Below are 56909 nucleotides of genomic sequence, written 5' to 3'. Positions count from 1 at the left end.
GATGACCCCGGCCTCGAACACCAGGGCCGGGACGGTGCCCGCGAGCAGGATCCGGGAGACCTGCTCTCGCGAGCGCATGTGGTCGGAGAGGTCCTCCAGGGGCTTGTCCGGGTGCAGGCCGCCGAGGAAGACGACCTGCTGGACGCCGGCGTCGGCCGCGGCCTGCGCCACCGTCTCGGCGATGAGCCGTTCACGGTCGATGAAGTCATCGCCCCTGCCCATGGAGTGGACGAGGTACAGCACGGTGTGCACGTCCCGCATGGCCTCGCGGACCTGGTCGGGTTCCTGCAGGTCGGCCTCGGCCCGTTCGACGGCGTCGTACCAGTCCCGCGAGGCCAGGTCGTCCAGGTGCCGGGCCGTGGCCCGCACGGTGAACCCGGCGGCGAGCAGTTCCGGGACCAGGCGCCCTCCCACGTACCCGGTGGCACCGGTGACGAGCACCCGGCGCCCCGCGCCGTCCGGCAGGGACAGGCCGAGGGGTGAGTCGGGGAGGTCCTGGTCGGCGGGGTCGGAGGAGGCGGGTCGCTGCTCGGCGTGCTGGCTCATGGACCCACGCTAGCCGCAGCCCTGCGATGGCGGTACCGGTGGCGCGGGCGCGCCGGTCGTCCGGTCCCGGCACGGGCGTGCCACTGTTCAAGCCCCGTGCCCGTCTGCTGGACTGCAGGGACACCGCAACCGAAGGAGAGCCCATGAGCACGAAGGATCCCGTCAAGACCCTGCTGGAGAAGCTGGCGGACACCAGCGTATGCATGCTGACCACCACGCACGAGGGGCGGATCCACAGCCGCCCCATGGCCCTGCAGGAGGTCGACGACGACCATGCCCTGTGGTTCCTGACCCGGCTGACGAGCCCCAAGATCGCGGAGACGACCGGCGGCCAGGCCGTGAACGTGACCGTGGCGGAGAAGGGCTTCTGGGCCTCCGTGTCCGGCACGGCCACGGTGGTGCGGGACGTCGAGCGCCAGAAGGAGTACTGGAGCAAGGCGACCGAGTCGTTCTACGGCGACGCCTCACCGGAGGACCCGCAGGTCGTGCTCCTGAGGGTCGAGCCGGACACCGCCGAGTACTGGGACTCCCCCGGGCTGGCGGCCACGGCGTTCGAGATGGTGCGGGGCAAGGTCACGGGGCAGCCGGCCCGGCCCGGTGACAACCCCACCGTCCAGCTCTGAACCGGTGACCGCGACCGCCGGCCGGCCCCGCGCTCTCGCGGGCGCCGGCCGGCGGTTCAGCGCTCGACGTCGATCACGATCTTGCCCCGGGCCTCGCCGGACTGGCTGAGTCGGAAGCCCTCCGCGACCTCGGCCAGGGGCAGGACCCGGTCGATGTCCAGGGTCAGCTCTCCCCGCTCCACCCGCGCCAGCAGGTCCGCGAGACCGTCGCCGTCGGGGCGCACCCACAGCCAGCGCCCGCCGTGGTCCTCCACGGCCGGGTCGGCGATGGACACGTGCCGGCCGCCGTCGCGCAGCACCGCCAGGGTCGTCTCCAGGACCCCCTCGGCGCCGGAGAAGTCGGCGACCGCCTGGACGCCGTCCGGGGCCAGTTCGCGCACGCGCTCAAGGAGCCCCTCGCCGTACCTGACCGGGACCACGCCCAGGGCCTCCAGCTTCGGGAAGTTGGCCTCGGAGGCGGTACCGATCACGCGGGCGCCGGTGGCCACCGCCAGCTGGCAGGCCAGGTACCCGACCCCGCCGGAGGCCGCGTGGATCAGCACGGTGTCATCGGCCGTGGGGGCCAGCGCGTCGACGGAACGGCGCGCGGTCAGCCCGGTGAGGGGCAGCGCCCCGGCCACGTCGTCCGTCACGGCCTCGGGGATGATGGCGGCGAACTCGGCCGGGACGGTCACGTACTCGGCGAAGGTGCCCCCAGAGACGACCATCTTGCGGGCGTAGGCCGCGACCCGCTGGCCCGGGCTGAACTCCGGGGTGTCGGGCCCCACCTCCTCGACGACGCCCGCCACGTCCCAGCCGGGCACCACCGGGAAATGGGCGTCCATCATCGTGTCCAGGCCACCGGACATCACCTTCCAGTCCACCGGGTTGACCGAGGACCGCCTGATCCGGATCAGGACCTGACCGGGGCCCACCTTGGGCCGGGGCAGGTCGGTCATCTCCAGGACACCGTTGTCTCCGTACTGGGAATACGTCATTGCTCGCATACCGGGCGCAACCATGGATCGGGGGCGGCTATTCCGTCCCACCGGCCTCACTGGGTGTGCGAGGTGGCGATGTGCAGTTCCTCCAGGATGGACAGCACCGGCGTGCCCGGCTGCCCGATGGCATACAGCATGCTGGCCATGGCCTGCCGGACGGCCGCGGCCGGCCGTGTGGACCCGTGGGCGTTGGCGAACCGCATGAGGTGCTCGACGAGGGTGATGCGCTCGGTGGTGCGTTCCTCGCTGGGGTCGTTCAGGGTGTCCTCGATGGCCAGGATGGCCAGGCGGGTGGCCACGGCGGCCAGCGTGTCATAGCTGGCCCCGCAGCTGGTGAACGCCTCGGCGGTGCGGTAGTCGGCGGTCAGCAGGGGGGTCGGGGTGGTCGTAGGGGTGGTCATGACGACCTCGGGTGGGTGAGTGGTCTTTCCGTGGGACGAGACCACCGTAGGACCGGGCACGGACACGTTAGGCCGCCCCTGCCGGGACCTGGGGCACGGGGTGCAACGGCCCGGGCGTGAGCGACTCACCGGGGGAAGGCCGGTGGCGTCAGGTGCTCGCCGTGCAGCGCCACGGGTGTGTCCAGCCAGACGGCGTCGGGGCAGTCGATCGCGGAGAGCCGCTCTCCGTGGCGAGCCGGAATCAGGCCCCGGTGTGCTGGAGGAACCCGCGCAGCACCTCGACGAACTTCTCCGGCTCCTGCGAGTGCACCCAGTGGCCGGCCTCGCGGATGGTCACCCGGTGGGTCCTGGGGAACAACCCGCGCATGATGGGGGCGTACTCGTCCCGGACGTAGTCCGACCGGCCGCCGGCCACCCAGAGCACCGGCCCGTCGTAGGCCGCGTCCCCGGTGTCCGGGAAGCCGCCGATCGCGTCCAGGCTGGACCTCAGCAGCTCCAGGTTCGGCTCCCAGTGGAAGCCGTCCCGTCCGCTGCGCAGGTTCTGGAGCAGGAACAACCGGGTGGTGTCCCACGGGATGGGTTCCCTGAGGGCCTCGTCCGCGTCCGACCGCCGCTGGAGCGCGGACAGGTCCACGGCGGCCAGGCTGTCCAGCAGGTGGGCGAACTCGCCCTCGGCGCCCCCGGCCTGGGTGGGCGCGATGTCCACCACGACCAGCCGGGAGACCAGGTCCGGGTGGCGCAGTGCCAGCACCATCGCCACCTTGCCTCCCATCGAGTGCCCGACGACGGCGACCGGGCCCTGCGCGGCGAAGCCCTCGCGCAGGGTCTGCGCCAGGGAGTCCGCCATCTGCCGGTAGTCCACCGTGTCCGTCCAGTCGGACTGCCCGTGATTGGGCAGGTCCACCAGCAGGCTCCGGTAGTCCGGCGCCAGGTCCTTGGCGATCCGGGTGAAGTTCTTGCCGCGCCCGAACAGGCCGTGCAGGAAGACCACGCGGTCACCGTGGTCGCCGATGGCGGTGGTGTGCAGGGAAGTCGTCTGGATGTCAGCCACAGCTTGAGCCTAGGTGAGCTCAGGCGGCGGTGAGGACCTCCGACTCGAGCCGGGCGTAACTGGCCTCCATGCCGTCGGCCATGCCGGTGCCCAGGACGGTCTCGCGCGCACCCTCGGGGAAGGTCATGAGCAGGGACAGCAGGGTGCCGCCCTCGACCTCGGTGAGGGTGAGCTCGTTGACCACTGGCGGGCCGTCCTGGCCGGTCATCGACTCCGTGGTGACCACGCGGTGCGGGGCCTCGATCTCCAGGACCTCACCCGTGAAGCCGAACCGGTTCCCCCTCCCTCCTGTTCCCACTCGTACCGGTAGGTGTCCCCGACTGCGGTGCCGACCTCGCAGACCGGCATGGACCAGCCGTCAGGACCCAGTTGCCACCGCGTGAGCAGCTCCGGGTCGTGGTGGGCACGCCAGACCCGGTCCTTGGAGCCGTGGACGACCCGGCTGAGCCGTGCCCGGTCCTCCCCGATCAGCTGGGTGCGCACCGGCTGTCCCGCGGCGAAGGACCGCCGGTCGGCCAGGACGGAGTCCATCTGGCCCATGGCGGACAGGGTGCCCTCCTCCATGCCCATCCCCAGCAGCTGCTCGAGCTGCTCGGACGAGTCGAAGTGGGTGGTGGTGGTCACCCGGGAGCCGGCGTCCGTCTCCTCGAAGGTGAAGACCATGCGCATGGTCGGCATCTGCCGGTCCTTCGACCCGTCCTCGGCGCGGAAGCCGTCCAGCACCTCGAAGGAGCGGCCGGGGTCCACCGCCAGGTACTCGAAGTACCCACCGGCCTGCTGCCCGTCCGGGCCGGTCATGACGTAGTGCGACTCCCCGCCGGGGTAGAGGTCGTGCCGGGTGAAGGTGGCCGGCCAGTCGACCGGGCCCCAGAACCGCTCCAGCTGGCGCGGGTCCGCGTAGGCGTCCCAGAGCCGGCGGACGGGGACGGGGAACTCGGCCACGATGGTCATGGTCAGGGCACTGGGATCCTTGGTGACGTCGATGACAGGCATGTCGGTGCCTTCCAGTCGGGGCGAGGCCGGGGTCAGGCGGGGGCCGCCGGGTCCGCGGGCGGCCCACCGGCCGGGTCACCGGCCAGCAGCGCGTCCAGGCGGTCGATCCGCCGGCGCCAGAGCTCCTCGTACTGATCCAGCAGGAGCTGGGCCTTGCGCAGGGTGTCGGGGTTGCCGCGGACGAGGCGTTCGCGGCCGTGTCGGTTCTTGTGCACGAGTCCCGCCGATTCGAGGACGGAGACGTGCTTCTGGACGGCCGCGAACGACATCTCGTACGCGGCGGCAAGGGCGGAGACGGTGATCTCCTCCGTGAGGGTCCGCCGGACGATGTCCCTCCGCGTCGCATCGGCGAGCGCCCGGAAGATCCGGTCCACCTCGTCGTCGCTCAGCGTCAGTGACGTGTCATCGCCCACCGTGGCCTCCTGGTGTGCCGGTCAGATATACAACCGGATGGTTGTACGTTAAGGCGTGGCCTCCGCGGCGTCAACCCTTGCCGGCCCGGCCGGAGTCACCCGAGTCTGTGCGCGTGCTGACCGCTTCCTGACTGCGACGCCCAGCGTGGCTTGCTACGGTGCCCGGGCCATCTCCAGAAAGGACGGTCATCCTCATGCGGAGGAAACTGCTCACCAGCGTCGCACTCGTCGGCTCGCTCCTCGCCCTCGGGGCCTGTGGCAGCGCGGATGCCGAACCCACCACCGCCGGCACGGCCTCCACCGAGGCGGCCAGTGCGAGCCAGGCCGCACCCGAGAACGGTCAGGAGGCCATGCCGGAGCCCGATCTGAAGGGCGTCCCGAACGTCGTCGCCACCGTCAACGGTGAAGAGATCTCCGGGAAGGACTTCTCGGGTGTCTACGAGTCCCAGTTCCAGCAGCTGGCCCTGCAGGCGCAGATGTCCGGCCAGGAACTCGACCAGGACGCGTTGAAGAAGCAGACCCTGGACTCCATGGTGGGCAGCGAGCTGCTGGTCCAGGACGCCGAGGCCGGCGGGCACGAGGCCACGGACGAGGACGTCGACGCCCTGCTGGAGGAGACCGCGAAGTCCCAGCAGCTCGGCTCCGTCGACGAGCTCATGGCGGCCTACGAGGAACGGGGCTTCGCCGAGGACCAGGTCCGTTCCGATGCCCGGAAGCAGGTGCTCATGACGGCCGCCATCGAGGAGATCGACGTCCCGAAGCCCACCGAGAAGGAACTGAAGGCCCTCTACGACCAGGCCGTGGCCTCCCAGCAACAGGGCGGCGGTCAGGACGGCGGTCAGGAGGGCGAAAGCGGGGCCAGCCCCTCCGCCAAGACCCCGTCCTTCGAGGAGGCCAAGCCGCAGCTCGAGCAGCAGGTCACCTCACAGAAGCAGAACGAGGCCATCATGCAGCGCATGGAGGAGCTGAAGAAGGACGCGGACGTGGAGGTCAGGCTCTGATCAGATGAGCGGCCAGGGGAAGCGCATCCCGCTCGGGTCCTGCGGGAACCGCGGTGCGGTGAGCAGCTGACGGACCCGCGCCTGCAGGGCATCGGCCTCACGCCAGTGGAGCAGGTCCGCCAGTTCCCCGGGCACCTCCTCGGCGAGCGGGGCGACGTCGGCCACCAGACCGGGGTCGATCTCCTCACCGGCGAAGTCCCACATCACCGTGCGCAGCTTGTACGCGGCGGCGAAGCACAGTCCGTGGTCGATCCCCCACAGGCGCCCGTCCGTCCCGGCGAGCACGTGCCCGGCCTTGCGGTCCGCGTTGTTGGCCACGAGGTCGAACAGGGCCAGCCGGCGCAACTGGTCGACCACGGCGAGGGGGTCCTCGGGGCCGGCCGGTCCCGCGAGCGCCACCGCGTCCGCGGCGCCGTCCAGCAGGACGAAGTAGTGCCGGTCCGGGTCGTGCTCGATGAACAACTGCAGCGACCCGACGCCGAAGGGGGCCTCCTCGCGCACGACCGTGGGCGGCACGAGACCCCAGCCGAGCGCCTCGCTGAGCAGGAAGGCGGCGCTCTCCCGGCGGTGCAGCCCGGGCGGGAAGTCCCGCAGCGGCCGTTCACCGAGCTCGGGCTTGTAGATCGCCCAGTGCTGCACCTCCCCGAGGGTGAGTTCTGCGAGGAAGGTCTCGTTGCTGCTGTTCACCATCCGGCCCAGCAGCTCGATCTCCCCGCGCCGCAGCAGGTCCACGTCCGGGACGCGCGGTGCTCCCGCGGGATCGGGGGACACGTCGGCGGACACGGCGGGGACCTAGGACGCCCGGAGCTCGGCCAGCGAGTCCTGCGTGGAGTTCACGGTCAGCACCACCGGGTCCTCACCGTCCCGGTAGGCGATGGCCGAGACGGAGCACGGGCCCACGCTCAGGCGCTGGAAGCGGTTCAGCGGAGTGCCCAGGGCGTCGGACACGGCCACCCGGATGGGGTCCGCGTGGGAGAAGCACACGACCGTCCCGCCCGGATGGGCCCGCCGCAACCGCACCAGGGTGTGGGCCATCCGGTCCCGGATCTCCACGAAGCTCTCCCCGTTCGGGAAGCGGAACGCCTCCGGTTCGTGCTGGACGGTGTGCCACTCCGGCAGCCGTGCCAGCTCGGCCAGCGACCGGCCGGTCCAGTCCCCGAACTCCCCCTCGATGAGCCCCGCCTCGGTGACGACCGGCACCCCGGTGCGCTCCGCCGTCGGGACCGCGGTCTGCAGGGTGCGTTCCAGGGGTGAGGAGTACACCGCGGTGACCGGCAGGGCGGCCAGTCGCCCGGCCACCCGGTCGGCCTGGTCCCGGCCGGCCTCGGACAGGTGCAGTCCCGGGGCACGGCCCGGCAGCACCTGTCCGGTGGTGGGCGTCTGTCCGTGCCGCACCAGCAACAGCAGGGTGGGGGGCTGGGGGGTCTGGCTGTCCTGGTCCATCACGGCCAGCCTAGGACGCGCCCGGGCCCCGGGACACCCCTCGACGCGTCCGGGACGCGGGACTAGCGTGAGGACCGTGAGTACCCGTCCCGAGATCAGCACCCTGGCCGAGCTGCGCGCCTCCGGGCACCGCATGCGGACCCTGCGCGAGGAGATTCGCGAGAACCTGCTGGCCGCCCTGGCCGCGGGCGTGGACCCCTGGCCCGGACTGCACGGCTTCGGGACCACGGTCATCCCCCAGCTGGAGCGTGCGCTGATCGCCGGGCACGACGTCGTCCTGCTCGGCGAGCGCGGGCAGGGCAAGACCCGGTTGCTGCGCACCCTGAGCGGGCTGCTGGACGAGTGGTCGCCCGTGATCGCCGGCTCCGAGCTCAACGAGCACCCCTACGCACCGATCACGGCCGAGTCGATCACGCGCGCCGCCACCGACGGGGACCGGCTCCCGGTGGCCTGGCGGCACCGCTCCGAGCGGTACGTGGAGAAGCTCTCCACCCCGGACACCTCGGTGGCCGACCTCATCGGGGACGTGGACCCGATGCGGGTGGCGGAGGGACGGCGCCTGGGCGACCCGGAGACCATCCACTACGGACTGGTGCCCCGCGCCAACCGCGGGATCGTGGCCCTGAACGAGCTGCCGGACCTGGCCGAGCGGATCCAGGTGGCGCTGCTGAACGTCATGGAGGAGCGGGACATCCAGGTCCGCGGTTACGTGCTGCGCCTGCCGCTGGACGTGCTGGTGGTGGCCTCGGCCAACCCGGAGGACTACACCAACCGCGGCCGGATCATCACCCCGCTCAAGGACCGCTTCGGGGCGGAGATCCGCACCCACTACCCGCTCGAGCTGTCCGATGAGATCGCCGTCATCCGGCAGGAGGCCCACCTCACGGCCGAGGTCCCGGACGTGCTGCTGGAGATCCTGGCCCGGTTCACCCGCGCCCTGCGGTCCTCCTCGGCGGTCAACCAGTCCTCGGGCGTCTCGGCGCGGTTCGCGATCGCCGGGGCCGAGACGATCGCGGCGGCGGCCCGCCACCGGGCCACGGTGCGCGGTGGCACCGGTGGTCGTGGCGAGGACGGCCCGGCCGGCGCCGACGAGGCGGTCGCCCGGCTGGTGGACATCGAGGCGGCGGTCGACGTGCTCGGGGGCAAGATCGAGTTCGAGTCCGGTGAGGAGGGCCGCGAGGACGAGATCCTCGAGCACCTGCTGCGCACGGCCACCGCGCAGGCGGTGCGCGAGCACTTCGCGGGACTTGACCTGACCCCGCTCGTGGACGCCTTCGACGGGCACCGCACCATCACCACCGGGGAGCGGGTCACCGCCGAGGAGTTCCTCGCCGAGCTGCCGGAACTGGAGGACCCGGGACTGTACGACGAGATCGCGGCCCGGGCCGGGGCCAACGGCGCGTCCAGCCCGGGCCACCGCGCCGGGGCCATCGAGCTCGCCCTGGAGGGGTTGTTCCTGGCCCGGGAGCTGTCCAAGGAGTCCGGGGACGGGCAGACCGTCTACGGCTGAGGAGACACCATGCGCCACGGCAGGTCATCACGCTACGGCCGCTATGCCGGCGGCCCCGATCCGCTCGCGCCCCCGGTCGACCTGGCCGAGGCCCTGGACGCCGTGGCCGAGGACGTCATGGCCGGATACTCCCCCGAGCGGGCCCTGCGCGAGTACCTGCGCCGGGGCTCCCGGACGATGACCGGACTGGACGACCTGGCCGGCCGGGTGGCCCAGCGCCGCAAGGACCTGCTCGGCCGGCACCGCCTGGACGGCACGCTCCAGGAGGTGAGGCGCCTGCTGGACGAGGCGGTGCTCGAGGAGCGCAAGCAACTGGCCCGGGACATCCGGTTGGAGGAGACGGACCGGTCCTTCCGGGAGATGCAACTGCAGAACCTTCCCGCCTCCACCGCGGCCGCCGTCACCGAGCTGTCCTCCTACGACTGGCAGTCCTCCACGGCCCGTGAACGCTACGAGCAGATCAAGGACCTGCTGGGCCGGGAGATGCTGGAGGCGCGCTTCGCCGGGATGAAGGACGCCCTGCAGAACGCCACGGACGAGGACCGGGCCGCCATCACCGAGATGCTGCGCGACCTCAACGAGCTGCTGGCCAAGCACGCGCGCGGCGAGGACACCCCGCAGGACTTCGAGGACTTCATGGCCCGGCACGGCGACCAGTTCCCGGAGGACCCCCAGGACATCGACGAGCTGATCGACGCCCTGGCCAAGCGCTCGGCCGCCGCCCAGCGCATGCTGCGGTCCATGACGCGGGAGCAACGGGAGGAGCTCATGGCCCTGTCCGCCCAGGCCTTCGGCTCCCCCGAGCTGATGGACCAGCTCAGCCGGCTGGACGCCAACCTGCAGGGCCTGCGCCCCGGCGAGGACTGGTCCGGCTCGGAGTCCTTCGACGGGGGCCAGGGCCTGGGACTGGGCGACGGCACCGGCGTGCTCCAGGACCTCGCCGAGCTCGACGAGCTGGCCGAGCAGCTCTCCCAGTCCTATGCGGGCTCGACCCTGTCCGACCTCGACGTCGACGCGCTCGACCGCCACCTGGGTGATGACGCCGCGGCCTCCGCCCGGACACTGGCCGCCCTGGAGAAGGCCCTGCGCGACTCCGGCCTGCTGCGACGAGGCACCGACGGGGACCTGCGGCTCTCACCGCGGGCCATGCGCCGGCTGGGGCAGTCCCTGCTGAAGGACGCCGCGGGCCGGCTCTCGGGCCGCCAGGGCCAGCGGGACACCCGCCATGCCGGGGCCGCCGGGGAACTGACCGGATCCAGCAGGCCCTGGCAGTTCGGGGACGCCGAGCCGTGGGACGTCACGCGCACGGTGACCAACGCGATCGGCCGAACGGCCGCCGAGGGCGCGGATCCGGCGTCGGGGCTGCGGCTCCAGGTCCAGGACGTGGAGGTCCAGGAGACCGAGGACCGCACCCAGGCGGCCGTGGTGCTGCTGGTGGACACCTCGTTCTCCATGGCGGCCGAGGGCCGCTGGGTCCCCATGAAGCGCACCGCGCTGGCCCTGCACCACCTGGTCTCCACCCGGTTCCGCGGGGACGCGCTGCAACTGGTGAACTTCGGCCGCTACGCCCAGACCGTCACGGTCGACGAGCTCACGGCCCTGCCCCCGCTGCGGGAGCAGGGCACCAACCTGCACCACGGACTGTTGCTGGCCAGTGCGTTCTTCCGGAAGCACCCCACCCGGCAGCCCGTGCTGCTCGTGGTGACCGACGGGGAGCCCACCGCCCGCCTGATGGCCCACGGGGAATCCTGGTTCTCCTACCCGCCAGAGCCGGAGACCCTGCGCGCCACGGTGGCCGAACTGGACCGGGTGGGCCGGAACGGGGCGGAGATCACCTTCTTCCGGCTGGGCGACGACCCGGGGCTGGAGCGTTTCCTGGCCGCCATGGCCCGCCGGGTGGGCGGTCGCGTGGTGGCGCCGGACCCGGAGGACCTGGGGGCGGCCGTCGTCGGGGAATTCCTGCGCAGCCGACGCCCGCGGTTCCCCTCCTCCTTCGGTGACCTGGACTGGGACTGACCGCGCCCTTCCGTCCAGCGGGACACCGGGCTGGACGGCGACGGTCCGCTCGCCCAGCATGGCAGTCATGAGCCCGCAGACACGCACCGCCGCCAACCAGCTGGGACGCGACGTCTCGGCGTTCCTGCCCGACCGCGCCAGCCTGCGCGGACTGCCCGACCTCGACGAGTCCCAGCGGCGGATCTGGGACCTGGCCGCGCCCCACCTGCGCGTGCGCGGGAACGACCGGCATTCGCTCTACGCCTTCGGGATCGCGGCCGCGTTGCTCGAGTTCCACCCGGAGGCGGACGCCGACGTGGTGCTCCCGGCCATCCTGCTGCACGACGTCGGCTGGTCCCGGGTCCCGGAGGACGAGGTGCTGGAGGCGATCGCCCCGGGCGGCGGGAGACCGGACCTGGTGCTGCTGCACGAGCGGGAGGGCGCCCGGATCGCCGGCGAGATCCTGACGGAGGTGGGTCACCCCGGTGAGCGCATCGAGCGCATCCTGGAGATCATCGACGGTCACGACAGCCGCAAGGAGTCCCTGTCCATCGAGGACTCGATCGTCAAGGACGCGGACAAGACCTGGCGGGTGACCCCCTCGGGACTGGACACCATCATGGGCTGGTTCGGCCTGGAGCGGCCGGCGGCACTGGCCCTGGCGGCGTCCCGCGTGCACGGCCACCTGTTCACGGACGAGGCCCGGGCACTGGCCATGGGACTCACCGCCCTGGAGTCGCTCTCCGGGTCGGAACCGGTGCGCGCGCTGGGCTGAGCCGGGTCACCGCGCCAACCCCCGGTCACCGTGCTGATGACGTCCGGCCCGTGACACCCCGGGCGATCAGCCGGCTGACGACCGGCAGGGCCATCAGGTGCAGCATCAGCAGGCGCCTGCGACGGGCGGCCTCGGATCGCGGCAGGAACCACTCGGCGCCCCGGCGGCCGGCCCGCTGGGCGGCGGTGACGACGGGGCGCCAGTGCTCCTGGTACCCGCGCAGCGCCGTGGGGACCGAGGGTGCGGTGACGAGGTGATCGGCCAGGACGCAGGCGCCGGCGACGGCCAGCGAGGCCCCCTGCCCGGCGAGCAGTGAGACCGCCTGGCAGGCGTCTCCGAGCAGGACCACGTTCCCGCACCGCCAGTCGGGCACCTCCACCTGCGCGACCTGGTCATAGTAGACCTCCTCCCCCGGCGGACAGCGGTCCAGGGCCCGCGCGGCCACCCAGCCCAAGCCGGCGTACCTGTCCCGCAGCACCGCCCGCCGGCCCGCCGGCAGGTCCGGGTCGGCACTGGCGTGGGTCATGAACGCCGCCACGCGGTCCCCGTCCAGGCCGTACAGGCCGAGGGTCCGGTCGACCGTGTCCGTCATGACGAACCGGCCGGCCAGCGCGGCGTGCACCTGCCGGTCGCTGAAGGTGTAGGCCGCCGTGTGCAGCCCCAGGTACCGGATGAACTGCTCCTCGGCACCCCACAGGTGACGGCGGACCTGGGAGTGGATCCCGTCGGCGCCGACGAGCAGCTCAGCGTCCCGGACCGATCCGCCGGCCAACGCCACCCTCACCCCGTCGCCCCGGTCCGTGACCTCCCGGACGGTGTCCCGGTAGCGGAACTCCGCGGCGTCACCGATCGCCTCCCGCAGTGCCCGTTCCAGGTCCGGCCGCATGATGCTCAGCAGTCGGCCGTCCAGGGCACGCGCCAGACGGGCGTACCCCACCGAGGCGCGGGTGCGTCCCCGCTCGTCCACATAGGCCAGGGCGTCGACGTCATGGCTCAGTTCCCGAAGCCGGCCCAGCAGTCCCATCCGTTCCGCGGCCTCGTACCCCGGCCCGAAGAAGTCCATCATGTACCCCTGTTCGCGGAGTCCCGGCGCGCGCTCCACCAGGGTGACCTCCCAGCCGTGGCGCACCAGTTCGTGGGCCAGGGACAGCCCGGCGATGCCGGCCCCGCAGATCACGGCAGACCCGATCATGGCGGCGACGGTATCAGCCGGTTCCCCGCCCGTCACCGGTCACCGCCCGCGCCGCCACGGTCCTCCTCGTCCGCCGCGCAGGTCCCGCCGGTACAGGGGCGCACGCCGACCCGGACGACGGTGGACCGCCGGAACCTTGACTTCTGTCCGGGCCGCGTCCAATCATGTGAGCCACCGACGCTCTGGTGACCCCAGACCGCGGCTGTCCGGTTGCCCGCTGACGAGGTGTGGCCGGATCCGCAGACCGACCGAGGGATGGACCCATGGACCACGCGAACCCACGGAGATGGTGGTTCCTCCCCACCGCAGCACTGGCGGCCGCCGCCCTGGTCACGTCCTCGGTGCCGGCGTACGCCGACGGGGACGGGCTGCCGGGCCGGGAGGCGACGACGACGACCGTCACCGCCGCGCCGGTCACGGACGACCTGACGGGTCTCGCGCCCACCGCAGGGTCCCGGGACCCTGGGGCCGCCGTGGACGACGCCGAGGCCGTGACGGAGTACTGGACGGCCGAGCGCATGGAGAGGGCCATCCCGGCCGACGAACCGGAAGGCCAGGGCACCGGTCAGGAGCCCGGCGCGCGGGCCTCTTCCGCCTCCGTGGATGCGTCCCCCTCCCCCACGGACGAGTCCGACCCGCCCACGATCATCGCCGAGCCGGCTCCCCCCGCCGACGACCCCGCCGATGACCCGGCCGGGGCGCGGGCTCAGAGCAGCGCCGAGTCCTCCCGCGTGGAGGCGGGCGACTCCCCCACCAACGGCAAGGTCTTCTTCCGCAACCAGCAGGACGGACGGGACTACGTCTGCTCCGGGTCCGCGGTCAACAGCGCCTCGAAGCGTCTCGTGATCACGGCCGGCCACTGTGTGCACGGCGGGCCGGGCGAGACCTGGCACGCGAACTGGGTGTTCGCCCCCGGGTACGATCACGGCCCGGGGACCGAGGGAACGTTCGCCGCGGCATCGTTCAGGGCCTTCGACGAGTGGATCACCTATGGCGCGAGCGGCCAGGGCTTCAGTTCCGACGTGGCCCTCGTGACCACCCAGGACAACGAGGACGGCGAGACCGTGGCCGACGCCGTGGGGGGCCACGGTCTGGCGACCGGTGGCAGCCGGGAGTTCGACGCGTCCGTCTTCGGCTATCCCGTCAACCTGGACGCCGGCGAGCGGATGTGGACGTGCACGGGAACGACCGTCACCCAGCAGGTCGAGACCTTCCTCTTCCCCTCGATCAGCGGCTGCGACTTCGGCCCGGGCTCCTCCGGTGGCCCGTGGCTGGCTGAGTACGACGACTCGACCGGCCAGGGCTACGTGCGCAGCGTGACGTCGTTCGGTCCCTCGAACAGCACGGCCTACATCAGTGGCCCCTACTTCGATGAACGCGTCGAGGAGCTGTACGCCGCCGCTGAGGACGACGGGAGTGGTGAGACCCCGTGAGACCGATCTCCCACGGCGGATACCGCCTCGTGGCCGTCCTGGCCGGGGTGGCCCTGCTGACGGCTGCGGGGGCCGGCTGTGCCCGCCAGGATCCGGGCGGCGGGGCCGAGAGCGGTGGCAGTGAGGTGAGCGGCAGCTCCACCGCCCATTCGGCCCCCACGCAGGACACCACCGGGGACGCCGTCGTGGACGACGAGCCCCGGGACGACCTGACCGGCCAGCAGGTCGTGGAGTGGACGGACTACGAGGTCGTCTCGGAGCGGGAACTGCGCTTCCACTTCCCCACCGGGACGCCCGACTGCTACGGATCGCGCACCGCCGTCGAAGAGGACGACTCCGGCATCCGGGTGGCCACGATCGTCGGCCTGGTGCCCGGTGCACCGGAGAACTGCGCCCTGGTGGGCCGGACCGCCTCCATCGTGGTGACGACCGAGACCCCGGTCGGGAACCGGACCGTGGAACACCTCGAGGTGGCCGACGAGGACCTGCCCTAGCACCGTGGCATCGGGATCCGTGCGGGAGTCACCCGCCGGCGACGGTGGGTGCCGCGGTCAGCGCACCACCTCGCGGTGCCCGGCGTCCAGCCGACGGGTCCAGCCACGGGCGTCGAGCAACTCCAGCAACGGGATCGCCACCCGCCGGGTGGTGCCCAGGGCCCGGCGGGCCTGGCTGGTGGTGAAGGGCTGGTCCAGCCGGGCCAGTTCGCGCATCGCCAGGGCCGGAGCCGTGGGCAGCAGCACCACGGACCCGTCCAGCCGCAGCAGGCGGCCGAGACGTTCCGCCGCGGCCAGTTCTCGGGCCCCCAGCCGCAGTGCCGTCAGCTCGTCACCCTCCGGGGCGCTGAACGGGTCCAGTGCCAGCCGGTCCTCGACCGCGGCCACGGCGTGCTCGGCGGCGCCGAGTCCCCGGTGCGCCCCCGGCAGGACGAGGTACCCGGCCTCGTGCACGAGCCCGGCCTCGGCCGCCACGGCGTCCAGCAGGACCGGGTCCGGCACGGCCACCAGGTCCAGCGCGGCGCCGCGGCTCACCCCGGGGGCCAGCGGGTCCCGTTCGGCCAGCCCGATCACGGCGGCGCGCACGCGTTCGCACCAACCGGTCAGGACGGGCTCGTGGACCCACCACTGCCCCAGCCGCCGGACCCCCGCGGCGTCCGCCGGCACCGTCAGCCCGAGCCGGTCCAGGTCCTCGGCCCGCACCGCGCCCCGGCGGGCGATCTCTCCGAGGGGATCCCCGCCGTCGGGCATGGCCGCCAGGGTCGCGGCGCGTCGCGTGCCGTCCCCCGGCGGGTGAGCGCCGGGGGGTCCACGTCCAGCACCCGCACCCCGCCCAGGATCGTCCGGGCCCCCGGATCGCGCAGCACCAGCCGGTCACCGGGCACCAGCGGCAGGGGCCGCTGGAGCGTCAGCCGGGCGTGGGCGTCGTCGAAGGGGCGCACGTGGACGGGGACCGTGGCGGTGCCGACGTGCACCAGCAGCTCCGCGGGGGCCTCGACGAGGCTGTCCCCGGTGGTCCGGCGGACGTCCACGACGGCGGCCAGCGGCCAGGCCCCGGGCGTGACCAGGGCGTCCCCCCGGTGGACGGCCTCGGCGTCCACCCCGCGCAGGTTCACCGCCACCCGGCTGACCGGCCCGATGGACTCGTGGGGGGCGTTGCGGCTGTGCAGCGCGCGGACGGAGACGTCGCGCGGTGGTCCCGCGCCGAGCAGCTCCAACCGGTCACCGGCGGCCAGCGTCCCGGCCGCCAGGGTGCCGGTGACCACGGCGCCGGCCCCCTTGACCGTGAAGGACCGGTCCACCCACAACCGGACCCGCCCGGTGGCGTCCGGGGCGCCGGTGGCGGCCAGCACGTCGTCGAGGGCCCGGCGCAGGTCCTCGAGTCCGGCGCCGGTCGCCGCGGACACCACGACGGCGGGTGCCCCGGCGAGCCCGGTCCCCGCGAGCTCGGCGCGGACCCGGTCCAGCACGGCGCGGATCCGTGCGCCCGCCGCGTCCGGGCCGTCCTGGGCGACGAGGTCGGCGCGAGTGATGACGATGAGGCCGTGCTCGATCCCCAGGGCCGCGATGGCATCGCGGTGGTCCCCGGACTGCGGTTTCCACCCCTCGTCCGCGGCCACCACGAGGCAGGCCACCGGTGCCGGTCCGAGCCCGGCGAGCATGTTCGCCAGGAACCTCTCGTGGCCCGGGACGTCCACGAAGGCGACCTCGCGGCCGGACGGCAGTGCGGTCCAGGCGAAGCCCAGGTCGATGGTCAGCCCCCGGCGCCTCTCCTCCGCCCAGCGGTCCGGTTCCATCCCGGTCAGGGCCCGGACGAGGGTGGACTTGCCGTGGTCGACGTGCCCGGCAGTGGCGACGACGTACATCTCAGGAGTCCCCGCCGAGCGCGTCCAGGGCCGAGCGCACCGCGGCGGTGAGCGCCTCGTCGCGTGACTCGGGGACGCAGCGCAGGTCCACCAGGCACGCGCCGTCGTGCACGCGCGGAAGCACCGCGGGATCCCCGGCGCGCAGCAACGGGGCGACCGCCTCGGGCAGCCGCACGGCCCAGCCGGGCAGTGGGACCCCGGGCGCTCCCCCGCCGCCGACGCGTCCGTCGTGCGGGACGACCGTCGCGGCACCGCCCCGCGCCAGGTCCCGGGCCAGCGTCTCGGTCCGTTCGAGCAGCCGTCCCGGGTCGGCGTGCAGGGACCGGGCCACCGGAGCAGGACCCCCGACGAGCGTGGCCTCCAGGGCGGCCAGGGAGAGCTTGTCCGCGCGGACGGCCCGGGCGAGCGGGTGCCGGGCCAGGCGCTGGATGACCTCCGCACGGCCCAGCAGCAGTCCGGCCTGCGGGCCGCCCAGCAGCTTGTCCCCGCTGGCGATGACGACGTCCGCGCCGTCGGCGAGGGCCGAGGCCAGGTCCGGTTCCTGCGGCAACGCCGGGTCGTGGCGCAGCAGCCCGGAGCCGACGTCCACCACGAGCGGCACACCCCGCTCGAGGGCCAGGTCCCTGAGCCCGGCGACCGGCACGGCGGCGGTGAATCCGCTGACGCGGAAGTTGGACGGGTGGACCTTGAGCAGGCAACCGGTGTCCGGGCCGACCGCGTCGGCGTAGTCGGCGAGGTGCGTCCGGTTGGTGGTGCCGACCTCGCGCAGCCGCGCGCCCGTGGATGCGATCAGGTCCGACAACCGGAAGCCGGCGCCGATCTCCACGAACTCCCCGCGGCTGACGATGACCTCTCGACCCGCGCCCAGGGCGGTGGTGGCCAGCACGAGCGCGGCCGCCCCGTTGTTGACGACCAGGGCGTCCTCGGCCTCCGGCAGCGCGGCCAGCAGCGCCTCCCGCGTTCCGGCGCCCCGCCGGGACCGCACCCCGGAGGCGAGGTCCAGCTCCACGTCCACGTAGCCGCCGGCGGTCACCAGCGCCTGGACGGCGGCCTCGGACAGCGGTGCCCGGCCCAGATTGGTGTGGACCACCACCCCGGTGGCGTTGAGCACCGGACGCAGGCTGGTGGCCGAGCGGGCGGCGAGGTCGGCCACCAGGGCGGGGGCGACGTCGTCGGGGGCGATCTGACCGGACCGGGCCCGGTCCTGCGCCCGCCGCACCGTCTCCCGCAGCACCGCCTCGCTGAGCCGGGACCGGGCGGCCGCGACCTCGGGCAGGGCCAGCAGGTCATCGGTGCGCGGGATCCTGCGGCGGGGGTCCTGCGCGAGGCGCTGCTCGGTCACGGTCCTCCTCGGGCAGGCGGGCGGGTGCGCTGCGGGGGCAGGCACCGTGGTTGGCGGAGGCGGACGGGAATCGAACCCGCCAGGCCGGGATGCCCGGCCTCACCGGTTTTGAAGACCGGGGGGCCCACCAGGACCCGGACGCCTCCATGGTCGAAACTACCACCGGGCGTGGCTACAGTGGCCGCATGGAGACCACCGCGCCGGGCACGACGACCGAGACCCCCACCACCCACACCGCCGTTGCCCGGGGCGAGGACGGCACGAGGCCGACGACGTCCGCCGCGGTCCGGCTGACCGGGTACGCCAGCGGTGGCGGGTGTGCCTGCAAGATCCCGCCGGGTGAGCTGGAGGACGCCGTGCGGGGGCTGGTCGGCCGGCAGACCCCGGGCGCGGCGGAGGTGCTCGTCGGCCTGGACGACGGTGACGACGCCGCGGCCGTGCTGCTGCGGGAGGACCTGGCCGTGCTGTCCACGGCGGACTTCTTCACCCCCATGGTGGACGACGCCTATGACTTCGGCCGGATCGCGGCCGCGAACGCCCTCTCAGACATCTATGCGATGGGCGGCACGCCCGTCGTCGCGCTGAACCTGGTGGGCTGGCCGCGGTCGGCGCTGCCGATGGAGCTGATGAGCGAGATGCTGCGCGGCGGCCTGGCCGTGGCCACCGAGGCCGAGTGCCCGGTCATCGGCGGGCACTCCATCGACGACCCGGAGCCCAAGTACGGGATGGCCGTCACCGGGGTGGCCCGTCCGGACCGGTTGCTGCGCAACGACGCCGCCGAGGCGGGGCTGCCGATCACGCTGACCAAGCCGATCGGGGTCGGGCTGCTGAACAACCGGCACAAGCAGACCGGCGAGGTCTTCACCGCGGCCATCGCGTCCATGACCGCCCTGAACCGGGACGCCGCGGACGCGGCCCTGGCCTCCGGGGCGCGCGCCGCCACCGACGTCACGGGGTTCGGGCTGCTGGGCCACCTGCACAAGATGATGCGGGCCTCGGGGGTGGGCGCGGTCATCGACCGGACCGCGGTGCCGCTCGTGGAGGGCGCCGCCGAGGCCCTGCGCGACGGCTTCGTCTCCGGCGGCACCCGCCGCAACCTGGGCTGGGTGCGCCCGCACGTGAGCGCGGACGCCCCCGTGTCCGAGGAGGACCTGCTGCTGCTCGCCGACGCCCAGACCTCCGGCGGGCTGCTGGTCGTTGGGGAGGTGCCGGGTTACCCGGTGATCGGCGAGACGGTGGCCGGCAGCGGCATCCGCGTGCGGTGAGATGACCTGCCGGTTCAGCCCGCGGTGGTGATGGAGTCGTGCGTGATGCCGGCGCGGCGGCGCGCCTCCAGCCGGCGCTTCTGCGGTTCGATCGTGTAGCGGGGGTCCATGGCGGAGTCCTTGCCGGCATAGAACACCCCGAACCGGGTGAACGCCGACGCCGTGACGAGTGCCGCCCCCGAGGCTGCGGCGACCCAGCGACTGGCCCGAGGGGCGGTCCGCGCGGTCACCCCCGCGGCGACCGTGCCGATGCCGCCGACGATCGCCAACCGTTCGCTCCATCGCATCAGCCACCCGGGGCGGCCCTGGTGCAGGGGTTCGGCGGCCACGGGGTCCATCCTGCGCTCCATGGCCTGGGCGGCGACCAGGTCACCGGCCACCCCGGCCAGCGCGAGGGCGCGGGCCGGTCCGGCCTGGGCGGTCGGCGTCGTGATCATGGCCATCCCGCCCGAGGCCAGTGACGCGGAGGAGACGAACACGAACGGCAGGTCGTCCTTCGCGGCGTTCCACGTGGGCATCGCGGTGTCCGAGAGCAGCACGGCGGTGTAACCGGCCAGCGGCGCGCCGAGCAGGGCGGCCAGGGCACCGGCCGGCGCCTCGAACGCGCGCAGCACGGACCGCAGCGGGCCCAGCGGCAGCACCTCACCGGTCATCCGGTCCAGGTCCGCGACGGCGGCCAGGCCGGCACCGGTGCTGAACCCGGCCAGGATCCACGACCCCAGGCTCATGGGGGAGGTCGGCTTGATGGTGCGCAGCATGTTGAGGAACCGCTCGGGCCGGCCCAGGTCCGCCACCAGGGCGAGGGCCCCGACGCTGGCCGTGCCGAGGGCGGTCAGCCGCGCGTTGCGCCGCAGCGCGTCGCGGCCGGTGAGCTGGGCGCCGAACGCCAGCAGGGCTGACCCGCCGGCGATCCCGCCGCAGACCAGGTACAGCGCGACCCGCTCGTCCCACGGCGGCGCCTTGACCACGGGGCGGCCGTAGTAACCGTCGGCGGGGCGAACTCGGGTTCCGGCACCATGGCCATCTCGCGCGCACCGTCGCTGCCGGCCGGGGCCAGTCCCCGCGGCGCCTGCCCGCACCGGGGGCGGCGCCGGCCGGTGCGGTGGGCACGCCGGCGCCCGTCGCCGTGCCCACGGCATACGCCGACGCCTCTCGGCCCGCGGCGGGCGAGTCCCGGTCCCTGCGGCGCCGGCGCCGGGGCTCCTCCGGCGGGCGGTAACGGTCGAACTCGGAGGTGGTCACTGGCGTCCTCCCAGCACGAACGCGAGCGCGGAGGCCGCGGCCATCCCGGCCATGGCGAGCCCGGCGCGGGCGTACATGCGGGGCAGGTCGGCGGTCGGCACGCGGGGGTCCGGCGGCAGGCCGTAGACCTCCGGCTCGTCCAGCAGCAGGAACACCGACCCGGTCCCGCCGACGCCGTCGTTCGGGTTGGCCCCGTAGAGCCGGGCCTCGGTGCGCCCCTCGGCGTGGAGCCGGGCCACCCGCTCCCGGGCCCCGCTCACCAGGTCCTCGCGTTCGCCGTACTTGATGGACGTCGTCGGGCAGGCCTGGGCGCAGGCCGGGGTCTGGTCGTCGACGAGCCGGTCATAGCAGAGCGTGCACTTCTGGGCCACGCCGACGTTGCGGGCCTTCTCCGGTTTCCCGGGCCCGGTGGGCGTGACCGGGGCCGCGGAGCGCTCCGTCTTCGGCTGGGCGATGCCGTCCTTGCGCCGCTCGATGACCCCGAACGGGCAGCCGGCCACGCACGTGCCGCAGCCGTTGCAGACATCGTCCTGGACCACCACCGTGCCGTGCTCGGTGCGGAACAGCGCCCCGGTGGGGCACACGTCCAGGCAGCCGGCGTTGGTGCAGTGCTTGCAGACGTCCGAGGACATCAGCCAGCGGAACTCGGGGGTGTCCGGCGGGGTCGTGTCCACGGCACCCGCGTCCTCGGGCCGGGTGGGCCCGCCGCCCAGCGAGGACAGCACGTCGAGTTCCCCGAGGTCAGGGGCGGGGGGAAGGCCCGCCGGCGGTCGCCCGGCCACCTCCGAGAGCGGGCCGGTCATCCCCCCGGTGACGGCGGTGGTGATCGCCTCCCCCGCGGTGGTGGGCACGTCGGCGGGACGGATCCGGGGCATGCCCAGGCTCACGAGTGCGCGCCCGGACTCGCGGGCCGCCTCGATGCGGCCGCGGTCCTGCTCGATGAAGGCGACGTGGCGCCAGGTGTCCGCGCTGAGGCCCTCGGAGTTGTCGAAGGAGGAGTTGGACAGCTCGTAGTCCGAGTCCGCCGGGTTGCGGTTCCACTCCTTGCAGGCCACCTCGCAGGCCTTGCAGCCGATGCAGATCGAGGTGTCCGTGAAGAAGCCCTTGCGGGCGTGGGGGTGCTCGTAGTGGGCGTCCGCCGTGGGGTTGTCCCCCACGGCGGCCGCGTCCGGTGCGGTCAGTCGCTGCATCTACTCCTCGGCTCCTGGCTGGTCCGTCGATTCGTGGTCCAGCCGCTCGGACCGGTCAGTGGCCTCCTCGGCGCCGGCCTCCTCGTGGCTGCCGGTGACGCCCTCGTTGCCCGACTCCACGGTCAGGTGCGCCCTGCGCTGGTAGTCCTCCACCAGCTGCAACAGCTGCCTGCCCTGGGGTCGCCGTCCCGGCCGGATGTCCACGGCGCCGACCTTGGAGCCCTGGATGAGCACGTTCGGGTCCAGGGTGATGCCCAGCAGGTCATTGGCGGAGTCACCCGTGACGACCGCGTCGTTGCCGACGCCCCAGTGGTAGGGCAGTCCGATCTGGTGGACCGTCTGTCCGCCCACCCGCAGCGGCCTCATCCGCTCGGTGACCAGGACCTTCGCCTCGATGGCCGCCCGCGGGGAGATCAGCGTGGCCCAGCCGTAGGGTTCCAGCCCGCGCTTGGCGGCCAGTTCCGGGGAGACCTCGCAGAACATCTCGGGCTGCAGCTCGGCCAGGTACGGCAGCCACCGGCTCATCCCGCCGGCGGTGTGGTGCTCGGTCAGCCGGTACGTGGTGAACACGAAGGGGTACACGTCCGACCCCGGGGCGCCCGGTTCGGGCGCGCTGAGGTTGTCCTTGCGGGGCAGGGTGACCCGGGTGGGGTTGTGCTGCTGCCGGTACAGCGGGTTGCGCACCGGGGACTCCTGCGCCTCGTAGTGGGTCGGCAGCGGACCGTCGACCATCCCCTTGGGCGCGAAGAGCCAGCCCTTGCCGTCGGCCTGCATGATGAACGGGTCGTCCCCGGCCAGCGCGGCCGCACCGCCCAATGAGGGGTCCGGGGTGCTGCCGGGCGCACGGTCCACGGGGAAGTCCGGGATGTCGTTGCCGACCCACTTGCCCTGGTCCTCATCCCACCAGACGAGCTTCTTGCGCTCGCTCCAGGGCCGGCCCTGCGGGTCCGCCGAGGCCCGGTTGTACAGGATCCGCCGGTTCGAGGGCCAGGCCCAGCCCCATTCCTCGGTCTGGGGACCGTCGCCACCGCCCGGAGTGCGGTCGGCGGCGTGGTTGATCCCGTCCGCGAAGACGCCGGTGTAGATCCAGCAGCCACCGGCCGTGGAACCGTCCGCCTTCAACTGGGTGTAGCTGGAGAGCAGCGTGCCGGCGTCGGGCCCGGTGAGCTGGTGGCCGTTGATCTCCTGCAGGATGGCCTCGCCGTCGGGCTCCCCGTGCTCGTCCTCCGGGTAGTCCCAGGTCAGGTCCAGCAGCGGGCGGTCGCGGGGGTCGGTGGAGTCCGCCAGCCGGGCCCGGATCCGCTTGCCGAGCTCGTGGAAGAACTGCAGCTCGGACTGGGCGTCACCCGGCGGGGCCACGGCCTGGTGGCGCCACTGCACCAGACGCTGGGTCTGGGTGAAGGTGCCGGCCTTCTCCACGTGGTTGGCGGCCGGGAAGAAGAACACCTCGGTCTCGATGTCCTCGGTGCGCAGCTCGCCGGTGGCGATCTCCGGACCGTCCTTCCACCAGGTGGCGGACTCGATGAGCTGGAAGTCCCGGACCACGAGCCACTTCAGGTGGGACATGCCCATCCGCTGCATGCGGCCGTTGGCGGAGCCGACCGCCGGGTTCTGCCCGAGCAGGAAGTAGCCCTCGACGTCCCCGGCGATCATCCCCTCCACGGTCTGGTAGGTGCCGTGGGGACCGGTGAGGCGGGGGATGTAGTCGTAGGCGTAGTCGTTGCCCGCGTGGGCGGCATCCCCCCACCAGGCCTTGAGCAGGCTGACGGTGTAGGCGTCCGCCTCGGCCCAGTAGCCCTTCTGCTTCTTGGAGGCGATCGAGTCCAGGTAGGTACCCAGGTCCTGCTTCTCCACGGTGGGCATCGGCAGGTACCCGGGCAGCAGGTTGAACAGGGTGGGGATGTCCGTGCAGCCCTGGATGGACGCGTGGCCGCGCAGGGCCATGATGCCCCCGCCCGGGCGTCCCATGTTCCCCAGCAGCAGCTGCAGGATGGTGGCCGTGCGGATGTACTGGGCGCCGACCGTGTGCTGCGTCCAGCCCACGGCATAGGCGAAGCAGGTGGTGCGCTCGCGGCCGGAGTTCTCCGTGATCGTCCGGGCCAGCTCCTCGAAGTCCGCCACCGGGATCCCGCAGGCGTCCCGCACCATCTCCGGGGTGTAGCGCGCGTAGTGGCGCTTCAGGATCTGGAACACGGTGCGCGGGTGCTGCAGCGTCTCGTCCCGGCGCGGCACGTGCGTCTCGACGTCCGGGCCACCGGAACCGTACTGCTGGCCGGCCGCCTCCGTGGAGGCCTCCGCCCCGTCCTCCCGGGCGCTGTCCCCCGCGGTCCCGTCCCCGACGCCGGTGCCCCCGGAACCGCTGCCGGGCTCCGGCTCGTAGGCCCAGGACTCCATGTCGTAGCCGCCGGACTCCTCGTCGTACCCGGAGAACAGCCCGTCCAGGTCCTCGGCGTCCCGGAAGTCCTCGTTCACGATCGTCGCGGCGTTCGTGTAGGCCACCACGTACTCCCTGAACCACTTCTCGTGGGTCAGGACGTAGTTGATCAGCGCGCCCAGCAGCACGATGTCCGAACCGGCACGGATCGGCACGTGCTTGTCCGCCACCGCCGAGGTGCGCGAGAAGCGCGGGTCCACGTGGAAGACCTTGGCACCGCGCGCCTTGGCCTCGGTCACCCACTGGAAGCCCACGGGGTGGGCCTCGGCCATGTTCGAGCCCTGGATGACAATGCAGTCAGCGTTGGCCATGTCCTGCAGCGATTGGGTGGCGCCGCCGCGCCCGAAGGAGGTCCCCAGACCGGGAACCGTGGCGGAGTGTCAAATACGGGCCTGGTTCTCGATCTGGATCGCGCCGGCCGCCGTGAACAGCTTCTTGATGAGGTAGTTCTCCTCATTGTCCAGCGTGGCCCCGCCCAGGGAGGCGATCCCCATGGTGCGGGCCAGCCGGCGGCCCTGCTCGTCCAGGTCCTGCCAGCCGTTGCGGCGGGACGCCAGGAACCGGTCCACCACCATCTCGGTGGCGGTCTCGAGGTCCATCTCCTGCCACTCGGTGGCCCGCGGCGCCCGGTAGAGGACCTTCGTCTGGCGGTTGGAGGCGTTGACGAGCTGTTCGCTCGCCGACCCCTTGGGGCACAGCCGACCGCGGGAGATCGGTGAGTCCGGGTCCCCCTCGATCTGCACGACCCTCTCGTCCGTGACGAAGACCTTCTGCCCGCAGCCCACCGCGCAGTACGGGCACACGCTCTGCACGGAGCGGTCCGCGGTGGTGGTGCGCGGGGCGATGGCCCGCGTGGTCGGAGAGGTCACGGCAGAGCTTCGACCGGAGGAGTCGTCCGTGCGGAACTGCCGGATGACCGGCCATTCCAGGAAGCTGAACCGTGCCATGGGACCAACCTATCCCAGCCGGGGGCAGGGCGAAAGTACCGGCGCGGTCGCGGCGTCCGGTTGACTGGGGGCATGCACATCGTCCTCGGTCCGGCCGCCGCGGCCTCGGCGGGCCCGTCCGCCGGGTCGTCGGCACCGCCTGCCGGGTCGTCCGCCCGGTCCGCCCCGGTACCGGCACGCAGCGGTTCCGGCACCCCGGGATCGTGGGAGGCCGTCCTGGTCGACGGTGACCGGATCGCACGGGGACCCACGGCCGGCCCGGACCAGCTGCCCGGCCTCGTCCGGGCGCTGCCGGAGCGCCTCGGGACGGACCCCGCGTCCATCCGCTGGGTGTTCGCCTCCGTGGCCACCGACTACCCGCCGCTGTTGCGGGCCGGCATCGAACTCGGCCGGTGCTGGGACCTCGGCCTCGCCCAGCGCATCCTCCTCGGTGCGGCCACGCTCGAGGCGACCGGCGTGCGGTACTCCCCCGCCGCCGTCGTGCCCGTCCGGGACCCGGAACCCTACGGTCAGGCCCCGCGGCCGGGGCCGCCGGACCAGGAGGCGTTCTTCGACCTGCCGGCCGCGGGTGCCGGACGGGACGGCAGCCCCGGGGCCACCGAGCTGGCGCGGGAACTGGCCACCCAGCTGGCCGCCGTCGCCGGTGCCCGGCATCCGCAGCGCCTGATGCTGTTGCTGGCCGCGGAGTCCCAGGGTGCGCTGGTCGCGGCGGAGATGCTGCAGGAGGGACTGCCCTGGCGCCGGGACGTCCACGAGGAGATGCTCCGGCGCCGGCTCGGGCCCCGCCCCCGGGAGGGCGAACGGCCGCGGCTGCTGCAGGAGCTGGCCCAGCGCATCGCCGCGGGCCTCGGCGTCCCCGGCCTCAATCCCGATTCTCCCCAGGACCTGCTGCGGGGACTCACGGCGGCCGGGGTGCGGGTGTCCTCCACCCGGGCCTGGGAACTGAAGGAATGGGCCCGTGGCGGCGGTGCGGACTCGCCGCGCCGCGCGGAGCTGGTGGCACCCGTGCTGGAGTACAAGCACCTGTACCGGTTGTGGACGGCCAACGGCTGGCACTGGCTGGACGAGTGGGTCCGGGACGGCCGCTTCCACGCCGCGTACGCGGTGGGCGGGGTGGTGACCGGGCGCTGGGCCGCCCACGGCGGCGGGGCCATGCAGGTCCCCGCGGCCGTACGGGATGCCGTGCGGGCGGACCCGGGATGGCTGCTCACCGTGGCCGATGCCTCCCAGGTGGAACCGCGCATCCTGGCGGCCATGTCACAGGACCGGGCCCTGGCGGCCGCCGGCGGCGGGCACGACCTGTACCTGGCGGTGGCGGAGCAGGGCCGGCAGACCGGGTCCGGGATCGGTGACCGGACCCGGGCGAAGATCGCGCTGCTCGGTGCCATGTACGGGGCCACGACGGGTGACTCGGCCGTGCTGATGCCGCACCTGCGCCGCCTGTACCCCGAGGCCATCGGGCTGCTCGAGCGGGCCGCGCGCCGCGGCGAGGAGGGCGGCCAGGTGGCCACCTGGCTGGGCCGGACCTCCCCGGCGGTGGGGCCGGACTGGCTGGCCGGGGTCCGGGACGTCGGCACGGCCGAGGCCGAGTCCCGGTCCCGGTCGATGCGCGCGGCGGCCGGCCGGTTCACCCGCAACTTCGTGGTCCAGGGCACGGCGGCCGAGTGGGCCCTGTGCTGGATGGGTGAGATCCGGCGCCGGTTGCGCGCGGGCCACCGGGACCATAAGCGGGGGCTGCGAACCCGGCTGGTGTTCTTCGTCCATGACGAGGTGGTGCTGCACGGGCCCGCCGAGGAGGCCCCCGCCGTCGGACAGATCGTCACCGAGGCGGCCGCGACCGCCGGCCGGCTGCTGTTCGGGGCGGCACCGGTGGAGTTCCCGCTCACGGTCGCCGCGGTGGAGTCCTACGCCGAGGCGGGTTAGGACGGCTCGCCCGGGTCAGGCGTGGGCGCGGCACCGCGCCTGGTACGTCTCCGTGCCGCCCACGTGCTCGGCCCGGGCGGCCCCGCCGGCCCTCGACGGCGTCCCGCTGGGGACGACCCGCACGTGGAAGGCGGCGTCCCGGCCGCACACCGAGCAGACGGCGGTCAGCTTGACCACCTCCTCCGCCAGGGCCATGAGTGCCGGCAGCGGTTCGAACGGCAGGCCGTCGAAGGTCACGCACAGCCCGGAGACCACGACCGTGAGCCCCTCCCCGGCCAGCCGCGTGACCACCGGGACCAGGTCGGAGCCGAAGAACTGGGCCTCGTCGATCGCCAGCAGGTCCAGGTCCTGGCCGGCCACGAGACCGGCCAGCCCGGCGGCGTCGGGCACGGACCGGGCCGGGATGCGCTGCCCGGCGTGGGAGGCCACGTCCCGCGAGCCGTGGCGCACGTCCAGGGCGTGGTTGACCACCTCCACGGAGAGCCCGGCCAGCCAGGCACGGCGGACCCGGCGCATCAGTTCCTCGGACTTGCCGGCGAACATCGGCCCGGCGATCACCTGCAGTTCGCCGGCCCGCTCTCTCGCGATGGCGCGCGGTCCGCTGCCCCGCAGCCCGGTCACCGCGCGACCTCGCGGTGGATGACGCGGACCCAGGACCCGATCATGGCCAGCGTCGTGGCCATCCAGGCCGCCAGCGCCACCCAGACCCACAGTTCCCCGATCCGGGCCACGATCGGCAGCTGGTCCGCCCGGCCCAGGTACATCCCGGCCACGGCGTACATACCCAGCGGGAAGACGATGCTCCACAGGGTCGGGGTGTATCGCAGGGGGACCCTCTTCAGCACATGCCGCCAGACACCGGCGGCGAAGAGCACCGGGATCAGCCACGTGGCGAAGCACCAGAGCACGACCGCGGCCCCGGCCACGAGCCCGCGGACGGCGTCCACCATGGGGGTGCTCTCCATCTCCACGATCCTCGCCCCGGCCACGATGGTGATGGCGATCGCGCCCATCGAGACCCAGTAGGGCGGCTGGAACTGCTCGGGCTCCAACGGGTAGGCCAGCATCCGGTAGACCACCAGGATGGCCACGGCCACGTACAGCACCAGACCGACCGACCAGGCGAAGACGGCCAGCATGGCCAGCCCCTGGCGCACCTCCGCCAGCTCGGGTTCCAGGGTCGCCGCCACCACGGCCACCGACTGCGCGGCGACCACCCAGATGAACCAGGTGCCGTTGGCGGCGGCGGTCACCGGCCGCTCGGACCGGCCCAGCACCGCGGCCCACGGCACGGCATAACCCAGCAGCAGCCAGCTCACCGACCCGACCACGAGCAGCGCCGCGGCGGGTCCGATGATGCCGATGCCGGCCAGCGACACGGCCAGCACGTCCGTGGCCGCCACGAAGGTGAACACGAGGAACGCCCTCGCGGAGTCGTGGAAGTCGGCCGCGTAGGCACCGCGGTATGCCAGCAGCCGCCAGCCGTTGAGCACCACCAGCACGGCGTACCCGACGGCGGCCAGCACGATCAGCGCGGCCGAGAACCGGTCCCAGCCCCGTTGCGCCGCACCAATGGACAGGATGCCCGTGCCCATCACGAAGGCGAAGTATCCCGGGGAGAGCCGCTCGGGCGTGAACCGGCGCAGCGAGGAGGACAGGGGCGGGCGCCGCGCAGGTCTCGTCACGGTGCCCATGGTCCCGATGCTAGTCAGCCGGTCCCGTTCCCGCCCATCCGGTAGCGCTCGGTGGCGCCGGGGTCCTGGAACGGGGAGTCCGTCGGGGTGCGGAACGACTCGGCCTCGACGCTGCCGGACGCCTGTTCCATGAAGTCCATCCACTGCGGCCCGGCCAGGGTGCTGCCCCAGAAGTGCTCGTGCTCCTGCCCGTTGACCCGTGTCCCGGCAAGGGTCTCCAGGTCCGTGTACCGCCCCACCCAGCTGGCCGTGGACAGCCCGGACGTGTAGCCGATGTACCAGGTGGAGGACTGGGAATTGTTGGTGCCGGTCTTGCCGCCCATCGGCACCCCCGGGTCCACGCCGGCCTCCTCCGCGTTGCGCCGGCCGATCTGGGTCAGCGTCTCGTTCAGCTGGGCCACCACCTCGGGATCGAGCGCCTGCTGGCAGTCTGGGCCGCCGACGTCGTACCGCTTGCCGGTCGAGTCCGTGACGGACTCGATCGCGCGGGGACGGCAGTACCGGCCGTCGTCCGCGAAGGCGGCGTAGGCCGCGGCCTGGGTCATGGGGGCGAACTCCTCCGAACCGAGGATGAAGGACGGGTTGCCCGGGTTGAGCGGCCGGCCGTCGTCCGCGCGGTGCACGCCGAGCCGGGTGGCCACGTCGGTGATGTCACACAGGTCCAGTTCCTGGGCCATGTTCACCATGACGGTGTTGATGGACCAGTACAGGCCGAAGTCGGCCGTCATCGGGCGCTTCATGTCGTCGATGACGTTGTTGACCTTCCACCCGCCCTCGTCCGGGATGGACACCGATCCGCCGGGCTGGCAGGAGGCGCGGAACTGCTCGCCCTGGCGCCAGTGGTCCTGGGAGGCGTCCACGACGTCCGCCATGGACCGGCCGTCCTCCAGCCACGCCGCGGCCACGTAGGGCTTGAGCGAGGACCCGCCCTGGAAGCCATTGCCCCCGCCCTGGGCGGCGTCCACGTTGAAGTTCAGCACGGTGTTGCCCCGGCCCTCCTCGGGTGAGTACCGCGTGTTCTGGGCCATCGCCCGGATGTTGCCGGTGCCCGGCTCGACCGAGACGAGTGCGGACCCGGCGCCCGAGGCGTCCGAGGCCGGGACGGTCTCCTCGACCGAGGCCTGGGCCTGCTGCTGCAGCGTCGGGTCCAGGGTGGTCGTGATCTCGAGCCCCCCGCGGTGCAGCAACTGCTCCCGGGACTCCGGATCCGGCCCGAAGGCCTCGTTGGAGCGGATCTCGTGCTGGACGAAGTCACAGAAGTACGGGGCGGCGGAGGAGGCGATGCAGCCGGCCTGCTCGGGGTGGACGTCCAGGCCCAGTTCGCTGGCCGTGGCCTCGGCGTGTTCGGCGTCCGTGATGAAGCCCTGGGCCAGCATCGAGTCCAGCACCACGTTGCGCCGTTCCACGGCGGCGTCCGGACGGGTCTGCGGGTTGTAGCCGTTCGGGGACTTCACGAGCCCGGCGAGGGTGGCCGACTGGGCGATCGTCAGCTCGGAGGCCGGCACGCCCCAGTAGTACTGCGCCGCGGCCTCCACCCCGTAGGTGCGGCCACCGAGCAGCACGATGTTCAGGTAGCCCTCGAGGATCTGGTCCTTCGTCATCTCCTGCTCCACCGAGACGGCCAGCTTCATCTCGCGCAGCTTGTCCATGTACGTCTTGGTCCCGGAGATCGTCAGCTTCTCCTTGCCGCTGAGCATGTCCGCGTTGATGAGCATGTTGTTGACGTACTGCTGGGTGATGGTCGAGGCTCCCTGCTCGGAGTCCGTGGAGGCGTTGTTCACGAGCGCACGGCCGATCCCCTGCGGGTCCACGCCGCCGTGCTCGTAGAACCGCTCGTCCTCGATCGCGACGATCGCCTCCTGCATGTGCGGGCTGATCTCGTCCAGGCCCACCGGCTTGCGGTTCTCCGCGTAGAACGTGGCCAGCTCGGAGCCGTCCGAGGCCAGCACCCGGGACGGAACGCTGATCGGCTCCTCGCGCAGCTCGGCGGGGAACTCGTCGAGCAGCTCGGAACCGGTGGCGACGGTGGCGCCGCCGGTCGCGGCCAGGGGCAGGGCCAGCCCGGCCACGAGGATCCCGGCCAGGACGCTGGCGCCGAGGAAACCCAGGACCTTCCCGGTGGTAGTGGACAGTGCGGAGCGGACAGAACGCATCCGAAGACCCTCTCAACCGATCCTGACCGCCGGCTGGCCACGAGCCCAGAGCGCGCTGGTGGTGCGTGAGTCGGCTCACGGTGATGACTGCCCCCGAGGACGTGGACCACCGCGGACACCGCACCCCTCGCACCGGGCCCGGTCCCCTTCGTAGGCTGGACCCCGACAGGAGCGCCGAGGTCGCGGGAGGACGCATGGAGGCGGTACACGTGCTGGTGTCCGGCACCGTCCAGGGCGTGGGCTTCCGCGCCACCTGCCGGCGGGCCGCGGCGTCGGCGGGGGTGACCGGCTGGGTCCGCAACCTCGACGACGGCCGGGTCGAGGCGCTCTTCACCGGTCCCGCGGCGGCGGTGGAGGACATGGTCGACTGGTGCCGGTCCGGACCCGGTGCCGCGGTGGTCGAGGCGGTACGCGTCGACCGCCTGCAGGGGCCACCGTCCGACCTCCCCGGGCACTTCGAGGTGCGCTGACGCCCCCCGCCCGCCGTCCGTCATGGCCCGGAGGACATCGCCCCCTGCGGCCCCGCACGGACGCGTCCCCTGGATGCGGACGGATGCTCTACCGGCCGCTCGCCGACCGTTCGTCGGCGCCCACCGTCCCCGCGCGGACAGTCCCCGCGGTGCGCCGGCCCGGGCCCCTACAGGACCAGGGCGGCGATGATCCCGCCGAAGAACAGCGGGATGTTGAAGTGCAGGAACGTGGGCACGCAGGTGTCCCAGATGTGGTGGTGCTGTCCGTCCACGTTCAGCCCCGAGGTGGGGCCGAGGGTGCTGTCCGAGGCGGGCGAGCCGGCGTCGCCGATAGCTCCGGCCGCCCCCACCAGCGCGGCGGTGGCCAGCGGGCTGAACCCGACGGCGGCGCACAGCGGCACGAAGATCGCCGCCAGGATCGGGACGGTGCCGAAGGACGAGCCGATGCCCATGGTCACCAGCAGGCCGACGACCATCATGACCACCGCCGCCAGCAGCCTGCTGTCCCCGATCCAGCCGGTCGCGGACGTCACCAGCTCGTCCACGGCCCCCGTCTCGGACAGCACGGACGAGTAACCCGAGGCCACCAGCATGATGAAGGCGATCGTGCCCATCATCGTCACGCCGCCGTGGGCGAGTTCGTCGGAGGTGCGCCAACGCTCGCCGCGGAAGACGAAGATCACGAGGATGCCGCCGAGCGCGGCGATGACGAGCGAGCCGAACGCGATCTGCAGCACGAGGGTGATCGCGAGCCCGATCAGCACGACGACGTGCTGGCGCGTCCAGCCCGCGTCATGGCCCGGGCCCTCCGCACCGTCGTGCGAGGGACCGAACGCGAAGGCGGTGAGGTCGGGTGCCGCGTCCCGGTACTCCCGCGCGCGGCGGTAGCTGAAGAGGATCGCGATGACCAGGCCGATGAGCATGCTGGCGACCGGGATCGCCATGGCCAGGGAGATCTGCCCGAGCTCGACGTCCATGCCGAACTTGGCCATCTCGTCCAGGATGATGTTCTGGAAGATCAGGCCGAACCCCAGCGGGATCAGCATGTAGGGGGCCTTCAGGCCGAAGGTCAGTGCCGTGGCGACGGCCCGGCGGTCCATCCTCATCCGGTTGAAGACGCTCAGCAGCGGCGGGATGAGGATCGGGATGAAGGCGATGTGGACCGGGACGATGTTCTGCGACAGGCAGGCGAGTCCGGCGATCCCGAAGAGGGTCATCGCCCGCCGGCCGGAGATCAGCGGCAGGATCCGGCGGATCAGCTTCCCGGTGATCCCGGAGCGGGCCACCATGACCGAGAGGATGCCGAGCAGGATGTAGCTCAGGGCGGTCTCCCCCTGGCCGCCGAGCCCGTCGACGAGGATGGTCACCGTCTCGTCGGGGGTCAGCCCCGCGAGCAGGCCCGCGACGAGCGTGGCGATGAGCAGGGCGACGATGACGTTCACGCGGGCCAGGCTCAGCGCGGCGAGCACGAGCACGGACACGACGACGGGATTCAACAGCACAGCGGAGACGACCTCTTCGGTGGCGCGGGCGGTGTGATGGCGCATCCGCGCCCCGAAGAGTGTAGCCGGAGTGCGGGTCCACTCACCCGCAGCACGGTGGCATCGCCGATGGCCCGACGGCGGCGGGCCCGGTCAGCCGAGCAGGCTGAGCAGGATGCCCCCGACCGCCACGATGCCGGCGATGACCACGAAGACGTTCGAGATCGCGCCCCGGAACGGCGCCAGGGCGGGGACCTTCCGGATGGCGTACATCGGCATCAGGTAGAGCACGGCCGCGATGACCGGACCGGCCAGCGATTCGATGAGTCCCAGGATGCTCGGGTTGAGCACCCCGGCGATCCAGGTGCTGGCGATGAGGAACACGCTGATCCCGATCCGCAGTCCGCGGTCGGAGAAGCGACGGGACTGCGGGTCCACCATGCCGCGCATGATGCCCTGGGCGCCCTCGAACGCCCCGAGCCAGTGGCCGAAGAAGGACGAGCCGATGGCCGTGACGGCCACCGCCGGTCCGAGCCAGGCGATGATCGGCAGGCCCATGACGTTGGCCAGGTGCGAGAGCACCGGCAGGTTGGCGTCCTTGGCGGCCTGCAGCCCCTCCGGGCCGAGGGCCAGCACGCAGGACCAGACGAAGCCCATGGTGAAGACCACCAGCAGGATGGAGGTGACGCGCAGGACGGAGGAGGCCTTCTGCACCGAACCGGCGCCGTAACGCTGGCGCAGGGACACGGAGAACTGCGAGATCGCCGGGGAATGGTTGAACGCGAAGACCAGCACGGGGATCATCAGCCACAGGGACATCGCGAAGTCACCGGCGGCGGGTACGGCCCCGAAGCCCTCGAAGGACCAGGACGGGATGAGCAGCAGGGTGACGGAGAACAGGACCGCGATCAGCGGGTAGACCAGCCACTGGGTGACGATCAGCATGACGCGCTGGCCCGCCACCATCACGGCGGACATCAGCAGCACGAGCACCCCGGAGAGCAGCCAGCGCGGCCACGGGCCCATGCCCAGCTGGTTGACCATGAGGCTGTCCACGGTGTTGGTGATGCCGACGCCGTAGATGAGCACGATCGGGAAGATCGCCAGGAAGTACAGGATGGTGACCAGGCGGCCGGCGCCCTCGCCGAAGTAGTCCCGCACCACGCCGGTGATGTCACGGTCGGCCCGGGGTGAGGCGACCACCATGCGGGACAGCGCCCGGTGGGAGAAGTAGGTCATCGGCCCGATGATCAGCGTGGCGATGATCAACGGCCACATCCCGCCCAGGCCGGCGTTGATCGGCAGGAACAGGACGCCGGCGCCCACGGCCGTGCCGAACAGTCCGATCGTCCAGCTCGAGTCGAAGCGGTTCCAGCCCGGCGCGGCGGCCGCGCCGTCCGGACGACCGGGTGCCGGCCTCTCGAGGGTCGGGGCTGCGGCGGGGGCGTGGCCGGCTGGTCCGGCCTCGGTCCCGACGGCGACGGGCCCGGTGGGGCGGCTGGGTTCCATGGGTTCTCCTCAGGTGGACGTGGGACGGTGGTCCCCTCGTGTCCTCCCCGCTCTGTCCATGGACCTGAGAGTTTCGCGTCGTGCCGGCCGGGAGCCGGTCGGCCGCTTGCCCCGTCGGTGGTCGCGCGTGGGTGTGGCGACGCTTTCCAGAGGTGCCCAGCGATCCGGTACGGGGGCCTGAGAGATTCCCGGGGAGGGCTTGCTCCTTCGGCGTCGCGCATCTTGGGTGGTGCGGGATCTCTCCCGGACCGCTCAGTGGCTGATTCCGGGAGACTACTGTAATGCACATCACACGGCCGCGCGAAATCGCGGCCGGGTCATCACCGCGCGGGCGTGCTCCTGCGGGGCTTCCGGACGGCACCGGTGTCCTGCATGTCCTCGAGCTCGCGGCCCTTCGTCTCCGGGACGAAGCGCCAGACGAAGAGGAAGGACAGCACCGCCATCACCGCATAGAGCCCGTAGGCCACGGTCAGCCCGATCTCGGCCAGCCACGGGAAGGTGGTGGACACCGCGAAGTTCGCGGCCCACTGAGCCGCCGCGGCCACGGCGAGCGCCCCGGCACGAATCCGGTTCGGGAACATCTCCCCCAGCAGGACCCACACCAGGGGCCCCCACGTGGCACCGAAGAAGACCACGAAGGCGTTGGCCGAGATCAGGGCGACCGTGGACCACGGCTGGCCCAGCTCGGCGGCCGTGGTGCCGTCGGCGGCCTGGACGACCTGCGCGAAGGAGAAGGCCACCGCCATCAGGCCCAGTGAGGCCGCCATGCCCAGGGACCCGACGAGCAGCATGGGGCGCCGCCCCACCCGGTCCACGAGCAGGATGGCCACGATCGTCACCAGGATGTTCGTCACCGACGTGATCACCGTGATCGTCAGGGCGTCGGACTCCCCGAAGCCCACGGAGCGCCACAGCGTGGTCGAGTAGTAGAAGATCACGTTGATGCCGACGAACTGCTGGAACACGGACAGCACGATGCCGATCCACACGATCGGCTTCAGGCCCATCGCCGGTCCGCGCAGGTCGCGCAGGGACTCCCGCCGCTCGGACTCCAGCGTGTCCTTGATCTGCTGGATCTTGAGGTTGACCCGTTCGATGCCGGTGAAGTCGTACAGGACCTGGGCCGCACGGTCGAGGTCCCCGCGGGCGACCAGGTACCGGGGCGACTCGGGCAGGCGGAACGCGAACACCCCGTAGAGCAGTGCCGGCACGGCCTCGGCCATGAACATCCAGCGCCAGGCCTCCAGTCCCCACCACAGCGTCTCGGCCGCGCCTCCGGCCAGGTTCGCGAAGAGGGCGTCGGACAGCAGCGCCACGAAGATGCCGGTCACGATGGCCAGCTGCTGCAGGGAGCCCAGCCTGCCCCGGACGCCGGCCGGGCTCACCTCGGCGATGTAGGCCGGGGCGATCACCGAGGCCGCGCCCACGCCCAGGCCGCCCACGACCCTCCAGATGATCAGGCTCCACACGTCGAAGGCCAGTCCGGAGCCGAGCGCCGAGACCAGGAAGAGCGCCGCCGCCAGCAGCATGACCCGGACCCGGCCGAAGCGGTTGGCGACGGGACCGGCGAACCAGGCGCCCAGGGCGCAGCCGATGAGGGCCGAGGACACGACGAAACCGGTCAGCCCGGGGCCGAGTGCGAAGCCCGACTCGAGGGCGTCGACGGCACCGTTGATCACCGCGGTGTCGAAGCCGAACAGGAAGCCACCCAAGGCGGCGGCGATGCAGATGCCGATCACGCGGATGTTCACGCGGTCGGCGGGATTCTTCGGCGTCATTGCTTCCTCCGTGGGGGGGCGTGACCGGATGCCCCACCCTACTGCCGCTCCATGCCAGGGCGCAGGTCCTGGGACCCGCGGCGCCGAGCCCGGGCGTGCTCGCCCGGGCCGTCCGCAACACTCTCCCCTTCAGGTCACGCTGACTGTAAGATGGATCTCAGTCAACTTAGGGTCATCCAGACCCTAAGTGAGAGGACGGGAGTCAGGGTGGATCAGCACACAGCCCGGTTGGCGGTGTCCACCGTCATCTTCGCGCTGCGTTCCGAGGCCGGGGACCCACCGGCCCTGTGGACCCCCTTCGTGCGCCGCACCCGGGAGCCCCACCTGGACCAGTGGGCCCTGCCCGGCGGCTGGCTGCCGGACGCCGAACCGCTCGAGGACGCCGCCGCCCGGACCCTGGCCGAGACCACCGGCCTGCGCCCCAGTTACCTCGAGCAGCTGTACACCTTCGGCGCCCTGGACCGCTCCCCCACCGGCCGCGTCATCTCCGTCGTCTACTGGGCCCTGGTGCGCTCGGACGAGGTGACCGACGCCGCAGTGGGGAACAACGTCCAGTGGTTCCCGGCCGATGACCTCCCGGCCCTGGCCTTCGACCACAACGCGATCGTGGACTACGCGCTGCAGCGGCTGCGCACCAAGGTCGAGTACGCGCGGATCGCGCACACCTTCCTGGGTGAGACCTTCACCCTGGCACAGCTCCGGTCGGTCCACGAGGCCGTCCGGGGCCAGCCCCTGGACCCGGCGAACTTCCGCCGCTCCATCACCGCCTCGGCCGACATCGTCGAGACCGGCGAGCGCCTGGCGGGCACCCCGCACCGGCCGCCCCGGCTCTACCGCTACCGGCAGTTCACCCCGGGCGGCACCGACCCCATCCCCACCCAGCAGACAAGGACCCTCTCGTGACCACCACCGCCGACTCCCCCGCCGTCACTCCGCCGGCCCCCTCCGGCCCCGGCCTGTCCCCGCGCGCCGGCGCCTCCGTGCACCGCGCGCTGGACCTCATCGCCACCGGCTCCACGCGCGGCTCCTCCTGCTCCCCGGACCTGACGGCCGGGCCCTGGACCTTCGACGCCGGCACCCCCGGGTACGGACCGGGTGCCTCGCAGCAGGACGCGATCCCCGCCGGTGCACCCCGGCAGGGTGCGCTCCCGGAGCAGTACCAGCGCGCCTCCGACGACGAGCTGCACGAGCGGATCCGCGCGGCCAAGGAGACCCTGGGCGAGAGGGTCGTGGTGCTCGGCCACTTCTACCAGCGCGACGAGGTGGTGGCCCACGCGGACTTCGTGGGCGACTCCTTCCAGCTCGCCAAGGCCGCCAGGACCCGTCCGGAGGCCGAGGCCATCGTCTTCTGCGGCGTGCACTTCATGGCCGAGACCGCGGACCTGCTCTCCACCGAGGACCAGGCGGTCATCCTGCCGAACCTCGCCGCTGGCTGCTCGATGGCGGACATGGCCGACCTGGACTCCGTGGCCGACTGCTGGGAGCAGCTCGAGGAGGTGTACGGCACCGCGCCGGACGAGACGGGCCGCGCCCCGGTCATCCCGGTCACCTACATGAACAGCTCGGCCGCCCTGAAGGGCTTCGTGGGTGAGCACGGCGGGATCGTCTGCACCTCCTCCAACGCCTCCTCCGTCCTGGAGTGGGCCTTCGAGCGCGGCCAGCGCGTGCTGTTCTTCCCGGACCAGCACCTGGGCCGCAACACCGCCAAGGCCATGGGCATCGGCCTGGACCGGATGCCGCTGTGGAACCCGCGCAAGCCGCTGGGCGGCAACACCGAGGAGGAGCTGCAGCAGGCGAAGGTCCTCCTGTGGCACGGTTTCTGCTCGGTGCACAAGCGCTTCACCGTGGACCAGATCGCGCGGGCCCGCGCCGAGCACCCGGACGTCCACGTGGTCGTGCACCCCGAGTGCCCGATGCCGGTGGTCGACGCCGCGGACTCCGCCGGTTCCACGGACTTCATCGTCAAGGCCATCCAGGCCGCCCCGGACGGCTCCACCTTCGCGATCGGCACCGAGATCAACCTCGTCCAGCGCCTGGCCGCGCAGTACCCGCAGCACACCATCTTCTGCCTGGACCCGGTGATCTGCCCCTGCTCCACCATGTACCGCATCCACCCCGGCTACCTCGCCTGGGTGCTCGAGTCGCTCGTCGCCGGCGAGGTGGTCAACCGCATCCAGGTGCCCGCCGACGTCGCGGACCCGGCGCGGGTCGCCCTGGAGCGGATGCTCACCGTCGCCCCCGCCGCCCGTCCGGTCCCGACGCCGGCCGGTCCGGACGCGGGCGGGGCCGCGGCCGGTGCGGACGCCTCACCCGCGGGACCGGCCACGGGGGTGACGCGATGAGCGCCTGGTCCCAGCCGGTCGGGCGCGTCCAGGTCGAGCGGATCGTCGCCGCGGCCCTCGAGGAGGATGCCCCCTGGGGCGATCTCACCTCGGAGGTGCTGGTGCCGGCCTCGGCCACGGGGACCGCGCGACTGGTGGCCCGTGAGCCCGGCGTGCTGAGCGGCACGGCGGCGTTCACGGCCGCCTTCCGGCTCGTGGACCCGGAGCTGTCCGTGAGCACCTGGGTCCAGGACGGGGCGGCGTTCGAGGCCGGCACCGTGCTGGCCGAGGTCAGCGGTCCGGCGCGCGCGATCCTGCGCGGCGAGCGGATCGGCCTGAACTTCGTCCAGCGGATGTCCGGCATCGCCACCGAGACCTCGCGCTACGTGGCCGCGGTGGCGGCCACCCCCGCGCGGATCGTGGACACCCGCAAGACCACCCCGGGCCTGCGCGTCCTGGAGCGCCAGGCGGTGCGCGACGGCGGCGGCCACAATCACCGGCACTCCCTCTCGGACGCGGTCATGGCCAAGGACAACCACCTGGCGTTCCTGGCCGGTGCCGGGGTCAGCCTGACCGAGGCGCTGGTGCGGGCCCGGCACCTGCTCCCCCACACGGCACACCTGGAGGTCGAGGTCGATCGGCTGGACCAGATCCCGGACGTGCTCGCCGCCGGGGTGGACACGATCATGCTGGACAACTTCACCCTGGACGAGTTGCGCGAGGGCGTGGCGATCATCGGCGACCGGGCCATCGTGGAGGCCAGCGGCGGCGTCAGCCTGGACACGGTCGCCGACATCGCCGCCACGGGCGTGGACGTGATCTCCGTGGGGGCGTTGACGCACAGCGTGCGCTCACTGGACCTCGGGCTGGACGTGGGGACGTGATCTACCTCGACCATGCCGCCACCTCCCCCGTGCGGCGCGAGGCGCTGGAGGCGATGTGGCCGTACCTGACCGGGGACTTCGGCAATCCCTCCAGCCACCACGGCCTGGGCGAGTCCGCCGCGGCCGGGCTCGAGGCCGCCCGGCGGTCCGTGGCCACGGTGCTGGGCGGGCGCGCGGCCGGCGTCGTGTTCACCGGCAGCGGCACCGAGGCGGACAACCTGGCCGTCAAGGGCATCGCCCTGGGTGCGCCGCGCGGCCGGCACCTCATCACCACGCCGCTGGAGCACGAGGCGGTGCTGGCCTCGGTGGACTACCTGGTCCGCGCGCACGGATTCACCGCCGATCACCTCACCCCGGACGAGCACGGTCTCGTCTCCCCGGCGGAGCTCGCGGGGCTCATCCGTCCGGACACGGCGCTGGTCTCCGTGCAGTACGCCAACAACGAGATCGGCACCGTCCAGCCCATACCCGAGCTGGCGGCGGTGGCACGGGAGCACCGGGTGCCGTTCCACACGGACGCGGTGCAGGCGGCCGGCTGGCTGGACCTGGACGTGGGGCGCCTGGGCGTGGACGCCCTGAGCCTGTCCGGGCACAAGGTCGGGGCCCCCAAGGGGGTCGGCGTCCTGTGGGCCCGCAGCCGGCTGGCCCTGGAACCCCTCGTGCACGGCGGCGGCCAGGAGCGCGGCCGGCGCAGCGGCACCGAGAACGTGGCCGGCGCCGTGGCCCTGGCCACCGCCCTGGCGGCCACCGAGGCCGAGCGGGCCGGCGTGGGGCCCCGGGTGCGCGCCCTGCGGGACCGGTTCGTCGAGCAGGTGCTGCGCGAGGTGCCCAGCGCGCGGCTGACCGGGGATCCGCAGCGGCGTCTGCCGGGGACGGCGTCGTTCGTGTTCGCCGGCACGCACGGGGAGGCCGTGCTGCTGGAACTGGAACGGCGCGGGGTCGTCTGCTCCTCCGGGTCCGCCTGCGCGGCGGGCTCGGACGAGCCGTCCCACGTGCTCACGGCGCTGGGCGTCCCGGCGGGACTGGCCATGACCGCGGTGCGGTTCACCTTCGGTCCTGCCTCCGCGGAGCAGGACGCCGACCTGGCGGCGAGCGCCGTGCGGGACGCCGTGGTGGCGGTGCAGGGGCTCCAGACCGCGGGCTGACCGGGCCGCCCGCCCGCTCGCTCGCTCAGCCGGCCACGCCGGTCCATCCGCAGAAGGCCAGTCCCACGACGATCCCGACGATCGAGCCGAGCACCACCTCGGCGGGCTCGTGCCGGGCCAGTCGCACCCGGGACCAGCTGACGCCGAACCAGAGCGGGACGAGGACGGCGAGCAGGGCCCAGGCCCCGGCGACTGCGGGGACGACCACTGCGGTCAGCGCGCCGATGAGGGCATGGACACTGACCTTGATGCGGGTGTTCAAGGCCATCACGACCAGCAGGGTGCCCACGGCCAGGACCACCACGGCCCGCATCACCGCTCCGGTGGGCACGAGGAAGGCCAGGGCCGCCCCCAGGAGGATGGACCCGAGGGCCAGGGCGTAGAACAGATGCCGTTGGGTCCGGTGGACGATGAACTTGTCCGTGACCACCTTCCGGTGCGTCATCACGAGGGAGATGGCCTGCGGCACGACGGCGATCGGCACGACCGTGAGCAGCGCGCTGCGCGCCCAGTGGGGATCGGTGTGCACGGCCACCACCACGAGGACCACGGCGATCAGGACGAAGGGGCTCGCCACCTCCGTCAGAACCGTGGCCAGTCGGTCCAGCCGGCGCGCACCGGACACGCGTCCGCTGCCGTCGTGCCTCGTCAGGTCGTGCATCGTTCCTGTCATCGTGACCCCTCCCCGGCCAGTCTAGGAGGCTGAGGGGCCACCGCCGTGCGTGGCACGGGGTCTGGCCGCGGCGGGGCAGCCTCCGTTACGGTGGCCAGCACGACCCCCGGGCGCACCGGCCCGGGCCGACCCACCGGAGGACACCATGGCCAACAACGTGTACAACGTCACCGAGATCGTCGGGACGTCTCCCGACGGCGTCGACGCCGCGGTCACCAACGCCGTCACGGAGGCGGCGAAGACGTTGCGGAACCTGGACTGGTTCGAGGTCCAGTCCATCCGGGGTCATGTCGAGGACGAGCGGATCGCCGACTGGCAGGTGACCATCAAGCTGGGCTTCCGGCACGAGGGCTGAGCCGCGCGGGAGCTCTCCTCACACGGCATCCTGACGGCCCACGGGCTCCCCCGCGGGCCGGCGGACCTCGGTCACGGCCCCTCCTGCAGGCGGGCGGCGGAGCGCCGGTCCAGCCACCGGGGCACGGCGGCACAGTAGTCCTCGTACGCGGCGCCGAATCGTTCGCGCAGCGCCCGCTCCTCCGCGGGGATCTGGGTGCGGTCCATCAGCAGGACGAAGGCCGCCACCGGGACCCACGCGGCCCAGCTGCCCCGCCGGATGGCGTGGGCGGCCAGGAGCCCGGCCATGCCGAGGTACATCGGGTTCCGGGTGACCACGTTGGGCCCGCTGGTCACCAGGGTGGAGGCCCGCCCCGGTTCCCGGGGGTCGACCGTCGTCCGGTACACCAGGAACTGGGCCGACGCCCCGATCATCGTGGCGGCGGAGGCGGCCGCGACCGTCTGGGCGGCCGCCCGCCGTAGCGGTCCTGCTGTCGCGCCGGCCGGCAGGATGCGCTGCAGTGCGGCGGCGGCCAGTGCCAGGAGGGGCGGGGGGATCCGTGGGTTCTCCATCCAGTGATTGTGCAGGTCACGGCACCGGGGCACCAGGGATGGCGGTTGACGAAAGCCCGTTCACGCGCTGGCGGGGCGGCCGGGCTCGGTGCCATCCGCCGCAGTGGGGCACACTGGTCGGGTGGATGACCTGCACGTGCCCCCGGGCCCCGGAGCACCCCGTGGCCTCACGGTGCCGGAGGCAGAACTGGTGGAGCAGTTCTCCCGGTCCTCCGGTCCCGGTGGCCAGGGCGTCAACACCGCTGACTCCCGCGTGCAGCTCAGCCTCGACCTGCGGACGACGACGGCGCTGAGCGACACCCAGCGCGCCCGGGCCCTCGACCGGCTCGCCGAGCGGCTCTCCGGGTCGGTGCTCACCATCACCGCCTCCGAGCACCGCTCGCAACGACGGAACCGCGCGGCCGCGAGGCAGCGCCTCGCCGGACTCCTGCGCGAGGCGGTCGTCCCGCCGGTCCCGCGACGATCGACCCGGCCCACGCGTGGCTCACAGCGTCGACGGCTGGAGGCGAAGGGCAGGCGGTCCGAGGTCAAGCAGAACCGTCGGCGTCCGCGCCACGACTGAGGCCCCGGCGGTGACGGCAGCACCGTGGCGGCCCGCCTCCGGCCGGGCAACGACCGTGCCCCGGTGCCTGCGACCCTCCAGCGCGCACGTGGGGGCCACGTCGCAGGGCTGAGACGCCCTCAGCGCCGCCGCTCGGTGACCTGGCCCGCCTCGACGTCCCACCACCGGTCCGTGCGCACGGTCGCAAGCATCCTGCGGTCGTGCGTCACCAGCAGCAGCGCCCCGTCGTAGGACTCGAGGGCCTGCTCCAATTGCTCGATGGCCTCCAGGTCCAGGTGGTTCGTGGGCTCGTCGAGGACCAGGAGGTTGACCCCGCGCGACTGCAGCAGGGCCAGCCCGGCACGCGTGCGCTCCCCCGGGGAGAGCTCGTCCACGGGACGGTTCACGTGGTCCGCGCGGAGCCCGAACTTGGCCAGCAGCGTTCGGACCTCGCCCGTCGCCAGCTCCGGGACGAGCGACTCGAACGCCCCGGCGAGCGGCCGGGTCCCCGCCAGGAGGGAACGTGCCTGGTCGACCTCCCCGATCTGCACGCTGGTTCCGAGGGTGGCGGCTCCCTCGTCCGGCAGGTGCCGGCCGAGTAGCCCCCGGAGCAACGTCGACTTGCCGGCCCCGTTCGGGCCCGTGATGCCGATGCGCTCCCCCGCGTTCACCTGGAGGGACACCGGTCCGAGCGTGAACGGCCCGTGCCGGAACACCGCCGCGCTGAGCGTCGAGACCACCGAGCTCGAGCGCGGTGCCGTGCCGATGCTGAACTCGAGCCGCCATTCCTTGCGCGGCTCCTCCACCTCCTCGAGCCGCGCGATCCGGCTCTCCATCTGCCGCACCTTCTGGGCCTGCTTCTCACTGGACTCGGTCGAGGCCTTGCGCCTGAGCTTGTCGCTGTCCGGCGCCTTGCGCATCGCATTGCGCACGCCCTGGCTGGACCACTCCCGCTGGGTCCTGGCGCGGGCGACGAGGTCGGCCTTCTGTCCGGCGAACTCGTCGTAGCGTTCCCTCAGCTGCCGGCGGATCGTCGCCCGTTCCTCCAGGTACGCGTCATAGCCGCCGCCGTACACGCGGTTCGACCCCTGTGCCAGGTCGAGTTCCAGCACCCGTGTCACGCAGCGCGCGAGGAACTCCCGGTCGTGGCTGACCAGCACGACGCCGCCGCGCAGGCCACGGACGAAGTCCTCGAGCCGCTCGAGGCCGTCGAGGTCGAGGTCGTTGGTGGGTTCATCCAGCAGCACGATGTCGAAACGCGAGAGGAGCAGCGCCGCCAGTCCCACGCGAGCCGCCTGGCCTCCCGAGAGCGAGGTCATCAGCGCCTCCTCGACCGGGACGCCGTCGAGGTCGAATCCGAGCTCCGCGAGCACGGCCGGAAGCCTCTCGTCGAGATCGGCGGCGCCGCTGGCCAGCCAGCGGTCCAGCGCGGACGCATAGGCGTCGTTCGCGGCCTCGGCGTCCACCGGGTCGGCGAGTGCCTCGGCCGCCGCGTCCATCTCCCGGGTCGCCTGCGCGCACCCGGTCCGACGGGAGATGTAGCCGGCCACGGTCTCGCCGGCGACCCGTTCGTGCTCCTGCGGCAGCCAGCCGACGAACGCATCGGCGGGAGAGAGGGACACGGACCCTGCCTGCGGGGCGTGGACGCCGGCGAGCAGCGAGAGCAGCGTCGACTTGCCGGCGCCGTTCGCGCCGACCACCCCGACCACGTCCCCGGGCGCCACCGTCAGGTCCAGCCCGTCGAAGAGGGTGCGGTGGCCGTAGCCACCCGCCAGTCCGGCGGCCACCAGTGTCGCGGTCATCGTTCGCTCCTGTCCGAGCAGGTCAGAGGACCTTCTTGACGACGCTCGACTTCAGCTGGATCCGCCCGAAGCCGGGCACCGTGGCGTCGATGTCATGGTCACCCACGCCGTCGGTGATGAGGCGGATCCCGCGCACCTTCGTGCCGACCTTCACGACTCCGCCGCCACCGCCCTTGACCTTGAGGTCCTTCGCGATGGTCACGGTGTCACCGTCGGCCAGGGGGTTCCCGACCGCATCCCTGATCCCGGCCGGCGTATGCTCGGGAGCCTCACCGGCGGTGCCGTCGTCGGCAGCCCACTCGTGCCCGCACATCGGGCACACCAGCAGCGGGCCCTGCTCGTAGGCATAGGCCTCACCGCACTCGGGGCAGGGCGGGAGCGCGTCAGACATTGAAGCGGAACTCCACCACGTCGCCGTCCTGCATGACGTACTCCTTACCCTCCATGCGGACCTTGCCGGCGGCCTTGGCCTCGGCCATGGAGCCGGCGGCCACGAGGTCCTCGAAGGACACGATCTCGGCCTTGATGAAGCCGCGCTCGAAGTCGGTGTGGATGACGCCGGCGGCCTTGGGGGCGGTGTCGCCCTTCTTGATGGTCCAGGCGCGGGCCTCCTTGGGCCCGGCGGTCAGGTAGGTCTGCAGCCCCAGGGTGTGGAAGCCGGTGCGGGCCAGCTGGTCCAGCCCGGACTCGTCCTGGCCGTTGAGCTCGAGCATCTCGCGGGCCTCCTCCTCGGAGAGCTCCACGAGGTCGGCCTCGAGCTTGGCGTCCAGGAACACGGCGTCGGCCGGGGACACGAGGTCGCGCAGCTCCTGCTGCCTCGCCTCATCGCCGAGCACGCCCTCGTCGCAGTTGAACACGTAGATGAACGGCTTGGCGGTCAGCAGGCTGACCTCGCGCAGCCACTCCGTCTCGGGGGCGTCCTTGGCCTTGCCCTGCACGGCGGCGTAGATCGTCTCCCCCCGCTCGAGCACGGCCAGGGCGGACTGCAGGGCCTCGAGCTCGGCGGCGTCGCGCTTCTTGCCCTTGACCTCCTTCTCGACGCGCGGGATGGCCTTCTCCACGGTCTGCAGGTCGGCGAGGATCAGCTCGGTGTTGATGGTCTCCATGTCCGAGGCGGGGTTGATCTTCCCGTCCACGTGCACCACGTCCGGGTCGTCGAAGGCGCGCACCACCTGGGCGATCGCCTCGGCCTCGCGGATGTTGGCCAAGAACTGGTTGCCGAGCCCCTCGCCCTCGGAGGCGCCCTTGACGATGCCGGCGATGTCCACGAAGGACACGGTGGCCGGCAGGATCTTCTGCGAACCGAAGATCCCGGCCAGCGTCTCGAGCCGCTCGTCCGGGAGGTTCACCACGCCGACGTTCGGCTCGATCGTGGCGAACGGGTAGTTCGCCGCGAGCACGGTCTGACGGGTCAGGGCATTGAAGAGGGTGGACTTGCCCACGTTGGGCAGGCCGACGATTCCGATAGTAAGAGCCACGGTGGTCCATCCTACCGGCGCGCGGGGCGGCGCCCGGCAGGGCGTCTGGCAGGGGTGTACGGCAGGGGCATGCGGGGGCCGCCCGGGGGTGGTTGTCCTTCGCCTCCGGACACCGATAGCGTCGAGGACGTGACTGAGCAGCCAGAGCAGACCCCGTCCCCGTCCACCGACCCCGCCGCCATCCCCGGGGCCGCGGTCCCGCAGGACCCGCAGGAGGCTCCGGGCACGACGGCGAATCCCGGCCTGGTGCCCGCCGGCACCGCCCTGCCCGAGGGCCAGCCGCAACCGCCCTCCGAGCGCATCTCGCCCCTGGTGTTCCTGGCGATCGAGCAGGCCCTGGAGTTCGCCTCCGAGGGCGCCGACGTGGCGCCGTTCCTGCTCGGTTACGTGGACGAGGAGCAGAAGGGCATGTGGCGTCTGCCCGGGGCGGACGAGGCGCAGATGCGCGCGCAGATCGCCCAGCTGAGCCCGCGCCCGCACCTGGCCGTGTCCGTGTTCGATGCCCGCCTCGAGGTCAACGGCGAACCGCATGACGCCTTCGTGCTGGAGGCCTTCGACGACGAGGAGGACCGCTCGGCCACCGTCATCCAGCTCTACTCCCCGGCGGCCGCCGCGGTCGCCGAGGGCACCGAGCCGGGACAGGCGGAGCCGATCGGCGCCCCGCAGCTCTATGCCAACGGGGAGAACGTCCTTCGCCCCTGAGTCCGGGGCCGCGCGCTCGGTGACCATGACGGATGTCATGCCCGAGGCGTGACGCCCGGCAGTTCCTGCGGCGTCCTCCGCTCACCAGACTGGGTGCCATGGACACCACCACCGCGCTGCACGCCACCGGAGTACGCCGCCACTTCGGCACCGGGACTCGTACTGTCCGCGCCGTCGACGGCGTGGACCTGGAGATCGGCCGCGGCGAGATCGTCGCCCTGCTCGGCCCCAACGGCGCCGGCAAGACCACTTTCCTGGACATGGTCTTGGGCTTCATCTCGCCCAGCCAGGGGTCCCTGACCGTCCTGGGCGGCGCCCCGGGGCACGCCGTCCGCAACGGTCACGTCGGCGCCATCCTGCAGTCCGATGGGCTGCTGAACGACCTCACGGTCAGGCAGACCGTGTCCATGGTCGCAGCCTGCCAGCCACGCCACCTGCCGGTGGAGGGCGTGCTGGAACGGGCCGGCGCCGCGCCGATCGCCTCCCGCAAGGTCCACAAGTGCTCCGGCGGTGAGAAGCAGCGACTGCGCTTCGCCCTGGCGCTGCTCACCGACCCGGAGCTGCTGTTGCTGGATGAACCCACCGCCGGGATGGACGTGCGGGCCCGCAAGGAGTTCTGGGAGACCATGCACGCCGAGGCCGAGCGCGGGCGCACGGTCGTCTTCGCCACCCACTACCTGCAGGAGGCCTCGGACTTCGCCGACCGGATCGTGCTCATGCGCGCCGGCCGCGTCGTCGTGGACGGCCCCGTGGACGAGGTCACCGACACCGGGCGCCGGACCGTGTCATGCCGCTGGGGCGGGCCCGGCACCCCGCAGGAGGTGGCCGCCGAGCTGGGACTCCCCGGCGCCGTCGCGCACCAAAACGGCCGGGTGCGGTTCGTCGCGAAGGACACGGACGCCGTCGCGCGCCTGCTGCTGGACCGCGGGATGGCCCACGACCTGATGATCTCCGCCGCCTCGCTGGACGACGTCTTCCTCGACCTCACCGCGGACGGAACGGCCACCCAGGCCGCCACCGGCGCCGCCCACACCACCGAGACCACCCGGACGCCCGCCCACGCCGCGGCGGGTTCCACCGGTGAAGGGAGCCTGGCATGACCACCACCGATCCATCCCCCACCACCCTAGACGGCCCTGCGCCGCGGCTCCCGGGCCGCCAGAAGTCCCCGGCGCGGATCGTCGCCTCCTTCGCCGCCTGGGAGTACCTTCGCAACGTCCGGATGATCGAGTCAACGTTTTTCATCGTGGTGCTGCCCACCGTGCTGTACCTGATGTTCGGAGCGCTGGCCAGCTACAGCGGGTCCCCGGTCGGCCACGGGACCGTCTCCGCCTACAACATGACCGCCATGACCGTGTACGGGGCCACCATGGCCACCAGCGCCATCGCCGGCTCCGCCGCCCTGGAGCGCCAGCAGGGTTGGGGCCGCCAGCTCGGCCTCACCGGCCTGACCGGATCCGGGTACATGACGGGCAAGGTGCTGGTGGCCCTGGGCATGGCCGTGCTGCCGATCATCGTGGTCTTCACCGCCGGCGCACTCACCGGTGCCGCCTTCGACCAGCCGTGGATGTGGTTCGCCTCTGGCGGGCTGGCCCTGCTCGGTTCCATCCCGTTCGCGCTCTACGGCCTGGGCGCCGCCCTGCTGTTCCGCTCCGAGGCGGCCGTCTCCGCGGCCTCGGGACTGCTCGTGGTCCTGGCGTTCTTCGGCAACCTCTTCATCCCGCTGACCGGCACGCTGTTGGACATCGCCCGGTTCACGCCGGTGTACGGCATCACGGCGCTGACCCGCTGGCCGCAACTGGAGGGGACCGTCATCTCCGTCTCGGGTGAGACGGACGTCAGCGACCCCCTGTGGGCGATCGTGCTAAACGTAGTGGCATGGACCGTCATCTTCGCCGCGATCTGCCGGGTGGCCTCCCGCCGCTCGACCCGGCGGGCCTGAACCGGTGGCTGCCGTAGTGGCCGACGACCCGCCACTGACCGTCACGGGAACACCAGCCGCAGTGCGGGAACCCCTCCACGAGTGGCCCGCCGCGCCGCTTCCGGACGGGGAGCGCGTTCAGGTGCTGATCTTCTCCGGCGTCTGGCTCGTCTTCCTGGCCATCCCGGCGTTCTCCATCCTCAGCGGTTCCGCCGCCCCGGAACTGAAGGTGCTCGGCATGGCCGCCCTGGCGGTCTTCGTGGTCATCTACCTCGGCAGTTTCCTGTACCCCTGGCCGGTCCGGGCCCTGTCACTGTGGGCCAACACCCTGGGCGTCACCGTGGCCCTGGTCCTGTGCGTGGTCGCCTCGTTGCCCGCGGCCGGCCTCACGGCCTTGAACTGCCTGCCCTTCGTCCTGGCGGTCTGGGTCTTCCCGCACCCCATGCGGGTCGGCATCCCGGCCGCCCTGGCCATTACCGCGGTCAGCGTGACGGCGGCCCTGTGGTTCGCCGGCCCCGAGGATTCCTTCTGGTTGATCGCGCCCCTGGCACTGACCTTGGTCATCATCGTCACCATGCGCTTCGCCCAGGAACGCGAGGCCCGCACCCAGGCACTGCAGCAGGCGCTGGCCCTGTCCCGTCAACGCGAGCAGGTGGGCCGCGACGTCCACGACGTGCTGGGGCATTCCCTGACGGTCATCACGCTCAAGACGGAGCTGGCCCGCAGGCTGCTGGACGCCGACCCGGAGCGGGCCAAGACCGAACTCGACGAGGTCCTGGGACTGTCCCGCAGGTCACTGGCCGAGGTCCGCCACGCCGTGGGCGGCCTGCACACCCCGGACCTGGGCGCCCAACTCGCCGCGGCACGCACCGCCTTCGACGCCGCCGGCATCCCGGCCCGGTTGCCCGATGCCGCCTCCGTGTCCGGCCTGCCCGCGGACCACCGGGAGCTGTTCGCCTGGTGCCTGCGCGAGGCCGTCACCAACGTCATCCGCCACTCGGGTGCCGGGCGCTGCACGGTCAGCATCACCGCGGACCGGCTCACGGTCGCCGACGACGGCGTGGGCCTGGGTACACCGTCACATCGTCCCGGCGGTGCCAGCGGGCTCTCCCAGGGCCCGACGGCGGTGGCCTCCCCGGGTCACGGCCTGCGCGGGATGAGTCATCGCGTCGCCCAGGCGGGTGGCACCCTGACGCTGAGCGAGACGGATCCGGGCCGGGACCGGCCCGGGACGACCCTGGAGGTCCACCTGTGACCAGTGCTGATACCGGGGCGGGGCCCGGGCCCGTGACCGGTAAGGGCGGCGGACCCCCGAGGGGGACCGACGGGGCCGGCGTCGGGACGATCCGGCTGTTACTGGCCGACGACCAGGCCCTGGTCCGCGGGGCGCTGGCCGCGCTGCTGTCCATGGAGGCCGACCTCGAGGTGGTGGCCCAGGCCGGTGACGGCTCCACGCTGGCCGCCACCGTGGCCCAGCAGCGGATCGACGTGGCCCTGCTTGACATCGACATGCCCGGACTGGACGGGATCGAGGCGGCGCGGGCGATCGCGGCCGGCGGGACGGGCTGCCGTTCGCTGATCGTCACAACCTTCGGCCGGCCCGGGTACCTGCGCCGGGCCCTGGAGGCCGGGGCGAGCGGTTTCGTGGTCAAGGACACCCCCGCGGACCAACTGGCCGAGGCGGTGCGGGCCGTCCACGCGGGCCGGCGCGTGGTCGACCCGTCCCTGGCCGAGGAGACACTGGTGTCCGGGACGAACCCGCTGACCGAGCGCGAGCGCGAGGTGCTGCGGGCCGCGTTGGACGGCTCGAGCGTGCGGCAGATCGCCGCGGCGCTGTTCCTCTCCCCCGGCACCGTGCGCAACCACCTGTCCGCCGCGATCGGCAAGACCCACACCGCCAACCGCACCGAGGCGGCGCTGTCCGCGCGGGACAACGGCTGGCTGTAGCCCGTCCCGCGGGCGGGGCGGCCGTGGCGCTCACACCCGTCAGGACCCCCGAAGCGTCAGAACACGAGCCCGAAGGCCCACACCCCGAGGGTGAGCGTGGTCAGGGTGATGAGGACCATGCCAATGAGGTTCAGGTACAGGCCGCCCTTGATCATCTGCCCGATCGTCACGTACCCGGAGCCGAAGGCGATGGCGTTGGGCGGGGTGGCCACCGGCAGCATGAAGGCGCACGTGGCGGCCAGGGCCACGGGGATGCACAGCAGCAGCGGGTCGACCCCCACGCCGACGGCGACGCCTCCGGCGACGGGCAGGAACGTGGCGGCGGTGGCGGTGTTCGAGGTGATCTCCGTCAGGAACAGGATGGCCGTGGCCATCACGGCCACGAGCAGCCACACCGGGAGTCCGCCGAGGCCGGAGACCTGCTCGCCGATCCAGTCGGCCAGGCCGGAGGCGCTGAACTGCGCCGAGAGCGCCAGGCCACCGCCGAACAGCAGCAGCACGCCCCACGGCAGCCTGACGGCGGACTCCCAGTCCAGCAACCGCACGCCCCGGGCGGCCCCGGCCGGCAGCAGGAACAGCAGCAGTGCGGCGAGCAGGGCGATGCCCGCGTCGCTGATGAGCCCGTCGAAGGCCAGCGGGACGATGATCCAGGACGCCGCCGCCAGGACGAAGACCACCAGGACACGGATCTCCCCGGAGGACATGCGGCCCAGCTTGGACAGCTCGTCCGTGATCAGTTCCCGGCCGCCCGGGATCTCGGTGATCTCGGCCTTGAACAGCACCCGCGTCAGCAGGAACCAGACGATCACCATCATCACCAGGGACAGCGGGACACCCACGAGCATCCACTGCCCGAAGCCGATCTCCACCCCGTGGGCCTGGGCCATGTAACCGGCCAGCAGCGCGTTGGGCGGGGTGCCGATCAACGTCCCGAGGGACCCCACGGAGGCCGCGTAGGCGATCCCGAGCATCAGGGCGGTGCCGAAGTTCGAGGCGATCACGGCGTCCTTGACCTCCGTGGACGCCGGGTCCGATCCCGCCTCCACCGGGTTGGAGGAGTCCTTCGCCACCACGAGGGTCAGGACGGAGACGCCGATGGGGATCATCATCACTGCCGTGGCGGTGTTGGACACCCACATGGACAGGAAGCCCGTGGCGATCATGAACCCGGCCACCACGCCGCCGGGCTTGGTGCCCATCGCCCGGACGGTCACGAGCGCGATCCGGCGGTGCAGGTTCCACCGTTGCATGGCCAGGGCGATGATGAACCCGCCCATGAACAGGAAGATGATGTTGTTCCCGTAGGAGGCGCCCACGTCGTCGACGCCGATGTCCTGCCCCAGGGTGGGGAAGGCGATGAGCGGGACCAGGGCGGTGGCCGGGATCGGGATCGCCTCGGTCATCCACCACACGGCCATCAGGACGGCGACGGCCGCGGTGAGTCGGGCGTTGTAGGCCAGGTCCTGCGGGAGGGCGAGGAAGACGATCCCGGCCAGCACCAGGCCCGCCGCGAGGCCGATCCACCGCCGCAGGTTCAGGCTCCGCGCCTCCGCCGGCGCCCGCTCACCCGGTGACTTCTGGTCGACCTCCCGGCCGCCGTCGTCCCCGACAGGAGCCTGCCCGGCCCGGCCGTCCTGCTGCCCCGTCGTGTTCGACATGGTGCGATGCCCTCTCCTCGTCCCGGTGTGCTGTCCGGACACACTAACGTGTGATCCGGGCCATGCCGATGGCCCGCCCGGCGGCCGGCAACGGCGTGGCGGGGGTCGGACGAGGGAGCCCGGGCGGGCCGAGGGGACGGGTGGACGCGTGCCGATGGAGTTCGGGATCGTGCTCGCCGTCGCCGCCGTCCTGCTGGGCTGCGTGCTGCAGCGCACGAGCGGGATGGGCGTGGGGCTCGTCGTCTCCCCGGCACTGGTCCTGCTCATCGGGCCGGCCCAGGGCGTGCTGCTCACCAATGCCACCGCGGTCGTCTCGGCGGCGCTGATGACCCTGGCCGTCCGCTCCGAGGTCGACTGGAGGCGGTACGCGCGCATCGCCCCCGTCGTCGTCCTGGGTGCGGTGCCCGCGGCGGTGCTGGTGCGCGAGGCGGGACCGGGCTGGCTGGAGCTGATCATGGGGGCGGTCCTGCTCGTCTCGGTGGGCGGCACGACCCTGATCCCCCGGCTGCCCGAGGTCCCGGCGCGTCCGGCCGGGCTGGCCGCAGGCGTCCTGGGCGGCTTCCTCAACACCGCCGTCGGCGTCGCCTCGCCGGCGTTCCTGGCGTACGCACGGGTGACGGCGTGGGGCCAGCGCGGGTTCGCCGCGACGCTGCAGCCGATCTTCCTGACCCTCGGCCTGGTCTCCATCATCGTCAAGGCCCTGCTCGGGTCCGTCCCGGACGCGGACCTGTCCTCCTGGCCCCTCATGCTCGCCGTCATGGCCGCCGTGCCAGTCGGCGTGCTCCTGGGCGGCGCGCTGTCGCGCCGCTTCTCCACGACAGGGGCCCGTCGGCTCGCCGTGGGCGTCGTCGTCCTGGGGGCCGCCGGCACGCTGGTGCGCGGCGCCGTCCAGTTGCTGGGGGCCTGAGGCGCCCGGGCGGACCACCCGGTGGGCGGACCCGGTACGCCGTCACGACGGCGATGCTCACCTAACCTGTCCACCGCCTCTGGCACGGTGGGGACATGGAGACTTCTGTGGTGTTGGTGGTGGCGCTCGTCTGCGTGGTGGCCGGGCTGGTGGTGGGCGCCGTGTTCGGCGCCTGGTTCACGACCCGCCACGGACGGGACGGGGCACAGGCGTACCGGGAGGAGTCCGAGCACCTGCGCGGCGAGCTCGCCGAGGTCCAGGCGGCGCTCGCCGCGGCGGAGGCCGAGAGCCGGGTGCTCACCGCCGAGCGCACGGCGGACCGGGACCGGGCCGAGGTCGAGTCGAGGGTCCTCACCGCCCTGGCCCCGGTCGGCCAGCGGCTGGAGACACTGCAGCGGCAGGTCGGCATGCTGGAGCGGGACCGTGTGGAGCAGTACGGCCAGCTCTCCGAGCAGCTCAAGACCGCCGCCGAGACGGACACGGCCCTGCTGGTGAACACCAGGTCGCTCGTGGCCACCCTGAAGTCCACGTCGGCCCGCGGGCACTGGGGCGAGGTCCAGCTGCGCCGGGTGGTGGAGGCCGCCGGCATGCTGGCCCACACCGACTTCGCCGAGCAGCAGGTGCTGCGCGGGGACGAGGACCAGGTGCTCCGCCCGGACCTGGTCGTGCGGCTGCCCGGGGGCAAGTCTCTGGCCATCGACGCCAAGGCCCCGCTCGCCGCGGTCCTGGAGGCCGAGGAGCTGGCCGGTGATCCGTCGGCGGAGGCCGCCGGACGGCGCCGGGACCTGCAGCGGTCCCACGCCCGGGCCGTGCGGGCCCACGTGGATGCCCTGTCCGCCAAGGAGTACTGGCAGGGACTGGAGCACTCTCCCGAACTGGTGGTGTGCTTCCTGCCCGCGGAGTCCTTCCTGGCCTCCGCCCTCGAGGCCGATCCGGCACTGCTGGACCACGCGTTCTCACGCAACGTCGCCCTGGTGGCACCGGTGTCCCTGCTGGCGGCGCTGAAGTCCGTGGCCTACGCCTGGCGGCAGGAGACCCTGACCGAGAACGCCCGATCCCTGTTCGAGGCCTCCCGGCAGCTGTACCAGCGCCTCGGCACCCTGGGCGGGCACGTGTCCAAGCTCGGCGGCTCGCTGCGCTCCGCGGTGGAGAAGTACAACGCGATGGTCGGCACGCTGGAGTCCCGGGTGCTGCCCTCCGCCCGCCGGATCGGTGACCTGGACCCCACCCTGGGCGAGGGGCCGGCGCCGCTGAAGCCGGTCGAGGCCACGCCCCGGGTGCTCTCGGCGGCCGAGCTCCTGGACGAGGACTTCCTGGCGGACCACGCCTCCGGCGCGGACGCGAGTGCCGCCACCGGGTACGGCGCCGTGAGGGACATCACCACCGCGACGGGGACGCGGCCGGAATAGTCCGGCGCGAGGGCTGGTTGGCATGATCGAGTCGTTGAAATTTCAATGACTCGATCCATTGCCTCGACCGTCTGGAAGGACACCCCATGCGCATCGGCTACATCGTCGGCTCCCTGGCCCAGAACTCCATCAACCGTCGCCTGGCCAGGGCCCTGAGCACCCTGGCCCCGGAGGGCGTGGAGTTCTTCGAGATCGGCATCGGCGACCTTCCGCTGTACAACTGGGACTTCGACGCCGACTACCCGGCCGCGGCCCTGGACTTCAAGGAGACCGTCTCCGGTGCCGACGCCATCCTGTTCGTCACCCCGGAGTACTCCCGCTCCATCCCGGCCGCACTGAAGAACGCCATCGAGTGGGGCGCCCGCCCGTGGGGCCAGGCTGTGTGGGGCGGCGTGCCCGCCGCCGTGATCGGCACCTCCCCCGGTGGCACCGGGACCGCGATGGCCCAGCAGCACCTGCGCAACATCCTGGCCCACCTGGACATGAAGACGATGGGCCAGCCGGAGTCCTTCATCCAGGCCCGCGAGGGTGCCATCGCCGAGACCGGTGAGATCCAGGACGAGACCCTCCTGCCGATCCTGCAGGGCTTCGTCGACGCGCTGGTCGCCCACGTGGACGCCAACGCCCGCGTCTCCGCCTGATCCCACGCACCGTCTCACCCGGGACCCCTCACCCAGGGTGCTCTCGTTCCCCGGACCCCCGGCCGCTCCCCCGCGCTGGGGGTTCGTCGTTTCGGCCTCCTGACGTGGGTGAAGACGGCGGCCGGGCGGCGATGCCGTAGACTGGTCACAGCCAACCGGGCTGGAGCCTTCCTCCCCGGTGCCGGCCAGCACCGCGATGAGTGGCTCCTGTCATGCCGCTCCGCCCGTGCCAGGGCCGGGTCTTTCTTCCACCCGGACGGATCTCAACTTCGTGACTTCTCTTCAGCATGCCGCCGTGACCGGCGGTACCTCCACCGTGCCCTCCTCCTCGGACGCCGCCGCCGGCGGCTTCACCGAGCTGGGCCTGCCCGCCGGCCTGGCCGCCGCGCTGGCCCCGCAGGGCATCACCACCCCCACCCCCATCCAGGCAGCCACGCTGCCGGACTCCCTCACCGGCCGGGATGTGCTCGGCCGCGGCCGGACCGGTTCCGGCAAGTCCTACGCGTTCCTGCTGCCGCTGGCGGCCCGCCTCGACGGCGGCCGCCCGGCCCAGGCCCGCCGCCCGCGGTCCCTCGTGCTGGCCCCCACCCGCGAGCTGGCCCTCCAGCTCGCGGAGTCCTTCGAACCCCTCGGCGCGCACACCGGCCTGTCCTCGCTGACCATCTTCGGTGGCGTCGGCCAGAACCCGCAGGTCAAGGCGCTGCAGCGCGGCGTCGACGTCCTGGTGGCCTGCCCCGGCCGCCTGCTGGACCTGATGGGACAGGGCCACGTGGACCTGTCCGGCGTCGAGGTCCTCATCATCGACGAGGCGGACCACATGGCGGACATGGGCTTCCTGCCGATGGTCCGCAAGATCCTGGACAAGGTCCCCGCACCGGCCCAGAAGATGCTGTTCTCCGCCACCCTGGACGACGGGGTGGGCGTGCTGGTCAAGAAGTACCTCAAGAACCCGGTGGTCCACGAGGCCGACTCCGCGGTCTCCCCCGTGGCGCGGATGGACCACCACGTGGTGGCCGTGGACGGGGATGCCAAGCTGTCCACCCTGGCCAACCTCTGTGCCGCCCCGGGCCGGACCATCGTGTTCACCCGCACCAAGTACGGCGCCAAGAAGGCCGCCAAGCAGCTGCGCCAGCGCGGTGTCTCCGCCCTGGAACTGCACGGCAACCTCTCCCAGAACGCCCGTACCCGCAACCTGGACGCCTTCCACAACGGCACCGCGGGAACGCTGGTCGCCACGGACATCGCCGCCCGCGGCATCCACGTGGACGACGTGGCCCTGGTGATCCACTCCGACCCGCCCACGGAGCACAAGGCCTACCTGCACCGCTCGGGCCGCACCGCGCGCGCCGGACAGGCCGGCACCGTGATCACCCTGGCCGGACATGAACAGCGCAACGAGGTCCGCTCCCTGATGCGGGCCGCGAAGATCACCCCCACCGTCCACGCCGACGGCGCCTCCGAGCCCCTGCTGGACCAGCTGGCCCCCGGCCCGCGGACCTTCCTGGAGCAGGCCGAGCTGGAGAAGCTGCTCGCGGTGTCCACCCCCACCGCCCAGTCCGGGCAGTCAGGACAGGGCCATCAGGGCGGCGGTCGCGGTCAGTCCGCCGGCCAGCGTTCCGGTGGCTCCCGGGGTGGCCGTGGTCGCGGCGGCCAGGGTGGCCGCACCGCCGGGAACGACGCCGGCCGCACCCGCGGTGGCCAGGCGTCCGGCCAGCGTGCGGGCCAGTCGGGCACCGAGTCCCCGGCCTCGGGCCGCTCCGGCCAGGGCCAGGCCCGTCGGGACGCCTCCGGCCAGCACCAGTCCGGTCAGGGCTCCCGCGGCGCCGGCCGG

51 protein-coding genes, 1 tRNA gene, 1 pseudogene and 1 riboswitch (1 of these 54 running past the window's edge) are annotated in these 56909 nt (G+C 72.7%); of the genes and pseudogenes, 25 read left to right on the top strand and 28 right to left on the bottom strand.

Annotated features, from left to right (window positions below; all coding sequences use genetic code 11):
- Positions 1–546 carry the 5' end (the start) of an SDR family oxidoreductase gene (locus CITRI_RS0109010; RefSeq protein WP_010144422.1) on the bottom strand. 1068 nt of this gene lie to the left of the window's left edge, so only the first 546 of its 1614 coding nucleotides appear in the window; the start codon lies at positions 544–546; its stop codon lies off the left edge, out of view.
- 143 nt (positions 547–689) lie between these two features.
- Here CITRI_RS0109010 and CITRI_RS0109005 point away from each other — a divergent pair, with 143 nt between their 5' ends.
- Positions 690–1169 carry a pyridoxamine 5'-phosphate oxidase family protein gene (locus CITRI_RS0109005; RefSeq protein WP_010144421.1) on the top strand — a complete coding sequence of 160 codons (480 nt, stop codon included), beginning with the start codon at positions 690–692 and terminating at the stop codon, positions 1167–1169.
- Positions 1170–1225: 56 nt separating this feature from the next.
- On the opposite strand, the gene CITRI_RS0109000 is transcribed toward CITRI_RS0109005, so the two are convergent.
- The 6 genes from CITRI_RS0109000 to CITRI_RS0108980 all read right to left on the bottom strand — a co-directional run bounded on the left by CITRI_RS0109000 (position 1226) and on the right by CITRI_RS0108980 (position 5007).
- A complete protein-coding gene (locus CITRI_RS0109000; protein ID WP_029139176.1) occupies positions 1226–2155 on the bottom strand; it encodes an NADP-dependent oxidoreductase in 930 nt (309 codons plus the stop codon).
- Positions 2156–2202: 47 nt separating this feature from the next.
- Positions 2203–2550: a hypothetical protein gene (locus tag CITRI_RS0108995; protein WP_010144419.1), complete on the bottom strand. Its 348-nt coding sequence runs from the start codon at positions 2548–2550 to the stop codon at positions 2203–2205.
- Positions 2551–2791: 241 nt separating this feature from the next.
- The gene (locus CITRI_RS0108990) at positions 2792–3601 is read right to left on the bottom strand and encodes an alpha/beta fold hydrolase (protein WP_010144418.1); all 810 of its coding nucleotides are present in this window, start codon (positions 3599–3601) and stop codon (positions 2792–2794) included.
- A gap of 19 nt (positions 3602–3620) precedes the next feature.
- Positions 3621–3899 carry an SRPBCC domain-containing protein gene (locus tag CITRI_RS20610; protein ID WP_083843393.1) on the bottom strand — a complete coding sequence of 93 codons (279 nt, stop codon included), beginning with the start codon at positions 3897–3899 and terminating at the stop codon, positions 3621–3623.
- Positions 3806–4594, bottom strand: coding sequence for an SRPBCC family protein (locus tag CITRI_RS17095; RefSeq protein WP_010144416.1), 789 nt, complete (start codon positions 4592–4594; stop codon positions 3806–3808). The genes CITRI_RS20610 and CITRI_RS17095 overlap by 94 nt, the downstream gene beginning before the upstream one ends.
- Before the next feature lie 32 nt (positions 4595–4626).
- Positions 4627–5007: a helix-turn-helix transcriptional regulator gene (locus CITRI_RS0108980; RefSeq protein WP_010144415.1), complete on the bottom strand. Its 381-nt coding sequence runs from the start codon at positions 5005–5007 to the stop codon at positions 4627–4629.
- A 194-nt stretch (positions 5008–5201) separates the two neighbouring features.
- Here CITRI_RS0108980 and CITRI_RS0108975 point away from each other — a divergent pair, with 194 nt between their 5' ends.
- Positions 5202–6008, top strand: coding sequence for a SurA N-terminal domain-containing protein (locus CITRI_RS0108975; RefSeq protein ID WP_010144414.1), 807 nt, complete (start codon positions 5202–5204; stop codon positions 6006–6008).
- Here the strand turns inward: CITRI_RS0108975 and CITRI_RS0108970 are convergent, their stop codons facing one another.
- Together CITRI_RS0108970 and CITRI_RS0108965 are read right to left on the bottom strand one after the other, a co-directional pair.
- On the bottom strand, positions 6009–6791 hold the full coding sequence (locus CITRI_RS0108970; protein WP_010144412.1) for an SCO1664 family protein: 783 nt from the start codon (positions 6789–6791) through the stop codon (positions 6009–6011).
- Between the two features lie 9 nt (positions 6792–6800).
- Positions 6801–7451 (bottom strand): histidine phosphatase family protein, encoded by a 651-nt coding sequence (locus CITRI_RS0108965; RefSeq protein WP_010144411.1) that lies wholly within the window; start codon positions 7449–7451, stop codon positions 6801–6803.
- Between the two features lie 76 nt (positions 7452–7527).
- On the opposite strand from CITRI_RS0108965, the gene CITRI_RS0108960 reads away from it, so the two are divergent.
- The 3 genes from CITRI_RS0108960 to CITRI_RS0108950 all read left to right on the top strand — a co-directional run bounded on the left by CITRI_RS0108960 (position 7528) and on the right by CITRI_RS0108950 (position 11731).
- Positions 7528–8961 (top strand): sigma 54-interacting transcriptional regulator, encoded by a 1434-nt coding sequence (locus tag CITRI_RS0108960; protein WP_010144410.1) that lies wholly within the window; start codon positions 7528–7530, stop codon positions 8959–8961.
- Between the two features lie 9 nt (positions 8962–8970).
- Positions 8971–10977, top strand: a complete 2007-nt coding sequence (locus CITRI_RS0108955) for a VWA domain-containing protein (protein ID WP_010144409.1) — start codon at positions 8971–8973, stop codon at positions 10975–10977.
- Between the two features lie 67 nt (positions 10978–11044).
- Entirely contained in the window at positions 11045–11731 is a 687-nt protein-coding gene (locus CITRI_RS0108950) for an HD domain-containing protein (protein ID WP_010144408.1), read from the top strand.
- Between the two features lie 25 nt (positions 11732–11756).
- Here CITRI_RS0108950 and CITRI_RS0108945 read toward each other — a convergent pair whose 3' ends face one another.
- The gene (locus CITRI_RS0108945) at positions 11757–12923 is read right to left on the bottom strand and encodes an FAD-dependent oxidoreductase (RefSeq protein WP_010144407.1); all 1167 of its coding nucleotides are present in this window, start codon (positions 12921–12923) and stop codon (positions 11757–11759) included.
- A 263-nt stretch (positions 12924–13186) separates the two neighbouring features.
- Here CITRI_RS0108945 and CITRI_RS0108940 point away from each other — a divergent pair, with 263 nt between their 5' ends.
- Together CITRI_RS0108940 and CITRI_RS18430 are read left to right on the top strand one after the other, a co-directional pair.
- Positions 13187–14356 carry a serine protease gene (locus CITRI_RS0108940; RefSeq protein ID WP_010144406.1) on the top strand — a complete coding sequence of 390 codons (1170 nt, stop codon included), beginning with the start codon at positions 13187–13189 and terminating at the stop codon, positions 14354–14356.
- Positions 14353–14850, top strand: a complete 498-nt coding sequence (locus tag CITRI_RS18430; protein WP_010144405.1) for a hypothetical protein — start codon at positions 14353–14355, stop codon at positions 14848–14850. The genes CITRI_RS0108940 and CITRI_RS18430 overlap by 4 nt, the downstream gene beginning before the upstream one ends.
- A gap of 57 nt (positions 14851–14907) precedes the next feature.
- On the opposite strand, the pseudogene selB reads toward CITRI_RS18430, so the two are convergent.
- From selB to CITRI_RS0108920, 3 genes and pseudogenes are all read right to left on the bottom strand, one after another.
- Positions 14908–16715: pseudogene (gene selB / locus CITRI_RS17085) on the bottom strand (selenocysteine-specific translation elongation factor).
- Between the two features lies 1 nt (position 16716).
- The gene (gene selA, locus CITRI_RS0108925) at positions 16717–18057 is read right to left on the bottom strand and encodes an L-seryl-tRNA(Sec) selenium transferase (protein WP_010144402.1); all 1341 of its coding nucleotides are present in this window, start codon (positions 18055–18057) and stop codon (positions 16717–16719) included.
- Between the two features lie 51 nt (positions 18058–18108).
- Positions 18109–18203, bottom strand: a tRNA-Sec gene (locus tag CITRI_RS0108920).
- 39 nt (positions 18204–18242) lie between these two features.
- On the opposite strand from CITRI_RS0108920, the gene selD reads away from it, so the two are divergent.
- A complete protein-coding gene (gene selD, locus CITRI_RS0108915) occupies positions 18243–19322 on the top strand; it encodes a selenide, water dikinase SelD (RefSeq protein ID WP_083843389.1) in 1080 nt (359 codons plus the stop codon).
- 14 nt (positions 19323–19336) lie between these two features.
- Here the strand turns inward: selD and nrfD are convergent, their stop codons facing one another.
- The 3 genes from nrfD to fdh all read right to left on the bottom strand — a co-directional run bounded on the left by nrfD (position 19337) and on the right by fdh (position 25135).
- Positions 19337–20290, bottom strand: a complete 954-nt coding sequence (gene nrfD, locus CITRI_RS17080; protein ID WP_010144401.1) for an NrfD/PsrC family molybdoenzyme membrane anchor subunit — start codon at positions 20288–20290, stop codon at positions 19337–19339.
- Between the two features lie 270 nt (positions 20291–20560).
- Positions 20561–21754 (bottom strand): 4Fe-4S dicluster domain-containing protein, encoded by a 1194-nt coding sequence (locus CITRI_RS0108905; RefSeq protein ID WP_010144399.1) that lies wholly within the window; start codon positions 21752–21754, stop codon positions 20561–20563.
- Entirely contained in the window at positions 21755–25135 is a 3381-nt protein-coding gene (gene fdh / locus CITRI_RS17075) for a formate dehydrogenase (protein ID WP_237709028.1), read from the bottom strand.
- A 72-nt stretch (positions 25136–25207) separates the two neighbouring features.
- Between fdh and CITRI_RS0108890 the strand changes: the two genes are divergently transcribed.
- Positions 25208–27058 carry a bifunctional 3'-5' exonuclease/DNA polymerase gene (locus tag CITRI_RS0108890; protein ID WP_010144396.1) on the top strand — a complete coding sequence of 617 codons (1851 nt, stop codon included), beginning with the start codon at positions 25208–25210 and terminating at the stop codon, positions 27056–27058.
- Between the two features lie 15 nt (positions 27059–27073).
- Here the strand turns inward: CITRI_RS0108890 and CITRI_RS0108885 are convergent, their stop codons facing one another.
- From CITRI_RS0108885 to CITRI_RS17070, 3 genes are read right to left on the bottom strand one after another with little or no spacing between them, the layout of a single operon-like run.
- The gene (locus CITRI_RS0108885; RefSeq protein ID WP_010144395.1) at positions 27074–27679 is read right to left on the bottom strand and encodes a thymidine kinase; all 606 of its coding nucleotides are present in this window, start codon (positions 27677–27679) and stop codon (positions 27074–27076) included.
- Positions 27676–28752, bottom strand: a complete 1077-nt coding sequence (locus CITRI_RS0108880) for a tellurite resistance/C4-dicarboxylate transporter family protein (protein ID WP_010144394.1) — start codon at positions 28750–28752, stop codon at positions 27676–27678. The genes CITRI_RS0108885 and CITRI_RS0108880 overlap by 4 nt, the downstream gene beginning before the upstream one ends.
- 14 nt (positions 28753–28766) lie before the next feature.
- Positions 28767–30905: a transglycosylase domain-containing protein gene (locus tag CITRI_RS17070; protein ID WP_010144393.1), complete on the bottom strand. Its 2139-nt coding sequence runs from the start codon at positions 30903–30905 to the stop codon at positions 28767–28769.
- A 194-nt stretch (positions 30906–31099) separates the two neighbouring features.
- Between CITRI_RS17070 and CITRI_RS0108870 the strand changes: the two genes are divergently transcribed.
- On the top strand, positions 31100–31375 hold the full coding sequence (locus CITRI_RS0108870) for an acylphosphatase (RefSeq protein WP_010144391.1): 276 nt from the start codon (positions 31100–31102) through the stop codon (positions 31373–31375).
- A 167-nt stretch (positions 31376–31542) separates the two neighbouring features.
- Here the strand turns inward: CITRI_RS0108870 and CITRI_RS0108865 are convergent, their stop codons facing one another.
- The 3 genes from CITRI_RS0108865 to CITRI_RS0108855 all read right to left on the bottom strand — a co-directional run bounded on the left by CITRI_RS0108865 (position 31543) and on the right by CITRI_RS0108855 (position 36143).
- Entirely contained in the window at positions 31543–32922 is a 1380-nt protein-coding gene (locus tag CITRI_RS0108865; protein ID WP_010144390.1) for a Na+/H+ antiporter family protein, read from the bottom strand.
- Positions 32923–33009: 87 nt separating this feature from the next.
- Positions 33010–34365 carry an amino acid permease gene (locus tag CITRI_RS0108860; protein WP_010144389.1) on the bottom strand — a complete coding sequence of 452 codons (1356 nt, stop codon included), beginning with the start codon at positions 34363–34365 and terminating at the stop codon, positions 33010–33012.
- A 155-nt stretch (positions 34366–34520) separates the two neighbouring features.
- Positions 34521–34621, bottom strand: a riboswitch (glycine riboswitch).
- Positions 34622–34685: 64 nt separating this feature from the next.
- A complete protein-coding gene (locus CITRI_RS0108855; RefSeq protein ID WP_010144388.1) occupies positions 34686–36143 on the bottom strand; it encodes a sugar porter family MFS transporter in 1458 nt (485 codons plus the stop codon).
- 207 nt (positions 36144–36350) lie between these two features.
- On the opposite strand from CITRI_RS0108855, the gene CITRI_RS0108850 reads away from it, so the two are divergent.
- The 4 genes from CITRI_RS0108850 (at position 36351) to CITRI_RS0108835 (ending at position 40493) form a co-directional block, all read left to right on the top strand.
- Entirely contained in the window at positions 36351–37046 is a 696-nt protein-coding gene (locus CITRI_RS0108850; protein WP_010144387.1) for an NUDIX domain-containing protein, read from the top strand.
- Positions 37047–37123: 77 nt separating this feature from the next.
- Positions 37124–38485, top strand: coding sequence for a quinolinate synthase NadA (gene nadA, locus CITRI_RS0108845; protein ID WP_141566038.1), 1362 nt, complete (start codon positions 37124–37126; stop codon positions 38483–38485).
- Entirely contained in the window at positions 38482–39348 is an 867-nt protein-coding gene (gene nadC, locus CITRI_RS0108840; protein WP_010144385.1) for a carboxylating nicotinate-nucleotide diphosphorylase, read from the top strand. Before nadA ends, nadC begins: the two co-directional genes overlap by 4 nt.
- On the top strand, positions 39345–40493 hold the full coding sequence (locus CITRI_RS0108835; RefSeq protein WP_010144384.1) for a cysteine desulfurase family protein: 1149 nt from the start codon (positions 39345–39347) through the stop codon (positions 40491–40493). The genes nadC and CITRI_RS0108835 overlap by 4 nt, the downstream gene beginning before the upstream one ends.
- Positions 40494–40518: 25 nt before the next feature.
- Here the strand turns inward: CITRI_RS0108835 and CITRI_RS19390 are convergent, their stop codons facing one another.
- The gene (locus tag CITRI_RS19390; RefSeq protein WP_010144383.1) at positions 40519–41154 is read right to left on the bottom strand and encodes a hypothetical protein; all 636 of its coding nucleotides are present in this window, start codon (positions 41152–41154) and stop codon (positions 40519–40521) included.
- A 157-nt stretch (positions 41155–41311) separates the two neighbouring features.
- Between CITRI_RS19390 and CITRI_RS0108825 the strand changes: the two genes are divergently transcribed.
- The gene (locus CITRI_RS0108825) at positions 41312–41521 is read left to right on the top strand and encodes a dodecin (RefSeq protein WP_010144382.1); all 210 of its coding nucleotides are present in this window, start codon (positions 41312–41314) and stop codon (positions 41519–41521) included.
- Positions 41522–41592: 71 nt separating this feature from the next.
- On the opposite strand, the gene CITRI_RS17065 is transcribed toward CITRI_RS0108825, so the two are convergent.
- Positions 41593–42072: an isoprenylcysteine carboxylmethyltransferase family protein gene (locus CITRI_RS17065; protein ID WP_010144381.1), complete on the bottom strand. Its 480-nt coding sequence runs from the start codon at positions 42070–42072 to the stop codon at positions 41593–41595.
- Between the two features lie 121 nt (positions 42073–42193).
- Here CITRI_RS17065 and arfB point away from each other — a divergent pair, with 121 nt between their 5' ends.
- Entirely contained in the window at positions 42194–42634 is a 441-nt protein-coding gene (gene arfB / locus CITRI_RS0108815; protein WP_029139169.1) for an alternative ribosome rescue aminoacyl-tRNA hydrolase ArfB, read from the top strand.
- 119 nt (positions 42635–42753) lie between these two features.
- On the opposite strand, the gene CITRI_RS0108810 is transcribed toward arfB, so the two are convergent.
- The 3 genes from CITRI_RS0108810 to ychF are packed head-to-tail and all read right to left on the bottom strand — an operon-like array spanning position 42754 to position 45893.
- On the bottom strand, positions 42754–44415 hold the full coding sequence (locus CITRI_RS0108810; protein WP_010144378.1) for an ABC-F family ATP-binding cassette domain-containing protein: 1662 nt from the start codon (positions 44413–44415) through the stop codon (positions 42754–42756).
- Positions 44416–44437: 22 nt separating this feature from the next.
- A complete protein-coding gene (locus tag CITRI_RS0108805; protein WP_010144377.1) occupies positions 44438–44806 on the bottom strand; it encodes a zinc ribbon domain-containing protein YjdM in 369 nt (122 codons plus the stop codon).
- Positions 44799–45893, bottom strand: coding sequence for a redox-regulated ATPase YchF (gene ychF, locus CITRI_RS0108800; protein WP_029139168.1), 1095 nt, complete (start codon positions 45891–45893; stop codon positions 44799–44801). The genes CITRI_RS0108805 and ychF overlap by 8 nt, the downstream gene beginning before the upstream one ends.
- A gap of 129 nt (positions 45894–46022) precedes the next feature.
- Here ychF and CITRI_RS0108795 point away from each other — a divergent pair, with 129 nt between their 5' ends.
- The 5 genes from CITRI_RS0108795 to CITRI_RS0108775 all read left to right on the top strand — a co-directional run bounded on the left by CITRI_RS0108795 (position 46023) and on the right by CITRI_RS0108775 (position 50463).
- Positions 46023–46595: a hypothetical protein gene (locus CITRI_RS0108795; RefSeq protein ID WP_010144375.1), complete on the top strand. Its 573-nt coding sequence runs from the start codon at positions 46023–46025 to the stop codon at positions 46593–46595.
- Between the two features lie 98 nt (positions 46596–46693).
- On the top strand, positions 46694–47695 hold the full coding sequence (locus tag CITRI_RS0108790; RefSeq protein ID WP_010144374.1) for an ABC transporter ATP-binding protein: 1002 nt from the start codon (positions 46694–46696) through the stop codon (positions 47693–47695).
- Positions 47692–48537 (top strand): ABC transporter permease, encoded by an 846-nt coding sequence (locus CITRI_RS0108785; RefSeq protein ID WP_010144373.1) that lies wholly within the window; start codon positions 47692–47694, stop codon positions 48535–48537. The genes CITRI_RS0108790 and CITRI_RS0108785 overlap by 4 nt, the downstream gene beginning before the upstream one ends.
- A 61-nt stretch (positions 48538–48598) precedes the next feature.
- Entirely contained in the window at positions 48599–49771 is a 1173-nt protein-coding gene (locus CITRI_RS0108780; protein ID WP_010144372.1) for a sensor histidine kinase, read from the top strand.
- A 32-nt stretch (positions 49772–49803) separates the two neighbouring features.
- The gene (locus CITRI_RS0108775; RefSeq protein ID WP_141566037.1) at positions 49804–50463 is read left to right on the top strand and encodes a response regulator transcription factor; all 660 of its coding nucleotides are present in this window, start codon (positions 49804–49806) and stop codon (positions 50461–50463) included.
- A 56-nt stretch (positions 50464–50519) separates the two neighbouring features.
- Here CITRI_RS0108775 and CITRI_RS0108770 read toward each other — a convergent pair whose 3' ends face one another.
- Positions 50520–52121: a DASS family sodium-coupled anion symporter gene (locus CITRI_RS0108770; protein WP_010144370.1), complete on the bottom strand. Its 1602-nt coding sequence runs from the start codon at positions 52119–52121 to the stop codon at positions 50520–50522.
- Between the two features lie 154 nt (positions 52122–52275).
- Here CITRI_RS0108770 and CITRI_RS0108765 point away from each other — a divergent pair, with 154 nt between their 5' ends.
- The 4 genes from CITRI_RS0108765 to CITRI_RS0108750 all read left to right on the top strand — a co-directional run.
- The gene (locus CITRI_RS0108765; RefSeq protein WP_010144369.1) at positions 52276–53028 is read left to right on the top strand and encodes a sulfite exporter TauE/SafE family protein; all 753 of its coding nucleotides are present in this window, start codon (positions 52276–52278) and stop codon (positions 53026–53028) included.
- A 95-nt stretch (positions 53029–53123) separates the two neighbouring features.
- Entirely contained in the window at positions 53124–54437 is a 1314-nt protein-coding gene (locus CITRI_RS0108760; RefSeq protein ID WP_192807897.1) for a DNA recombination protein RmuC, read from the top strand.
- Positions 54438–54523: 86 nt separating this feature from the next.
- Complete coding sequence (locus CITRI_RS0108755; RefSeq protein ID WP_010144367.1) at positions 54524–55078, top strand: NADPH-dependent FMN reductase; 555 nt, start codon at positions 54524–54526, stop codon at positions 55076–55078.
- A gap of 295 nt (positions 55079–55373) precedes the next feature.
- Positions 55374–56909 (top strand): DEAD/DEAH box helicase (locus tag CITRI_RS0108750; protein WP_010144365.1); only part of this gene is annotated, 1536 nt, incomplete at its 3' end.

This window comes from Citricoccus sp. CH26A, from assembly GCF_000224415.1.
Taxonomy (GTDB): domain Bacteria; phylum Actinomycetota; class Actinomycetes; order Actinomycetales; family Micrococcaceae; genus Citricoccus.
This window is presented reverse-complemented; position numbering and strand designations above follow the sequence as displayed.

Coding starts and splice junctions, on each gene's coding strand:
- CITRI_RS0108975 (WP_010144414.1), top strand. CDS start 5,202: ATGCGGAGGAAACTGCTCACCAGCGTCGCACTCGTCGGCTCGCTCCTC.
- CITRI_RS0108855 (WP_010144388.1), bottom strand. CDS start 36,143: ATGACGCCGAAGAATCCCGCCGACCGCGTGAACATCCGCGTGATCGGC.
- CITRI_RS0108890 (WP_010144396.1), top strand. CDS start 25,208: ATGCACATCGTCCTCGGTCCGGCCGCCGCGGCCTCGGCGGGCCCGTCC.
- CITRI_RS17065 (WP_010144381.1), bottom strand. CDS start 42,072: ATGGAGAACCCACGGATCCCCCCGCCCCTCCTGGCACTGGCCGCCGCC.
- CITRI_RS0108955 (WP_010144409.1), top strand. CDS start 8,971: ATGCGCCACGGCAGGTCATCACGCTACGGCCGCTATGCCGGCGGCCCC.
- CITRI_RS0108880 (WP_010144394.1), bottom strand. CDS start 28,752: ATGGGCACCGTGACGAGACCTGCGCGGCGCCCGCCCCTGTCCTCCTCG.
- selD (WP_083843389.1), top strand. CDS start 18,243: ATGGAGACCACCGCGCCGGGCACGACGACCGAGACCCCCACCACCCAC.
- CITRI_RS0108950 (WP_010144408.1), top strand. CDS start 11,045: ATGAGCCCGCAGACACGCACCGCCGCCAACCAGCTGGGACGCGACGTC.
- CITRI_RS0108810 (WP_010144378.1), bottom strand. CDS start 44,415: ATGACCGCGACACTGGTGGCCGCCGGACTGGCGGGTGGCTACGGCCAC.
- CITRI_RS0108940 (WP_010144406.1), top strand. CDS start 13,187: ATGGACCACGCGAACCCACGGAGATGGTGGTTCCTCCCCACCGCAGCA.
- CITRI_RS0108860 (WP_010144389.1), bottom strand. CDS start 34,365: ATGGAACCCAGCCGCCCCACCGGGCCCGTCGCCGTCGGGACCGAGGCC.
- CITRI_RS0108865 (WP_010144390.1), bottom strand. CDS start 32,922: ATGCGCCATCACACCGCCCGCGCCACCGAAGAGGTCGTCTCCGCTGTG.
- CITRI_RS0108755 (WP_010144367.1), top strand. CDS start 54,524: ATGCGCATCGGCTACATCGTCGGCTCCCTGGCCCAGAACTCCATCAAC.
- CITRI_RS0108785 (WP_010144373.1), top strand. CDS start 47,692: ATGACCACCACCGATCCATCCCCCACCACCCTAGACGGCCCTGCGCCG.
- CITRI_RS17095 (WP_010144416.1), bottom strand. CDS start 4,594: ATGCCTGTCATCGACGTCACCAAGGATCCCAGTGCCCTGACCATGACC.
- CITRI_RS0108995 (WP_010144419.1), bottom strand. CDS start 2,550: ATGACCACCCCTACGACCACCCCGACCCCCCTGCTGACCGCCGACTAC.
- CITRI_RS19390 (WP_010144383.1), bottom strand. CDS start 41,154: ATGCACGACCTGACGAGGCACGACGGCAGCGGACGCGTGTCCGGTGCG.
- CITRI_RS0108905 (WP_010144399.1), bottom strand. CDS start 21,754: ATGCAGCGACTGACCGCACCGGACGCGGCCGCCGTGGGGGACAACCCC.
- CITRI_RS17070 (WP_010144393.1), bottom strand. CDS start 30,905: ATGCGTTCTGTCCGCTCCGCACTGTCCACTACCACCGGGAAGGTCCTG.
- nadC (WP_010144385.1), top strand. CDS start 38,482: ATGAGCGCCTGGTCCCAGCCGGTCGGGCGCGTCCAGGTCGAGCGGATC.
- CITRI_RS0108765 (WP_010144369.1), top strand. CDS start 52,276: ATGGAGTTCGGGATCGTGCTCGCCGTCGCCGCCGTCCTGCTGGGCTGC.
- CITRI_RS0108805 (WP_010144377.1), bottom strand. CDS start 44,806: ATGTCTGACGCGCTCCCGCCCTGCCCCGAGTGCGGTGAGGCCTATGCC.
- CITRI_RS0108760 (WP_192807897.1), top strand. CDS start 53,124: ATGGAGACTTCTGTGGTGTTGGTGGTGGCGCTCGTCTGCGTGGTGGCC.
- CITRI_RS0108770 (WP_010144370.1), bottom strand. CDS start 52,121: ATGTCGAACACGACGGGGCAGCAGGACGGCCGGGCCGGGCAGGCTCCT.
- CITRI_RS0108965 (WP_010144411.1), bottom strand. CDS start 7,451: ATGGACCAGGACAGCCAGACCCCCCAGCCCCCCACCCTGCTGTTGCTG.
- CITRI_RS0108945 (WP_010144407.1), bottom strand. CDS start 12,923: ATGATCGGGTCTGCCGTGATCTGCGGGGCCGGCATCGCCGGGCTGTCC.
- CITRI_RS0109000 (WP_029139176.1), bottom strand. CDS start 2,155: ATGCGAGCAATGACGTATTCCCAGTACGGAGACAACGGTGTCCTGGAG.
- CITRI_RS0109005 (WP_010144421.1), top strand. CDS start 690: ATGAGCACGAAGGATCCCGTCAAGACCCTGCTGGAGAAGCTGGCGGAC.
- CITRI_RS0108825 (WP_010144382.1), top strand. CDS start 41,312: ATGGCCAACAACGTGTACAACGTCACCGAGATCGTCGGGACGTCTCCC.
- CITRI_RS0108790 (WP_010144374.1), top strand. CDS start 46,694: ATGGACACCACCACCGCGCTGCACGCCACCGGAGTACGCCGCCACTTC.
- CITRI_RS0108870 (WP_010144391.1), top strand. CDS start 31,100: ATGGAGGCGGTACACGTGCTGGTGTCCGGCACCGTCCAGGGCGTGGGC.